The 47,231-nt window shown below is 72.4% G+C and carries 41 protein-coding genes and 3 pseudogenes; 22 read left to right on the forward strand and 22 right to left on the reverse strand.

Translation table 11 applies throughout. The annotated features are described in order from the left end of the window. Positions 1-670, reverse strand: a 670-nt coding sequence (locus AOQ53_RS23715) for a response regulator transcription factor (protein ID WP_059420244.1), incomplete at its 3' end; no start/stop codon positions are given. A 123-nt stretch (positions 671-793) separates the two neighbouring features. On the opposite strand from AOQ53_RS23715, the gene AOQ53_RS23720 reads away from it, so the two are divergent. The 3 genes and pseudogenes from AOQ53_RS23720 to AOQ53_RS23730 all read left to right on the forward strand — a co-directional run bounded on the left by AOQ53_RS23720 (position 794) and on the right by AOQ53_RS23730 (position 3,053). Continuing rightward, positions 794-1,498: a glycosyltransferase family 2 protein gene (locus AOQ53_RS23720; RefSeq protein ID WP_059420245.1), complete on the forward strand. Its 705-nt coding sequence runs from the start codon at positions 794-796 to the stop codon at positions 1,496-1,498. Further along, positions 1,495-2,100 (forward strand): annotated as a pseudogene (locus AOQ53_RS23725) (TIGR04282 family arsenosugar biosynthesis glycosyltransferase); the annotation flags it as partial. The gene AOQ53_RS23720 and the pseudogene AOQ53_RS23725, both read left to right, overlap by 4 nt. 188 nt (positions 2,101-2,288) lie before the next feature. Then, positions 2,289-3,053 carry a class I SAM-dependent methyltransferase gene (locus AOQ53_RS23730; RefSeq protein WP_059420246.1) on the forward strand — a complete coding sequence of 255 codons (765 nt, stop codon included), beginning with the start codon at positions 2,289-2,291 and terminating at the stop codon, positions 3,051-3,053. A gap of 316 nt (positions 3,054-3,369) precedes the next feature. On the opposite strand, the gene AOQ53_RS23735 is transcribed toward AOQ53_RS23730, so the two are convergent. Then, positions 3,370-4,656 carry a molybdopterin-dependent oxidoreductase gene (locus AOQ53_RS23735; RefSeq protein ID WP_236711764.1) on the reverse strand — a complete coding sequence of 429 codons (1,287 nt, stop codon included), beginning with the start codon at positions 4,654-4,656 and terminating at the stop codon, positions 3,370-3,372. Positions 4,657-4,770: 114 nt separating this feature from the next. Here AOQ53_RS23735 and AOQ53_RS23740 point away from each other — a divergent pair, with 114 nt between their 5' ends. After that, the gene (locus AOQ53_RS23740) at positions 4,771-6,102 is read left to right on the forward strand and encodes a hypothetical protein (protein WP_059420249.1); all 1,332 of its coding nucleotides are present in this window, start codon (positions 4,771-4,773) and stop codon (positions 6,100-6,102) included. Between the two features lie 46 nt (positions 6,103-6,148). On the opposite strand, the gene AOQ53_RS23745 is transcribed toward AOQ53_RS23740, so the two are convergent. Next, on the reverse strand, positions 6,149-6,724 hold the full coding sequence (locus AOQ53_RS23745; protein WP_059420250.1) for a CGNR zinc finger domain-containing protein: 576 nt from the start codon (positions 6,722-6,724) through the stop codon (positions 6,149-6,151). Positions 6,725-6,827: 103 nt separating this feature from the next. On the opposite strand from AOQ53_RS23745, the gene AOQ53_RS23750 reads away from it, so the two are divergent. Next, positions 6,828-8,000: an epoxide hydrolase family protein gene (locus AOQ53_RS23750; protein ID WP_059420251.1), complete on the forward strand. Its 1,173-nt coding sequence runs from the start codon at positions 6,828-6,830 to the stop codon at positions 7,998-8,000. Between the two features lie 78 nt (positions 8,001-8,078). Beyond that, positions 8,079-8,333 (forward strand): hypothetical protein, encoded by a 255-nt coding sequence (locus tag AOQ53_RS23755; RefSeq protein ID WP_059420254.1) that lies wholly within the window; start codon positions 8,079-8,081, stop codon positions 8,331-8,333. A 3-nt stretch (positions 8,334-8,336) separates the two neighbouring features. On the opposite strand, the gene AOQ53_RS23760 is transcribed toward AOQ53_RS23755, so the two are convergent. Further along, positions 8,337-9,401: a saccharopine dehydrogenase family protein gene (locus AOQ53_RS23760; RefSeq protein WP_059420256.1), complete on the reverse strand. Its 1,065-nt coding sequence runs from the start codon at positions 9,399-9,401 to the stop codon at positions 8,337-8,339. 116 nt (positions 9,402-9,517) lie between these two features. On the opposite strand from AOQ53_RS23760, the gene AOQ53_RS23765 reads away from it, so the two are divergent. After that, positions 9,518-10,483 (forward strand): helix-turn-helix domain-containing protein, encoded by a 966-nt coding sequence (locus tag AOQ53_RS23765; RefSeq protein WP_059420258.1) that lies wholly within the window; start codon positions 9,518-9,520, stop codon positions 10,481-10,483. Between the two features lie 118 nt (positions 10,484-10,601). Then, positions 10,602-12,542, forward strand: a complete 1,941-nt coding sequence (locus AOQ53_RS23770) for a protein-arginine deiminase domain-containing protein (protein ID WP_408055178.1) — start codon at positions 10,602-10,604, stop codon at positions 12,540-12,542. Positions 12,543-12,605: 63 nt separating this feature from the next. Here AOQ53_RS23770 and AOQ53_RS23775 read toward each other — a convergent pair whose 3' ends face one another. The 9 genes from AOQ53_RS23775 to AOQ53_RS23815 all read right to left on the reverse strand — a co-directional run bounded on the left by AOQ53_RS23775 (position 12,606) and on the right by AOQ53_RS23815 (position 21,161). Then, on the reverse strand, positions 12,606-13,028 hold the full coding sequence (locus tag AOQ53_RS23775) for a hypothetical protein (RefSeq protein ID WP_059420259.1): 423 nt from the start codon (positions 13,026-13,028) through the stop codon (positions 12,606-12,608). Positions 13,029-13,173: 145 nt separating this feature from the next. Further along, positions 13,174-14,376, reverse strand: a complete 1,203-nt coding sequence (locus AOQ53_RS23780; RefSeq protein WP_059420260.1) for an acyl-CoA dehydrogenase family protein — start codon at positions 14,374-14,376, stop codon at positions 13,174-13,176. Position 14,377: 1 nt separating this feature from the next. After that, the gene (locus AOQ53_RS23785; RefSeq protein ID WP_059420261.1) at positions 14,378-15,328 is read right to left on the reverse strand and encodes a 3-hydroxyacyl-CoA dehydrogenase NAD-binding domain-containing protein; all 951 of its coding nucleotides are present in this window, start codon (positions 15,326-15,328) and stop codon (positions 14,378-14,380) included. Further along, a complete protein-coding gene (locus tag AOQ53_RS23790) occupies positions 15,325-16,071 on the reverse strand; it encodes an acetoacetate decarboxylase (protein ID WP_059420268.1) in 747 nt (248 codons plus the stop codon). Before AOQ53_RS23790 ends, AOQ53_RS23785 begins: the two co-directional genes overlap by 4 nt. A 6-nt stretch (positions 16,072-16,077) precedes the next feature. Continuing rightward, positions 16,078-16,851, reverse strand: a complete 774-nt coding sequence (locus AOQ53_RS23795) for a crotonase/enoyl-CoA hydratase family protein (RefSeq protein ID WP_059420270.1) — start codon at positions 16,849-16,851, stop codon at positions 16,078-16,080. Between the two features lie 19 nt (positions 16,852-16,870). After that, the gene (locus AOQ53_RS23800) at positions 16,871-18,040 is read right to left on the reverse strand and encodes a CaiB/BaiF CoA transferase family protein (protein ID WP_059420272.1); all 1,170 of its coding nucleotides are present in this window, start codon (positions 18,038-18,040) and stop codon (positions 16,871-16,873) included. Positions 18,041-18,205: 165 nt separating this feature from the next. Then, positions 18,206-19,117, reverse strand: a complete 912-nt coding sequence (locus AOQ53_RS23805; protein WP_059420338.1) for a LysR family transcriptional regulator — start codon at positions 19,115-19,117, stop codon at positions 18,206-18,208. 10 nt (positions 19,118-19,127) lie between these two features. After that, on the reverse strand, positions 19,128-19,676 hold the full coding sequence (locus AOQ53_RS23810; RefSeq protein WP_059420274.1) for a GNAT family N-acetyltransferase: 549 nt from the start codon (positions 19,674-19,676) through the stop codon (positions 19,128-19,130). A gap of 24 nt (positions 19,677-19,700) precedes the next feature. Then, positions 19,701-21,161, reverse strand: a complete 1,461-nt coding sequence (locus AOQ53_RS23815; RefSeq protein ID WP_063888946.1) for a transcriptional regulator — start codon at positions 21,159-21,161, stop codon at positions 19,701-19,703. 285 nt (positions 21,162-21,446) lie between these two features. On the opposite strand from AOQ53_RS23815, the gene AOQ53_RS23820 reads away from it, so the two are divergent. Continuing rightward, positions 21,447-22,001, forward strand: coding sequence for a DUF4232 domain-containing protein (locus AOQ53_RS23820; RefSeq protein ID WP_059420277.1), 555 nt, complete (start codon positions 21,447-21,449; stop codon positions 21,999-22,001). A gap of 136 nt (positions 22,002-22,137) precedes the next feature. Here the strand turns inward: AOQ53_RS23820 and AOQ53_RS23825 are convergent, their stop codons facing one another. Next, the gene (locus AOQ53_RS23825) at positions 22,138-23,346 is read right to left on the reverse strand and encodes an MFS transporter (RefSeq protein ID WP_059420279.1); all 1,209 of its coding nucleotides are present in this window, start codon (positions 23,344-23,346) and stop codon (positions 22,138-22,140) included. 97 nt (positions 23,347-23,443) lie between these two features. Between AOQ53_RS23825 and AOQ53_RS23830 the strand changes: the two genes are divergently transcribed. After that, positions 23,444-23,824 carry an ArsR/SmtB family transcription factor gene (locus AOQ53_RS23830; RefSeq protein ID WP_059420281.1) on the forward strand — a complete coding sequence of 127 codons (381 nt, stop codon included), beginning with the start codon at positions 23,444-23,446 and terminating at the stop codon, positions 23,822-23,824. Positions 23,825-23,956: 132 nt separating this feature from the next. After that, a complete protein-coding gene (locus AOQ53_RS23835; RefSeq protein WP_059420283.1) occupies positions 23,957-24,871 on the forward strand; it encodes a hypothetical protein in 915 nt (304 codons plus the stop codon). Between the two features lie 6 nt (positions 24,872-24,877). On the opposite strand, the gene AOQ53_RS23840 is transcribed toward AOQ53_RS23835, so the two are convergent. Beyond that, complete coding sequence (locus tag AOQ53_RS23840) at positions 24,878-28,726, reverse strand: nSTAND1 domain-containing NTPase (protein WP_059420285.1); 3,849 nt, start codon at positions 28,724-28,726, stop codon at positions 24,878-24,880. A gap of 287 nt (positions 28,727-29,013) precedes the next feature. On the opposite strand from AOQ53_RS23840, the gene AOQ53_RS23845 reads away from it, so the two are divergent. From AOQ53_RS23845 to AOQ53_RS23855, 3 genes are read left to right on the forward strand one after another with little or no spacing between them, the layout of a single operon-like run. Continuing rightward, the gene (locus tag AOQ53_RS23845) at positions 29,014-29,853 is read left to right on the forward strand and encodes a glycoside hydrolase family 16 protein (RefSeq protein WP_059420286.1); all 840 of its coding nucleotides are present in this window, start codon (positions 29,014-29,016) and stop codon (positions 29,851-29,853) included. A gap of 5 nt (positions 29,854-29,858) precedes the next feature. Then, entirely contained in the window at positions 29,859-30,311 is a 453-nt protein-coding gene (locus AOQ53_RS23850; RefSeq protein WP_148640372.1) for a hypothetical protein, read from the forward strand. Beyond that, positions 30,308-31,756, forward strand: coding sequence for a hypothetical protein (locus tag AOQ53_RS23855; RefSeq protein ID WP_059420289.1), 1,449 nt, complete (start codon positions 30,308-30,310; stop codon positions 31,754-31,756). Before AOQ53_RS23850 ends, AOQ53_RS23855 begins: the two co-directional genes overlap by 4 nt. A gap of 30 nt (positions 31,757-31,786) precedes the next feature. On the opposite strand, the gene AOQ53_RS23860 is transcribed toward AOQ53_RS23855, so the two are convergent. The 3 genes from AOQ53_RS23860 to tnpB all read right to left on the reverse strand — a co-directional run bounded on the left by AOQ53_RS23860 (position 31,787) and on the right by tnpB (position 36,588). Then, positions 31,787-34,168: an ABC transporter permease gene (locus AOQ53_RS23860; RefSeq protein ID WP_059420290.1), complete on the reverse strand. Its 2,382-nt coding sequence runs from the start codon at positions 34,166-34,168 to the stop codon at positions 31,787-31,789. Continuing rightward, a complete protein-coding gene (locus AOQ53_RS23865; RefSeq protein WP_059420291.1) occupies positions 34,165-34,938 on the reverse strand; it encodes an ABC transporter ATP-binding protein in 774 nt (257 codons plus the stop codon). The genes AOQ53_RS23860 and AOQ53_RS23865 overlap by 4 nt, the downstream gene beginning before the upstream one ends. A 186-nt stretch (positions 34,939-35,124) precedes the next feature. After that, positions 35,125-36,588, reverse strand: coding sequence for an IS607 family element RNA-guided endonuclease TnpB (tnpB, locus tag AOQ53_RS23870; protein WP_078945464.1), 1,464 nt, complete (start codon positions 36,586-36,588; stop codon positions 35,125-35,127). A 208-nt stretch (positions 36,589-36,796) separates the two neighbouring features. On the opposite strand from tnpB, the gene AOQ53_RS23875 reads away from it, so the two are divergent. Both AOQ53_RS23875 and AOQ53_RS23880 read left to right on the forward strand, forming a co-directional pair. Continuing rightward, entirely contained in the window at positions 36,797-38,017 is a 1,221-nt protein-coding gene (locus tag AOQ53_RS23875) for a sensor histidine kinase (RefSeq protein WP_059420292.1), read from the forward strand. Between the two features lie 13 nt (positions 38,018-38,030). Continuing rightward, positions 38,031-38,690 carry a response regulator gene (locus AOQ53_RS23880; RefSeq protein WP_059420293.1) on the forward strand — a complete coding sequence of 220 codons (660 nt, stop codon included), beginning with the start codon at positions 38,031-38,033 and terminating at the stop codon, positions 38,688-38,690. On the opposite strand, the gene AOQ53_RS23885 is transcribed toward AOQ53_RS23880, so the two are convergent. Beyond that, positions 38,675-39,145: an ABA4-like family protein gene (locus AOQ53_RS23885; RefSeq protein ID WP_059420295.1), complete on the reverse strand. Its 471-nt coding sequence runs from the start codon at positions 39,143-39,145 to the stop codon at positions 38,675-38,677. The genes AOQ53_RS23880 and AOQ53_RS23885 overlap by 16 nt on opposite strands. Positions 39,146-39,252: 107 nt before the next feature. Between AOQ53_RS23885 and AOQ53_RS41520 the strand changes: the two are divergent. From AOQ53_RS41520 to AOQ53_RS23895, 3 genes and pseudogenes are all read left to right on the forward strand, one after another. Continuing rightward, positions 39,253-39,402: pseudogene (locus tag AOQ53_RS41520) on the forward strand (MerR family transcriptional regulator); the annotation flags it as partial. A 97-nt stretch (positions 39,403-39,499) separates the two neighbouring features. Further along, positions 39,500-40,474, forward strand: a complete 975-nt coding sequence (locus AOQ53_RS23890) for an ABC transporter ATP-binding protein (RefSeq protein ID WP_059420297.1) — start codon at positions 39,500-39,502, stop codon at positions 40,472-40,474. Next, a complete protein-coding gene (locus AOQ53_RS23895; RefSeq protein ID WP_059420299.1) occupies positions 40,471-41,322 on the forward strand; it encodes an ABC transporter permease in 852 nt (283 codons plus the stop codon). The genes AOQ53_RS23890 and AOQ53_RS23895 overlap by 4 nt, the downstream gene beginning before the upstream one ends. Positions 41,323-41,758: 436 nt before the next feature. On the opposite strand, the gene AOQ53_RS23900 is transcribed toward AOQ53_RS23895, so the two are convergent. Next, positions 41,759-42,556 carry an SDR family NAD(P)-dependent oxidoreductase gene (locus AOQ53_RS23900; protein ID WP_059420301.1) on the reverse strand — a complete coding sequence of 266 codons (798 nt, stop codon included), beginning with the start codon at positions 42,554-42,556 and terminating at the stop codon, positions 41,759-41,761. A 59-nt stretch (positions 42,557-42,615) separates the two neighbouring features. On the opposite strand from AOQ53_RS23900, the gene AOQ53_RS23905 reads away from it, so the two are divergent. Continuing rightward, the gene (locus tag AOQ53_RS23905; protein ID WP_059420303.1) at positions 42,616-42,996 is read left to right on the forward strand and encodes a MerR family transcriptional regulator; all 381 of its coding nucleotides are present in this window, start codon (positions 42,616-42,618) and stop codon (positions 42,994-42,996) included. A 42-nt stretch (positions 42,997-43,038) separates the two neighbouring features. Here AOQ53_RS23905 and AOQ53_RS23910 read toward each other — a convergent pair. After that, positions 43,039-43,257, reverse strand: a pseudogene (locus tag AOQ53_RS23910) (response regulator transcription factor); the annotation flags it as partial. A gap of 463 nt (positions 43,258-43,720) precedes the next feature. Here AOQ53_RS23910 and AOQ53_RS23915 point away from each other — a divergent pair. Further along, positions 43,721-43,924: a cold-shock protein gene (locus tag AOQ53_RS23915; RefSeq protein ID WP_010032345.1), complete on the forward strand. Its 204-nt coding sequence runs from the start codon at positions 43,721-43,723 to the stop codon at positions 43,922-43,924. 155 nt (positions 43,925-44,079) lie between these two features. Then, on the forward strand, positions 44,080-45,513 hold the full coding sequence (locus tag AOQ53_RS23920) for a DEAD/DEAH box helicase (protein WP_059420305.1): 1,434 nt from the start codon (positions 44,080-44,082) through the stop codon (positions 45,511-45,513). Between the two features lie 414 nt (positions 45,514-45,927). Here AOQ53_RS23920 and AOQ53_RS23925 read toward each other — a convergent pair whose 3' ends face one another. Beyond that, positions 45,928-46,941: a glycosyltransferase 87 family protein gene (locus tag AOQ53_RS23925; protein WP_236711765.1), complete on the reverse strand. Its 1,014-nt coding sequence runs from the start codon at positions 46,939-46,941 to the stop codon at positions 45,928-45,930. Positions 46,942-47,231 lie beyond the last annotated feature (290 nt).

A 47,231-nucleotide genomic window follows, 5' to 3' on the forward strand; every position in this document is an offset into this window, starting at 1 on the left:
TCAGGCGCGGCCGGGCCGGGTCGTCCTCGACCTTGCCGCGCAGGCGGCGCACGTGGACCGTGACGGTCGACAGGTCGCCGAAGTCCCACCCCCACACCTCGCGCATCAGGTCCTCGCGGCCGAAGGCCCGCCCTGGGTGCCGCAGGAAGAAGGAGAGCAGGTCGAACTCGCGGAGGGTGAGGGCGAGTTCGGTGCCGTTCTTGGTGGCCCGGCGGGCTGCCGGGTCGACGGTCAGACCGGCCGCCCCCAGCCGGTGCCCGGGGACGGCGGGCCGGCTGCGGCGCAGCACCGACTCCACACGCAGCACCAGTTCGCGGGGGCTGAAGGGCTTGGTGACGTAGTCGTCGGCGCCCACCTCCAGGCCCAGGATGCGGTCGTCCTCGTCGCCGCGGGCGGTGAGCATGATGACCGGGACCGGCCCGTGTCCCCGCATCCGCCGGCACACCTCCAGGCCGTCCATCCCGGGCAGCATCAGGTCGAGGACGACCAGGTCCGGCCAGTGCGCGGCGGCACGGGTGAGGGCGGCCGGACCGTCGTCGGCACGGTCGACGACGTATCCGGCGCGGGCCAAGTACCCGGCGACGACCTCGGCCACGGTCGGGTCGTCGTCGACGACCAGGACCCGCGGGGACCCGTCGAGGGTCTCCTCGCGCTGATGGGGCTGCTGCATGGCTCCAGCCTCGCACCGGACCGCCGGCGATGCCCCGTCCGGACGCCTCCTCTGCCGCCGACGTCCGCGTTTCGTAAGGAGCCGAAGTCCGGTATGCCCGGTTCGCGTTCGTAGGGTGAAACCGTGACGACGACACCTTCCGACGTCGACGTGGTGCTGCCCTGCCTGAACGAGGCCGAGGCCCTGCCCTGGGTGCTCGAACGGATCCCGCCGGGCTGGCGCGCACTCGTCGTCGACAACGGCTCCACCGACGGCTCGGACCGGGTCGCCCGCGCGTTCGGCGCGACCGTCGTGCACGAGCCGCGCCGGGGCTTCGGCGCGGCCTGCCACGCCGGGCTGACCGCCGCCACCGCGGACGTGGTGTGCTTCTGCGACTGCGACGCCTCCCTCGATCCGTCGCTCCTCGTCCCCTTCGTGCGCGAGGTGCAAGGCGGCGAGGCGGACCTGGTCCTCGGCCGACGGCGTCCCCAGGGCCGGGGTGCGTGGCCCGCGCACGCCCGCGCCGGGAACCTCGCGCTCGCGCGGATGCTGCGCCGCCGCACCGGACTGCGGCTGCACGACCTCGGTCCCCTGCGCGCCGCCCGCCGCGAGCCGCTGCTCGCCCTCGGTCTCACCGACCGGCGCAGCGGCTATCCGCTCCAGATGGTGGTGCGCGCGGCCGACGCCGGCTGGCGGATCGCCGAGTACGACGTGCCGTATCTGCCGCGCACCGGGGCCTCGAAGGTGACGGGCACGTGGCGCGGCACCTGGCAGGCCGTACGGGACATGAGCCGCGTGCTGGGCGAAGCCCCCGGCGAGGCTCCGGCCCTCGAGAGGGGCGCACGGTGACCGCACTCCTCGTCATCGCCAAGGAGCCGCGCCCCGGCCGGGTCAAGACGCGGCTCACCCCGCCGTTCACTCCCCGGGAGGCCGCGTCCCTCGCGGAGGCGTCCCTCGCCGACACCCTGGACGCGGTCGCGGCGACCCCGGCCGGCCGCAGGGTCCTCGTCCTCGACGGGGAGCCCGGCCCCTGGCTGCCGCCCGGCTTCGACGTCGTGCCGCAGTGCGCGGGCGGTCTCGACGAGCGGCTGGCGCACGCCTTCGCGCGCTGCGCCGGCCCAGCGCTACTCATTGGCATGGACACGCCGCAGGTGACGCCGGGACTGCTCACCGTGGACTTCGCCGGCTGCGACGCCTGGTTCGGCCCGGCCGAGGACGGCGGCTTCTGGGCACTCGGCCTGGCCCGCCCCGACCCCGCCCTGCTGCGGGGCGTGCCCATGTCGACCTCCGCGACGGGGGCGGTCCAGCGGGACCGGCTCGTCGCGGCGGGCCTGCGGGTCCGCGATCTGCCCCGCCTGCGCGACGTCGACACGGAGGCCGACGCCCACGCTGTGGCCGCGCTGGCCCCGAAGGGGCGGTTCGCGGCACGGCTGGCTCGGTGTACGGGGAGTGGGTGGGGCGGTGGGGAGTCCGGTCGGTCGGCCGGGGCGGGACCCGGGCCGGAGTGCGGGCGGCCGACCGGGACGGAACCCGGGCCGAAGCCCGGTGAGCCGACCGGGACGAAACCCGGGCCGGAGTCCGGCCCCGCGACCGACTCCCGACCGGCCACCGCGCGTGCCTTCCGCCCGGCCGTGTCCCGATGAGCGCCCCGCCCGCCACCGCCGCCGCCTGGGCAACCGCCGACCCCTACGCCGCTGCCCTGCGTGCCGGTCACGGGCCGCTGTTCCTGCGGCGTGCCGACGGCTGGCTGCTGCCGCTGGAGGTGGAGCGCTGGTGTGCTCGGGCCGACGCGGTGGACCGGGACGTGCTGGACAGGTGTGAGGGGGCCGTGCTGGACGTGGGGTGCGGGCCCGGGCGGCTGGTGGCGGAACTCGCCGCCCGGGGCCGGGCCGTCCTCGGCATCGACGTCAGCGCCGCCGCCGTCGACCACACCGTACGGATGGGAGGCCAAGCGCTGCGGCGCTCGGTGTTCGAGCCGCTGCCCGGCGAGGGCCGCTGGGACACCGTCCTGCTCATGGACGGCAACATCGGTATCGGCGGCGACCCGCGCGCCCTGCTGGACCGGGTGGCCGGACTCCTGCGCCCCGGCGGACTGTTGATCGCCGAGACCGCGCCGGTGGACATCGACGAACGCGCCCAGGTCCGGGTCGTCGGCCTCACGGACGCGCGCGGTGCCGGCGACCCGTTCCCCTGGGCCCGGCTCGGCACGCCCGCCCTGCTCCGGTACGCCCGGGGCTGGACGCGGGCCGGTCAGTGGACGGCCGACGGGCGCCGCTTCGCCGCCCTGCGCACCCGCAGCAGGCGCACCGCCATCAGCAGCGCCGAGCCGCCGAAGAGGACGGCGGTGATCAGCAGCCAGCGGGCGAGGAACACGTCCGCCGGCAACCCCGTGGCGGACCGGTAGCGCCGCTCCACCATGCCGCTGATCAGCGGGAACCACACCAGGAGCAGCAGCCCGGAGAGGGCCGCCGGTACGCGCACGTACGGCACCCACTCCCGGCGCCGGACCGCGCCCAGCCCCCGTACGACCGCCCGGTCCAGGGCCGCGTACAACGGCAGCAGCACCAGGTCGTGCAGCAGCGCCGCGCCCACGAACCACAGCGCCACGCCGAGCCAGTCACCGGCGAGCAGCCGTACGCCCGCGTAGGCGGCGAGCGTGAACGAGCAGGCGAGCAGGAGGAGTTGGCAGGGGCTTCCTGCGGGGGTCCGCGCCCGGGGCATCACAGGTCTCCGAACGTCATCCGGGCCACCCACTTGGTGTTCAGCACACCGGGTGCCGCGGGCACGATGATCCGTGCCGGGTAGCCGTGGTCGGGGGACAGCTCCTCGCCGTTGACGTACAGGGCGAGGAGGGAGCGCGGGTCGGCCACCTGGTTGGCGCGCAGGGCCGCGCTCCGGAAGGCGCCGCGCCGTTGGAGGGACTCGACGAACACGTCCGGCGGGTCGTCGTCGTACCCGACGAGCGCCGCGAGATCGCGCAGCCGCACCCCGCGCCACCACTGGTCCGAAGTCGACCAGCCCTCCACACAGGCGATGGGCAACGCCGAGCTGTGCAGGGGGAGTCCGGCGAGCTGGGCCCGGCTGAGACGGACGGTGCCCGCCGTCCCCGTCAGGACGAGCCGCCAGGCGTCCTCGCCCGTCTCGGCCGTGCCGATCCCGGCGTACGCGGCGGTCTTGTTGATCTGAAAGCCGTTCGGGCCGCTGCCGGGATCGCCGCCGCCGTGCGGTGCGAGGAGGGCGGTGCGCCGCAGGGGCCCGTCGAAGTTCTGTCCCACCGTCGTCGCGAACAGCAGCAGCGAGCCGCCTCCGACGAGCCACAGGGCACCCCGGCGGGAGACGGTCGGCTCGGCGGGGCGCGGTGACACGAGGTCGTTCCTCTCCTGCCGCAGGTGCCGCAGATTGCGCAGTGCCGTGGGCATCTTCAGCAGCGCGTGGGCGACGAAGGCGGCGAAGAACACCCACGCTCCGTAGAAGTGCAGCGGGTAGAAGGAACCGGGGAAGACGTAGTCGAGCTGGACGTTGAGCACACCGGTCACGAACTCGAACAGCGCACCGCCCACCAGGAGCAGCAGCGAGATCCGCTCCAGGGCGTGCGCGAGCGAGCGGACCGGCGGCAGCGCGAACAGCCTCGGAATCACGGACCACAGCTTGGCGAGCAGGACGGGGATCAGGGTGATGCCCAGGGTGACGTGGACGCCCTGGTTGAGCCGGTACAACCAGTGCGGGTTCGTCGGCCAGGCGAAGAGGTAGAAGCCGAGGAGCCCCTTGTCCGGGGTCTTGTCGTTCACCGGCGACAGGCCCGGGTTGTAGGCGGCGTACGAGACCAGGCCCGTCACGAACAGCACGGTGATGCCGGCGAGCAGGACGAGGCCCAGCACCGAGGTGAACCGGGGGCCGCGCAGGGGGCTGCGCCAGAAGCCGGGCGAGGAGGGAGACCGGGGGCCGTCTCGCAGGGGCAACCGTCGGTCGTCTCGCGAGGGCAGCCGTGGGGCGTCGGGGTCGCGCATGTCCCGACGGTAGGCCGGGACCGCCCCGGGAAAGGGTGCTCGACCCATGACGAAACGCTGACGTCCGGCCCGGACGGCGGTCCGCGCCCGCCCCGTCGGCCTAGCGTTCCGGCTGTGACCCGCTCCCTCCGCCGTGACCTGTATGCCGTCGGGGCCGCCGCCCTGCTGGTGACGGCCGCCGTCCTGGTCGGCCGCCACATCCAGGACACCAGCCGCACACTGTTCGTCGACTGGCCCCCGCTGCTGGCGTCCTGGGGCCCCCACCTGGGCCCCGGCACTCCGGCGGCCGTACTCCTGGCGATCGCCACCGTGGCGTACGGCCCCACCCTCGCGGCCCGGCTCCCCTGGCGGACGCTGCTCCCTGCCACCTGGGGCGCGGCCACGGCGTGGATCTTCTCCCTGGCCCTGATCGACGGCTGGGACCGGGGCATCGCGCACCGCCTCACCACCCGCTACGAGTACCTCCAGGTCATCGACCGCTTCGACGACATCCCGGCGGCGCTAGGGGACTTCACCCAGCACATCCTCCTCGACTCCCCCGACAACTGGCCCGCCCACATCGCCGGCCACCCGCCCGCCGCCACCCTCACCTTCGTCCTGCTCGACCGGATCGGGCTGCGGGGCGGCGGCTGGGCGGGCATGTGGTGCATCACCGTCGGGGCGACGGCCTGCGTCGCCGTGCTGGTCACGATCCGCGCCCTGGCCGACGAGACCCTCGCGCGCAGGGCGGCCCCCTTCCTCGTCCTCGCCCCGGCCGCCGTGTGGATGGGCACCTCGGCCGACGCCTACTTCGCGGCGGTGGCGGCGTGGTCGGTGGCGCTGCTGGCCCTGGCGGTCACGAGGCGGTCGCTGTGGTGGGCGGGGGCGTCCGGCCTCCTCTTCGGCCTGACCTGCTACCTCTCCTACGGCCTGACGCTGATCGCACTGATCGCGGCGGCGGTACTGGTGCTCGGCAGGCACGGGGTCCGGGAGCGCCCCGCTCTGCTGGTGCCGCTGCTCGCCGGACTGGCCGTGGTCCCGGCGGCGTTCACGCTCGCCGGGTTCGACTGGTGGGAGGCGTACCACCTCCTGGTCACGCGCTACCACCAGGGCGCGGGCGGCATCCGCCCCTACGGCTACTGGGTGTGGGCCAACCTGGCCTGCACCGTACTCATCACGGGCCTGGCGACGGCGGCGGGCCTGCGCCGGACGGGCGTGGCGCTGCTCCACCGCCGCACCGACGGGGCCGCGGCGGCCCGCCTGGCACTCCTCGTGTCCGCCGCCCTCCTCGCCCTGCTGGTCGCCGACCTGTCCGGCATGAGCAAGGCGGAAACGGAACGCATCTGGCTGCCTTTCGCGGTGTGGCTCGTCCCGTCCTGCGCGCTCCTGCCCCACCCGCGTGCGTGGCTCACGGGGCAGGTGGTGCTGGCGTTGCTGCTCAACCATTTGCTGTTGACGGGGTGGTGACCCTGTCCTGTGTGCCATGAACCGGCGCCCGTACCGAGGTAAACGATCACTCCGCTGATCTGGGGATTTTGCGCTGGTTGGCATTGAAGCGCGCCTTCTTCTGACGATTCCCGCACGTGTTCATGTCACACCATTTGCGGGTGCGACTCTGGCTGGTGTCGAAGAAGGCGGCTCGGCAGGTTGGTGATGCGCACAAGGCCAGTTTCCCGTCTCGTTCGCCGGCGATGATGCTGATCGCGTCGGCGGCGATCACGCTGAGGGCGTCTTCCACGCCGGAAGCCGAGCTGAGCCGCCATCGCCGCTTGCCCTCGGGCGTGAGGATCGCCGCGGCCCGACCCTGAGCGCTGTAGTCATTGATGACTTGGACGGCAGGCGCAGGGAGAGCGTCCTGGATCGCGGCCGCTGTCGCGGCGGCGTGAATCGCCTCCCTCAGTTCCCGGGCGAGGTCGAGCTGGGCAGTGGTGCAGGAGTCCACGGAGAGGCCGCTCACCGCCAGCCAGTCGACGAGTCGTTGCGGCGTGGGAATGCGCTCCACAGCGTTGCCATGACGCTCCGACAGAGTCCCCGTGAAGCTGGTCGCCAGCACGTTACCGAGGCGGAAGTCAGGGAACCCAGTACGCATGGAACCACCTTAGCAGGTTCCACGCTGGCAAGAAGGCATGGTAGAACCGCCTTAGCCGGTTCGCAGTGGTTCGCAGCCGGTTCCACGACGGCCAGGAGGTCTCATGCCCCGTCCAACCAGCGACGTGCAAGCATTCGAAGCCCACGCAACTGACGCTGACCTCGACGATCTGCGCGCGCGACTGGCCGCGGCGAGGCTGCCGGAGGCTGAGACGGTCTGTCGCGCCGCGCCCGGCCCTCGCCGATGGGAACAGGGCGTTCCTCTCGCCGACCTCGTCGATGTCGTGAACTACTGGCGCACCGGGTACGACTGGCGGTCGTTCGAAGAGCGCCTCAACCGCATCGGGCAGTTCCGCACGACCATTGATGATCTGGGAATCCACTTCCTGCACCGCCGATCCGCGCGCGCGGATGCCACTCCTCTGATCTTGACGCACGGCTGGCCAGGCAGCATTGCCGAGTTCATCGATGTTGTAGACGAGCTGGCAGATCCGAAAGACGCAGGCGCGCCGGCGTTCCACGTCGTGGTCCCGTCGCTACCGGGCTTTGGTTACAGCGACAAGCCGGCCACCACCGGGTGGGGAACCGAAAAGATCGCGGCCGCATGGGTGGAACTGATGGGAAGGCTCGGCTACAGCAAGTTCGCGGCCCACGGCGGCGACTGGGGAGGGAATATCACCACGGTTCTCGGTGGCAGGTTCCCGGCGCACGTTCTCGGCATCCATACATTGTTCGCGGAGGCGCCGCCCGGGTTGCCAACGGACGGGCTGACGGCGGTCGAGCGCAAGTGGACCGAGGAAACCCGCGATTTCTGGCGCCACCGCGCGGCGTACGCGAAGCAGCAGGCGACCCGACCGCAGACCATCGGCTACTCGCTCGTCGACTCACCGGTCGGACTTCTTGCCTGGATCCTTGACAAGTTCGCCGAGTGGTCAGACACCGAAGACAGCCCGTTCGAGACGATTTCCATGGACCGGGTTCTTGACGACGTCACCCTGTATTGGCTGACGCGGACCGGCGCATCGGCGGCCCGCATCTACTACGAAAGCCACAACTCGCTGGACCCCGAACTTCGGGTCGACGTCCCGTCAGCAATCAGCATGTATCCCCGCGACATCGAGAAGTGTCCGCGCCCCTGGGCGCAGGAGCGGTACCGACAGATCGTCCGATGGAGGTCACCCGAAATCGGGGGACATTTCCCGTCGCTGGAGGTTCCCGGGTATTTCGTCAAAGACCTGCAAGAGGGCCTCGCGGCGGTGCTGGCCGCTCATCGGTGAACGCGGCTCGGCGACCCGGGCACTCGATCACCGGCTGTTGCCCGTTGACGAGCTGAGACCGTCGGCCGATGCTTCCTCGTGAGCCTCGCGTTCGGTTTCGCGAGAGGCGAGCTGAGCCCTGCGGACGTGGCCGGCCGGCTGTCGATGACGGTCGCTGCCCGTACCCGGGAGGAGACACGGTTCCTCTCCGTCGCGGCGGACTACAGCGAATGGATCAGCCCCGACGAGCTCCCGGGATGGGAAAACGATCTGAGAGCCGCGGCCCACTCGCTGACCGCCTCCACCGACCTCGGCTCCGGTACCGGCGTGCCGGGCCGCGGCGCGATTGGCTAAGCCCTACGCCCCTTCAACGCGCCCTCGCCCGAGCGGTTCGAAGGTGATGTGCGGCGCCAGCGCCCGGAGAAAGTCGGCGGCGTCGAAGATCTGGCCCGCGGAGGCCACGCCCGTCGCGTGGGTCCGGCCCGTGAGGATGCGGTCGGTCGCCTCCACCGCCAGCGGTGCGGTGACGGCGTAGATGTCCTGGCCCGTTGCCACGGCACGGCGGTCGGTGTGGCCGGAGCGGACGACGGCTTCGACGAGGAAGGTCTGGTCGGAGCGTCCCGTCTCGTCGGTCGCGGTCGGTGCCGGGGTGTCCGGGGCGGAGAGGTCGCCGGCCGCTTCCGTCGTCATGTGGGTGCGTACCTCGGGGATGGAGAGGTGGCTGGGGATGGTGACCACGTCGGCCATCGTGAAGTCACCGATGACCTCCCTGGGGCCCATCGGGTCGGGGAAGGGCCACTTCAGGAGGGTCGGCTCGGTGTCGTGGTACTCCAGCCGGCCGTTCGTGTAGCGGACGCGCCGGCCGGACCGCCGCTCGCGGGAGACCGTGCCCGCGATGCGTGTCCCGGGGGTGGGGTGCCAACCGCTCAGTCCGTACGCGACGGTCGCCTCGTCGGCTGTCGTCCAGTCGCCCATCGCGGCCGTGGTCAGGAGGTCGCCCAGGCCGCCGTAGAAGGCCATCGCGGGGACGATCACCGCTCCCGCCGCCCGGGCACGGCCCGCGAAGTGCGTGAAGGTGTCGACGTTGGCCTCGATCTCGGCCGCCACGTCCACGTACGGGATGCCGGCGCGCAGGGCCGCCTCGATCACGGGCGCGGCGGTGAGGGCGAAGGGGCCGGCGCAGTTGATCACGGCGGCCGCGCCGGTCAGGGCGCGGTCGAGCGAGGCGGGGTCGTCGATCGAGGCCGGGCGGACTTCGAGACCGGGGGCGGATGCCGCCAGCGCGCGCAGTTTGCCCGCGTCGCGGCCGGCGAGGATCGGGACGAACCCGCGATCACGCAGTTCAGCCACCACGAAGCGTCCCGTGTGGCCGTACGCGCCGTATACCGTCACCTTCACCGACTGTGCCGTTCCCGTTCCCATGGGTTCTCCCCCGTCGAGTGCTCACAGCACGCGCTGCGAGCTGTTGTGAACATCCTGGCCACCATGGACCGCCCACCGTGAGTGTCCGGAACGACGTGACCCGTACAGTTCCGGACATGACTACTGTCGCGCTCGCCGTCACCGACGGGATGCTGCACTTCGAACTGTCCCTGGCTCATGAGGTGTTCGGGTCGGCTCCGGTGGGCGTGGACGTGCCCTGGTACGACGTCCGGGTCTGCGGGGTGGACGCCGTGCGGGTCGGGCGGTTCCGGCTGGAGTCCGACCAGGGACTCGACGGGCTTCGGGACGCGGACACCGTGATCGTGCCAGGCTGGGCGGACACCGACGTGGAGCCGCCTGCCGAGCTCGTCGGCGCGGTGCGTGCGGCCCACGAGGCGGGTGCGCGTGTGGCCTCCCTGTGCACGGGCGCGTTCGTGCTGGCCGCCGCAGGCCTGCTGGACGGCAGGCGCGCGACCACGCACTGGGCGCACACCGGGGCGCTGGCCACCCGCTACCCGCGCGTGGAGGTCGATCCGGACGTGCTCTACGTGGACAACGGCAGCGTGCTGACCTCGGCCGGCAAGGCCGCCGCGATGGACCTGTGCCTGCACCTGGTCCGTCTCGACCACGGCTCGTCCGTAGCCAACGCCGTGGCCCGCCGCCTGGTCGTGCCGCCGCACCGGGCCGGCGGCCAGGCCCAGTTCGTCGCTGCCCCCGTGCCCACCCGGGACGACCACCCGCTCGCCACGCTGCTGCCCTGGGCGATCGAGCGTCTCGACCAGCCGCTCACCGTGGAGGACCTGGCACGCCGTGCGGGAATGAGCTCGCGCCATCTGGGCCGCCACTTCAGGGCGGTGACCGGCACCACTCCGCTGCAATGGCTGCTGACTCAACGCATCCGCCGCGCCCAGGAGTTGCTGGAGACCACCGACGACATGGTCGACGCCATCGCGGCGGCCACCGGCATGGGCACCGCCACGACGCTGCGCCGGCACTTCAACCGCACGGTCGGCGTGCCTCCGGACACCTACCGCCGGACCTTCCGCTCGACGCCCGGACCCACCCGGCCGGCAGCGGAGTAACTCCCGCCACACAGTGAACGCACAGCCGCCGTTCCTCCTCTTTCACGGCGAACCCCCCAACCGAGAGGAACGTGCTGTGCGTTCACGTACGCGTATACGTACACGTAGACCTTCGCGCCTGTACCCGGCCGGGTCGGTCGTCCTGGCCCTCGCCGCCGCGGGATCCGTGCTGGCGGGGCCGGCCGGCTCCGCCTCCGCCGCCGAGACGGGCGGCGTCGCCGACCTGCGGGCGGATGTGAACCGCGACGGACGGGTCGATGTCACGGGCGGCACCGACAAGGCCGGTGAGAACAGCTGGTCCGTCGGGCGCGGAGCCGTCTACCTGCCCAACATCGACGACGACGGCAAGCGGTGCCCGGTGACCGGGCCGGGCGGCAAACCGCTGTCCAACGCCAAGCTGGCCGCGTGCAACGACGGCTCCGACACGAAGGTCAACGGCAGTGCGGACGCCGCCGACCTCGCCCGGGTCCGTTCCGTCCCCATGCCGGGTCTGCGCAAGGACGCCAAGGGCAGTCTGAAGGTCACCACGGGAGGCAAGCACGCTCGCCTCTTCCTCAAGCGTTCCGGCAAGTGGATCCCGGTGACGTCCAAGACCCGGCTCACCGCCGCCGAGTTGCGTGCCGGTGCGGAGCTCGGTGTCGAGGGCACCGATGTCGTCCGGGACAGCGCGAAGTGGGACGGCCGTGCGGTGGTCCGGCTGACGGTGACGTCCGCGGGCGAGTCCACCTCCGACTCGGTGACCCTCCGCGTCGCTCCGCTGCTGACCCATCACCACCTCCAGAACGCGCAGCAGCTGATGGTGACCAAGATCCGCGGGGCAGGCGAATACGGGAAGTTGCAGCGGAAGTTCGTCGAGGAACTGGGCAACGAGGTCAAGAAGGCCGGTGTCACCAAGCCGCTGATCACCTTCGAGAAGTACGGGGACCCCTGGGCCCAGGACTTCGTCGAACCGGCCTACGTCAGCATGACCGGGCCGGGCGGTCGGCGACACGTGATGCGCGTGATGCTGCGTTCCGCCCAGCTGGACCGGGACGCGGGCCGGGAGCTGTTCGAGAAGGTGCGCGGCCGGGACGTCGGTGTGGTGCAGGTGACCGACCGGGCCGAGCCCGACGACTGGTCGCTCAACTCCATGGGGAACCTGGAGACCATCCCGCCCTACGCGCACGGCGGGCGCTCGTTCCCGGCCGGGCGGATCATCATGGGTGAGCGCAAGGACAGCGGGGCGCGGCCGTCCAAGGTGATGCGGACGATGCTCAAGTCGCAGGGGTTGCAGGATCCGCTGCTGCTGGACACCTCGTGGCTGGGGGTGGGGCACGTCGACGAGTTCGTGCAGTTCCTGCCCGCCGACACCCCGCGCGGCTGGCGCATCGGCGTCGCCGACCCGGAGGCGGGGCTGGAGCTGCTGCGCGGCGCCAAGCGCGACGGCCACGGCAAGACGAAGATGTTCTCCGTCCCGGGCCGGAGTGACAGTTCGGCGCCCAAGGAGACCATCGACCAGGCACTCGCCTCCCGGCATCTGGTGTCCGACAACGAGATGGCGGCACGGCGCATCGCCGCCAACCTGGAGATCCTCAAGCGCGAGACGGGGGTCACCGACGAGGAGATCGTGCGGGTGCCCGCGCTGTACACCCGCGAGTCGGAGGTTGTGACCACCGAGGGCCAGGAGATTCCCGTGCCGCGGCTGACGCGCATGGGCGCCGGTTCCGACCTCGTGGACAGCCTCGGGGACCGCGGCCAACAGAAGTGGCTCGCCGAGAACCCGGCCGGCTCGCGTGCGGCGGCTGCGGCGACGGTGATGACCAGCGCGTACGTTCCCGGAGCGGTCAACGGCGTGCTCCTGGGGCGCGACCGCTACCTCGCCCCGCGCCAGTGGGGGCCCGTCATCGGCGGCAAGGACATCTTCACGGCGGCCGTCACCGCCGCTTACCGGCGGGTCGGCCTGAAGGTGTCGTACATCGACGACTGGTACACGTACCACCTCGGCATGGGCGAGGTGCACTGCGGCACCAACACCCTGCGCGAGGCGACGGCCGCGTGGTGGCAGCGCCCGGTGGCGTGAGCCGTAACGAGGAGTGGGCGGCGGGCGGTTCGGCCCGTCGCCCGGGGCGGCGGAACCAGACGGTCAGGAGCCGGACGGTCCGCCGTCGTGCCCGGGTCCCAGGCGGCGGTAGGCGGCACGGGCGTGGGTGAAGCGGGCCAGGGACGTGCCGACGAGGGCGGCGGTGAGCAGGCAGGCGAGCCATGTGGTGTCGCGGGGAACGGCCCAGGTGAGGGTGCCCGCGGGCGGGATGGCGAAGCCGTTGAGGAACAGCCAGCACAGGACGGCCGTGCCGGGGGCCGCCGTGAAGCGTGCGCACAGGCCGAGCACGGCGGCCAGCAGGGACAGCGCGAGCAGGGCCAGTTCGGGGCGGTCGGTCCCCACCACGGTGTTCAGGACTGCCACCAGCACCAGTGCGCCGCCGAACGCCCCGGCCCACACCAGCGGCGTCGCCACCGGCCGCGGGACGGGCCTGGCTCCGGTGCCCAGCGGCCTCCATCCGATCATGCCGGTGTCTCCTTCCCCGAGGGTGCTCGTCAGGGTCCCACTCAAAGCTGTTCAGTGAAACACTCGAACCGGACAGTCGGGCGACGCCGCCGAGCATGACGAAACCCCAGGTCCAAGACCTGGGGTTGCTTCGTCCGGACCGGCATCACACGAAGGCGCTCTGGCCCGTGATCGCCTTGCCGACGATCAGGGTGTTCATCTCACGGGTGCCCTCGAAGGAGTAGATCGCCTCGGCGTCGGCGAAGAACCTGGCGATGTCGTGGTCCAGGAGGATTCCGTTGCCGCCGAAGATCTCCCGGCTCCAGGCCACGACCTCCCGCATCCGCGCGGTGACGAACGCCTTGGCCAGGGCGGAGTGTTCGTCGCGGAAGACGCCGGCGTCCTGCAACCGGGCGAGCTGAACCAGCATGCCCCACGACGCGGTGATGTTGCCCAGGCTCTTGACCAGCAGGTCCTGCACGAGCTGGAAACCGCCGATCGGCTGGCCGAACTGACGGCGTTCCCGGGCGTAGTCGAGGGCCAGTTCGTAGGCGCCGGCCATGACGCCCAGCGCCTGCCAGGCCACTCCGCTGCGGGTGGCGCGCAGGATCTCGGCGACATCGCGGAAGGAGTTGATGTTCTGGAGACGGTTCGCCTCCGGGACCCGGACGTCGGTGAGGGTGATCTCGGCGTTCTCCACGATGCGGAAGGCGATCTTGCCCTCCATCTTCGCGGGTTCGAAACCGGGCGTGTCCTTCTCGACGACGAAGCCCTTGACGTGGTTGTCGTCGACGTCCCGCGCCCACACGACGACGTAGTCGGCGAAGGTCGCGTTGCCGATCCACTTCTTGGCGCCGTTCAGGATCCAGCTGTCGCCCTCGCGCTTGGCCGTGGTGCGCATGCCGCCCGCGACGTCGGAGCCGCCGAGCGGCTCGGTCATGGCGAACGCGCCGATCTTGTCCATCGCGGCCATCTCCGGGAGCCAGCGGTCGCGCTGCTCCTGGTCGCCGCCGGAGTGGACGGAGTACATCGCGAGGCCGTTGTGGACGCCGAAGAACGTGGCGACCGAGGCGTCGGTGCGGCTCAGTTCCATCGCGAGCATGCCGCTGAGCAGGTTGCTGACGGCGGGCCGGTGCTCGCCGTAGCCCTCGTAGGGCAGGCCGGCGAGGCCGCTGTCGCGGAAGATGCCGATGAGCTCCCGGGGGAACTCACCCTTGGCCCAGTTGCCGTTGACGAGCGGCTTGATCTCGTCGCGCATGAGGGAGCGGGCCTTGAGGAGGATCTTGCGCTCCTCGTCCGGAAGCAGCGCCTCGTAGGCGTAGAAGTCGGCGGTGAGCTGGTCTTCGAGCGGTTCGATGGTGGTGGTCATCTCAGTTCTCCTCCTTGTCCGTGCTGTCCAGGGCGGACAGGACGGCGAGTTGCCTGCGGTCGCGCGTCTCGGTGAGTTCCGGGTACGTGGAGGAGCCGTAGGCCTGTTCCACGGCTGCGATGAGCCGTTCCTGTTGGTCGTCGTTCTGGGACGGGGTGCCGAGGTCCGCCCACATCCGCTTCATCGAGGCGCCGATGTGCTCGGCCATGTGCCGGTAGCCGCCGGGTCCGCCGCCCAGGTGCGAGCCGAGGAACGGCCCGACCGTGGCCCAGCGCAGCCCCAGCGAGTTGGTCATGACCGTGTCGAGTTCCTCGGGCGTCACCACGCCCTGCTCGACGAGGTACACGGCCTCGCGGCTGAGCGCGTTCTGAAGGCGGTTGCCGACGAAGCCGGGGATCTCCTTGCGCTCGACGACCGGGGTGCGGCCGACCGAGGTGTAGAAGTCCACCGCGGCCTTCACCGCGTCCTCGCCGGTGCGCTCGCCGGGCACGACCTCGACGAGCGGGACCAGGTGCGGCGGGTTGAAGGGGTGGCCGATCAGGACGCGGGCGGCGGCGTCGTCCGCCAGTTCCTTGGTGAACTCGGTCGACGGGATGGCCGACGACGAGCTGAGCAGCAGCGCGTGGCCGGGTGCTTCGCGGGCCAGGGTGGCGAACAGGTCCTGCTTGAACTCGATCCGCTCGGGGCCGTTCTCCTGTACGACATCCGCGTCGCGGACCGCGTCGGTGACGCCGGCGGCGATATGCACCCGGCCGGCGAGGCCCGTCACGTCCAGGCCGCGGGCGGCCAGGTGCGGGGCGGAGCGCGCCAGGGCCTCGTCCACGGCCTCGGCGAGGTCCGGTCGCGGGTCGCTCACCCGGACCGTCAGGCCGTGCGCGGCGAACAGGGCCGTCCAGGACAGTCCGATGGTCCCGGCGCCGATCACCGCGGCCGTACGGAAGGTGCGGGTCATGACGCGGCTCCCTTCAGGTAGTCGTGGACCGGCTCGGCGCCGGACAGCGTCAGGTCGGTGAGGACGTGGCTCGCGGAGACGACCTCCAGCACCGGCAGGTCGGCCAGCGGGGCGAGCACGTGCTGGAACAGCTGGAGCCGGGCCGGGCCGGTCCACGCCTCCTTGACGGTGACGTCGGTGATGCGCGTGCGGACGAGTTCCTGCACCCGCGGCGAACCGTCGTAGCCGGGAATCGTCTTGAGCATGAAGGTCGGCACGGTGATCTGTGCCCGGGCCTCCCGCCGGTCCAGCTCGTGGTGCTTGTAGCCCATGGTCGCGGTGGCGACCCGCAGGCTGCCGTGGTCGAGGGTGCCGACGAGCGCGCCGGAGTCGACGGTGAGCGCCGGGGAGCCGAGCACCTTCGGGTAGGCGGAGACCTCGCGGCCGGAGGCGGTCGCCGGGAAGTTGTCGAGGTACATCGCGTGCAGGTACTCGCCGTGCTCGCCCTCGAAGCTGACGGGGATCGCCTGTCCGGCCTCCGTGTAGGGGCCGTATCCGCTGACGTCGCCCATCTTCATGACCTCGAACCGGACCAGGGGTTCACCGGTCCGCAGTGGTTCGGGGACGACGGCCCGCAGCGCGTCGAGGTCGGTGCGGTAGACGACGTTGAGGTACTCACGGTCGGTGAACCGCGGGACCGTCGGCGCGTACGCCGGGCTGGTGAGCGGGGTGGTGAGGTGCTGTCGTACGTCCTCGGCCTGCATGGCGGCTCACCGTCCCGTCCATCGCGCGGGGCGGCGCTCGGCGAAGGCGGTCATGCCCTCGCGTACGTCCGCCGACGCCATCAGGGTCTTCATCTCCCCGCGCTGGAAGGCGAAGGCGTCGGCGTCGGGTGCGCCGTCGGCGGCGCGGACGACGCGCTTGACGGCCGCGAGCGCGAGCGGGGCGTTCTCCGCGAGCCGTTCGGCCAGGTGGAGCGCCTCGGCGACGGCCTGGCCGGTGGCGGTGACCCGGTTGGCCAGGCCCAGTTCGCCGGCGCGGCGGCCGTCGACGGGCTCGCCGGTCAGCAGGAGTTCCATGGCCAGGTGGTGCGGGACGCGCTTGGGCAGCCGGATCACACCGCCGCCCGCCGCGATCAGCCCGCGCTTGACCTCGGGCAGCCCGAACCGGGAGTCCTCGGCCGCGACGATCAGGTCGCAGGCCAGGGCCAGTTCGAAGCCGCCGCCCATGGCGTAGCCCTCCACGGCGGCGATCAGGGGCTTGGCCGGTTCGGCCTCGGTCAGTCCGCCGAAGCCGCGGCCTTCGACCTCGGGCGACTCGCCGCGCAGCGCGGCCTTGAGGTCCATGCCGGCGCTGAACGTGCCGCCCTCGCCGGTCAGGACACCGGCCCGCAGCTCGGGGTCGGCCTCCAGTTCGTCCAGTGCGGCGGTCAGGCCGGTGGCGACCGCGGCGTTCACGGCGTTGCGGGCCTCGGGGCGGTCGAGGGTGATCAGCAGGGTGGAGCCGATCCGTTCGGTGCGTACGGGAGTTGCGGGGGTGCTCATGGCTGTCCTCCTGTGACGGTCAGCGGGCGGCGGCGTCGAGCTCGGCGAGGACGTCCTCGGTGTCCTGGCCGGCGACCGGTGCCAGACGGCGGATCGAGCCGGGGGTGGCGGAGAAGCGCAGCGGGATGCCGATCGTGCGGACCGTGCCCTCGGTCGGGTGCTCGACGGTGTCGAGCAGGTGGCCGTCGCGGACGTAGGGGTCCTCGTGGGCGCGGTCCAGTTCCAGCACCGGGGCCATCGGGATGCTGTGCTTGGCGCACACCTCCGCCCACTCCTCGGTGGTCAGCGCCGGGGCGCAGGACTCCAGGAGCGCGGCCAGGTCCTCGTGGTCGGCGCTGTCGATGGCGTCCCCGTTCACGCGCGGGTCCTCGGCGAGGTCCGGGCGTCCGGCGGCGGTGAAGAAGTCCCGGTAGTTCTGCGGGTTGTACGGCATGACACAGGCCAGGCCGTCCTTGGTGCGCACCGCCTTGTGGCCCTTCAGCATCGACAGGGCGAAGCCGGTGGGGCCCGTCTCGGGCACGTGGGTGTGTCCCGCCAGGTGCTCGACGAGGTTGAACGCGATGAGTGTGTCCGTCATCGGGATCTCGACGAGCTGGCCCTGCCCGGTCCTGTTCCGGTGCAGCAGGGCGGCGAGGACGCTGTAGGCGATGGTCAGGGAGGAGACCTTGTCGCCGATGATGGTCGGCAGGTAGACGGGCTCGCCCAGCGCCCGGTCGGCGATGTCGACCAGGCCGGACGCGGCCTGCACGGTCTCGTCGTAGGCGGCGTTGCCGGCCCGGTCCGAGTCGCTGCGGAAGCCCTGGGCGTGCGCGTAGACGAGGCCCGGGTTGCGGGCGGCGATGTCGTCGTGGGACAGGCCCAGGCGGTGCAGTGCGCCCGGCCGCATGTTGGTGATCAGCACGTCCGCGGTGTCGATCAGCCGCAGCGCCCGCTCCCGGTCCGTCTCCTCCTTGAGGTTGAGGGCCACGCTGCGCTTGTTGCGGTTGACGTTGAGGTTCAGCGGGGTCATGCCCGGCGTGGTGCGGTAGTGGCCCACGCGCACGGTGTCGGCGGGCGACTCGATCTTGATCACGTCGGCGCCCAGGTCGCCGAGGATCTGTGCCGCGTAGGGGCCCATCACCACGGTCGAGAGGTCGATCACGCGGACGCCCTCCAGGGGGCCGGCGACGGTGTCCTTGATGTCCGTCATCGTTTTCCTTCCACTCCTCGCTTCACCTGTATGTGTGTATCTGGAAACTAAGTTAGCAAGAGGGGAATGGAAAACGGAAGCGAATGGAGTGACCAATGAACGAAAGGCGGCATGACCACAGTGGTCATACCGCCTTTGCGAATATTTTTCGAATGCTTGGCCGAGTCAGGCGCGGAGCGGCTCGGCGAAGATCTCGTGAGCGGCGGCGACGACTTCCTCCAGGTCACCGCCGTGCGCCCGGTCCTTGCGCCACAGCAGACCGGTCTCCAGCCGGGGATGGAAATCCGAGAAGGGAAGAACGGCCACATTGTCGAGACGGTAATTCTGAACAGGGCTTCGCGGATCCAGCATGGAAATGGAGAATGCCAGGCCACTGGAGACTATCTCGGAAACACCGTCGAAAGTAGCGCTGCCGATTTCGATGCGTTTCTTGATACCGAGTTCGGCCAGTTGCTGGTCGAGACCGCGGAAATACGCGTTGGTCACGGCCGTGGGCGAGCCCGCGTAGGCGAGTCCGGACAGTTCTGCCAGTGCGACCGACTCCCGCCCCGGGAAACGGTCCCTGGGCACGACCGCGCCGAGCCGCTCCGACATCACCGGCAGCTGCTCCAGGGCCGGGTCGGCGCCGACCGGGAGCCGGGCCAGGGTCAGCGCCAGTCTGCCGTCACACACCGCGTCGACCAGACGCTCGGTGCCGCCCGGCCAGCGTTTGATCTCGAACCGGTCGCCGACCCGCTCGGCGAGGGCGTCCATCCGTTCCCGCAGGTCCGGATGGATGCCGCTGGGGACGCCGAGCAGCAGGGTGGTCCGCCGCGGCCGGGCCGTCTCGTCCAGCCGCCACTGGATGGAGTCGACCTGCTCCAGCACACCGCGGGCGATCGGCAGCAGCGCGCTGCCGGCCGGGGTGAGCCGCACATGATGGGTGTCGCGGTCGAACAGCCGGTGTCCGAGCTCGTTCTCGAGATCCTTGATCCGCCGGCTCAGCGGGGACGCCGCCATGTGCAGTTTGCGGGCCGCGGTGGAGAAGTTCAGTTCTTGGGCGACGGCGACGAAATAGCGCAGGTGCAGGAGCTCCACCCGGCTCACCCTAACCGGTGTGGTCGGCGGTCCTGGGGGCTGTGGGGCAGGGGAGTTCCTTCTCCAGCAGCGTGAAGGACTTGGGCGCCCCGCCCGGCTGCGGCTTGCCCTCCTTGTGGCCCACCACGCGGTAACCGGCGTCCTGGTAATAGGCGTTGAGCTGTGCGTTGCCCGCCAGGCAGTCCAGGCGGACGCGGGTCCGTCCGGCCTCGGCCACCCGGCGTTCCGCGGCCTGAAGCAGCAGCCGCCCCGTGCCGGGCGCGGCGGCGTACCGGTCCACCATGAGCCGGTGCACGTACCCGGCCACGGGCGGCTGCGGCCCCCAGGCGGCCTCGTCCTCCCACCACAGCTCCCAGGCTCCGATGGCGCGCCCTTCGGCCTCCGCGAGCCAGACCTCGTCCTGGGCCATGACCTGGCGGAAGTGCTCCTCGTCCAGCTCCCCCGGCCGCCACTGCCCGGTGATGCCGCGGGCCAGCATCCAGCGGGCCGCGCCGTCGCGCAGACGGACGAGGGTGGACAGGTCGGTCTCGGTGGCCGGGCGGAGGCGTAGATCATTCACCCGGGGATCGTCGCACGCGCGCGGTCACGGCCGGGAGGCTTCCCATTCGCCTCCGCCTTGGCCGGGCACGTAAACGTAGTGCGGACGGCCGGTCTTGGAGGTGGTGCGGAAGGGCTTCCCGCCGTCCGTGATCTCTATCGTCCCCTGGCGACCACCGCTGCTCCACTGCAGCTCCAGTTGCCACTTCACATCACGGGTGCCGGTGTGGGCGGTGATGTACAGCACCTCGGGGTCGGACTGGCTGACCTTGTAGGGGAAGCCGCGCTGGCCGCCCTTCGGCGCCACTGTGGGCTGTGCCGCGTCGAGGTCCAACCCGAACTCCCTCGGTTCCACCCCTCCGCCGCAGCCCGACCCCATCTCGTACGCGGTCCAGGCCAAGGGCGCGGCCGAGCCGACTACGCGGACGTGCAGCGACTCGATGACCACGGCCTTGTCCCCGGTGCCCTGGACGGTCACCGAGACACGGTGCTTCCCGGCGGATACGGCACCGACATCGCTCGCCCATTTCGGGCCGTCCCGCACCGTCGGCGGTGGCAGTGGGACTTGGGCGGGGGGCCGGTCGACCATGTAGAACGTCCCGCAGTAGGCATCCCAGTCGTGGGCACGGGCGCTCACCGTCAGCGGCACGGGGTCATCGTCCGGGGCGGGGTCCGGGACGGTGTCCGGGGCCGGGGCCGCACCGTGGCCGGCCGACTCCGCCGCCGACGCCGGCCCCGACGGCTTCGTGCTCGGCGTCCTGGAGTCCGGAGACCGGCTCGGCCGCGCCGAGGGGGACGTGGACGGGGACGCCGATCCGTGCGGTGCGTGGAGATCGGTGGACCCGGCCACGGTGGGCACGCGCCGGCCGCCCGGGTCCTCGCCGGTGTCGATGTTCTCCAGGACCGCCGTCGTCAGGGCGACCACGGCCAGGGTGCTCGCTGCGACCACGATCCGCCGCTTGCGGAAGCCGGAGCGGCGCCGTACCGGACGCTGCGTGGGCACGCCCGCTTCCGGTGGTGCCTCCGCACCGGATCCGGGCAGGCTCCCGGTCCCCGGTACGGACGCGGCCACCCCCGGCTCCGCCACCACAGCCGCCCCGGATCCCGGCAGGGCAGCCGACTCGGAGTCGGCCCCAGGTCCCGCCACGGATCCGGGAGCCCCCTCCGGCTCGGAGCCGGGTCGGGGCACGCCGTCCTGGCCCGCGGCGGCCGGAGTCCCTTCCTCTGCCCTGTTCGCCGCGGCCCGCCGGGAGCGTTCCCGCGCCGCGTCGGCCACGACCCATCGACGGTGCAGCTCGACCGCTTCCTCCGGGGTCGCCTTGCACAGCCGCGCGAAACGCGAGACCGACGCGTAGTCGGCCGGCACCCCCTCCCCCTTGCAGTAGCGGTGCAACGTCGACGTGCTCATGTGCGCCCGCTTGGCCAGAGCTTCGTAGCTCAGCCCCGAACGCTGCTTCAACTCGCGTAGAAGCGCAGCGAAATCAGCTGTCTCCTCAGCCGTCCCCACTGGTCCTCCATCTCGTTCGGCATCCCACGAGTGGGACGTTCCCCCTGGTCAGAGCCGGTGCTGCCGTCCCAGCGTGCCAAAGGTCCGGTTGGAATGGCGGATGGGACGGAGCGTGGCACAGGCTTGGGTCATCCAAGCACGCCGCCCCGTTCGAGGGCGGTGACGCCGATCTCAACTTCCGGTTTCGGCCGCACATCTGTCCGACCGACACCCATAAACCGGAACGTTCCATTCCGTAAATCCGGAACTCAGGAAACTCGAAACTCAGAGAGAGCAGTTCATCGCATGCGTATCGCACAGCGCTCCACCACCCGCGTGGCCGCCTCCTCCCTGGTCGCTGCCGCCGCTTTCGCGCTCGTCGGTGTCCAGGCCGCGGGCCAGACGGCCTCCGCCGCCACCCCGCAGCAGGCCCCCGTGACCGCCAGCTGCACCGCGGCGAACACGGAGCTGACCGTCAAGGACGTCCCCCGGCCCATCAACACCCTGCTGCTCACGGCCACCAACACCGGCACCAAGCCCTGCAACCTCTACGGCGCGCCCTACCTGGCCGCCGGCGCCGGCGCCCAGGCCCCCGTCCCGTGGCTGGACTCCAGCAAGCCCCAGGCCGTGGTGACCCTGGCTCCCGGCGAGTCCGGGTACGCCGGCATCGGGACCTCCTCCCCTGACGGCGACGAGGGCTACATCGCCAAGACCCTGGGCGTGCACTTCGCGAACAAGCAGCAGAACGGCTCGGTCGGCAAGGGCGCGACGCTGCCGCTGCCCAACGGCGGCGTGTACTTCAACAGCGCCAACTTCGTCACGTACTGGCAGAGCGACGTGTACGACGCGCTGTTCGGCTGAGCCGTCTGGCGTCCCACGGCACCGCCGGTGGTTGCGGTGCCGTGGGACGCGAGCACGTGAAGAAGTGTTTCCTGCCGAAGCCCGGTCCCAGCACCGCCGCGCGAGGACGCGTGGGGCAGGCGCTGGTGCCTGACGGTCACGCAGGTTCGGGGATCCGGCGGTGGCCCGCCAAGACGACCAGTGCGCCGACGACCGCCAGGCCCATCAGGACGCTGCCGAAGACGGTCGCCCCGGTGGGCAGGCCCACGGTGTCCATGAGGTAGCCCGTGGACACCGGCAGGAGACCGGCCGGGAGGTAACCGCCCACGTTCAGCGCGGCGTTGGCCTCGGCGAGTCGCTGCGGCGGGACGGCGGAGTTGAGCAGGGAGAGGCCGCCGAGCTGGCCCATGCCCTGGCCGGCCCCGGCGAGCAGGGCGGAGGCGACGAGCAGGGCGACGGACGAGGCGGGCACGGCGGCGATCAGTGCGGCCGTGCCGAGGGTGGTGCTGATCGCGCCGGCGGTCAGGACGGTGCGCCGGGGCAGCTTCCGCACGGCGAACTGGACGCCGGTGGCCGCGAGGAACATGACGAACGCCATGGCTCCGGAGACGATCCGGCTGGTGGTGCCGAGCAGTTCGGTCAGCAGCGTGGGGCCGAGCGACAGCACGAAGGACGTGGCGGTGATGCCGGGGGCGAACACCGCGATGCCCAGGGCGAGATGGACGCCGTTGCCGCGCGGCACCCCGGGCACGCGCACCCAGGCGCCCTCACCGGGCGCGGCGGGACGGCGTACGGGCATGCGCAGCACGGCGAGGACGGCCGTGACCAGCAGCACCGCCTCGACGGCGAAGACGGTCACCGTGGGCGCCGGCAGCGTCTCGGACAACACGCCTGCGAGCAGCGGGCCGAGGCCGGCCCCGAAGACCATCGCGCAGGAGGCGAGCAGCGCGGCCAGCCGCCTGCGCTCAGGGCCCGCCACGTCCGTCACGGCGGCCATGCCCGCGGAGACGACGGCGCCGACGGCGATCCCGGTGAACAGCCGGGCGACGAGCAGCGCGGTGACGGTCGTGGCCGTGGCGAAGATCGCGCAGGCGGCTAGTGCGAGGGCGAGCGCGGGCAGCAGCACGGGCTTGCGTCCCAGCCGGTCGGAGACGACACCCGAGACGAGCAGCGACCCGAGCAGGCCGACGATGTAGAACGCGAAGACGACGGTCAGGGTGCCCTTGGAGAACCCGATGTCGCGCTGCCACAGCACGTACAGCGGGGTCGCCGCGTTGGAGAGCACGAAGACGGCGGTGACCGGCCACGCCGCCAGCCACACCCACCAGGTGGGGGTACGGGGTGCGGCGGCCTGACGTTCCGGCATGGTTGATTCCTCCGGCGAGCTCAGTACGAGTTTTTTCGAACCTAACATGCAGTACGATGAAACTCGTACAAGAGATTCGGATGACAGGGAGCTGCCCATGTCCGCGACGGCTCACGACGTGCCGGTCATCAAGGTGCTGCCGGAGCCGGAGAACCTGCCGGAACCGCTGCCCGAGCCCGCGGTCGAGGAGTTGCGCCTGGAGACGGTGCTGGGCGCGCTGAGCGACCCGCTGCGCCTGACGATCGTGCGCAAGCTCCTGCTGGAGTCGGAGGCGTTCGACCACTCCTGCGGCTGGTTCGGCCTCGACCGCCCCAAGTCCTCCCTCACCCACCACTTCAAGGCGCTGCGCGAGGCCGGTGTCACGCGCCAGCGCCAGTACGGGCTGGAGCGCCGCAGCCACGTCCGCGTGGCCGACCTCAACGCACGCTTCCCCGGCCTGTTGGATCTGGTGGCGGCGTGGGCCCCGGACACGCCCTGAGCTGACGCGAGAACCACCACCGACGACCGCCCGGACGCGTTGTTCAGTCAGCGGACCGGGTGGCCGAACAATCCGTGCCGCGACTGAACTGGGCTCGCCGGGAAGGGCCGCAGCACGGAGAGGGGTCGTCGGATGGGCAGGAGCAGGGGCGTCGCGGGCGTGGTCGCCGGGCTGGTGCTGGCCGTCGGGGGTTGCGGGGAGAGCGGGACGGACGACAAGGCTGCCAAGTCGTCGGCCGAGCCGAAGCCGACCGGGTCGCCGTCATCGTCGCCGTCGTCCGAACTCGTGGAGTGGGTCGGCGACATGTGTGAGTCGACGGTCGCGCTCCGGAACCTGCGCAAGGAGAGCGCCGCGGATCTGAAGGAGATCCGGGACTCGGACGATGAAACCGGGATGTTCGCCCACGCCCGCGCCATCAGTTACCTCTCCACGACGCCGGCTGACGTGGAGACCGTGGCCGGTGACCTGGAGGCCCTCGGTCCGTCGGGCGTTCCCGCGGCCGACCGGCTGCGCGACGCCCTGCGGAAGAAGGTGAGGAGTGTCGCGGACAAGCTCGGAGCCCAGTCACCGGCGGTGGGCCTCGAGTACGCCGAGAGCACTGCCGCGGACGTCGACAAGCAGGTCCAGTCCCTCACCCCGCCCGAGCCGGACCTGCCCGCGCTGACCAAGAGGGTTCCGCGGCTCGCGGCGGCGTACGAGCAGGCCGAGCAGTGCGCGCCGGGCTGGAAGCCCGACGGGTCGTCCGGGGAGGGCGGCTCGCCCGCTGCCGACCCCACCGGCCCGCTGCCCAAGGCGGCGGACGGCAAGAACTACGCGGCCTGCTCGGACGGCGCGTGCGAGGTCCTGGTGACCTCCACGGCGGACATCACGGCGAAGGGCACGAAGGTGCACGTCACCGTGGCGGACGACTCCGTCACCTTCCAGTCGGGGGGCGCCCTGATGCAGCTCGGCGGCGGAGGCGGTGAGGCCGGTTTCGGAAACGGCCTGAAAGCGAACGTCGTCGCCCACGACAAGGACGGTGCCGTGCTGAAGTTCTCCCGCTCGTAAGCACCTCTACCGCGCTCCGCAGACCTCCCTGTAGGGGAGTTGCGGCAGATGCTCCTCCCAGTCGGCCCGGGTCAGGATCCCGCCGGTGTGCTCGCAGACGTACTCCGCCGCGCGGTCCTCGTCCAGCGTCCACACCCGCGCCGTCAGGTCGTAGCCGGCGGAGGCGAGGGCGTCGCCGCGCGGGCTGAAGGCGACGGTGGTGACGGTGTCGAGATGGCCGGTGAGTTCCTGGCCGGCCGGCTCGGCACGGGCCGGGTCGGACACGTCCCACAGGCGGACCGTGTGGTCGCCGCTGCCGGTCGCCAGCGTCTTGCCGTCCGGGGCGAAGGACAGGGCCCTGACCGCCGCGCGGTGTCCGGTGAGCTCCTCCCCCAACGGCCGGGCGCGGTCGCGCCGTTCGACGTCCCGCACGTCCCACAGCCGCACCGTACGGTCGTCGCTGCCCGTCGCCAGTGTCGCCCCGTCCGGGGCGAAGGCCACCGCTTCGACCGACTCGTCGTGTCCGGTGAGGGCGGCGCCCGCGGGCCGGGCCCGCCTCCCGTCGCCGTCCACATGCCACAGGCGGGCCGTGGCGTCCTCGGCGCCGGTCGCCAGGAGGCGGCCGCCCCGGGCGAAGGCCACGGAGGTGACGGCGTCCGTGTGGCCGCGCAGCGGAGCGCCGAGCGGCCGTGCGCGCTCCGGTCGCCGTACGTCCCACAGCCGCACCGTGCCGTCCGCGCCGCCGGTGGCCAGGGTGCGGCCGTCCGGCGCGAACGCGACGGCGTCGACTCCCCCGTCGTGTGCGCGCACGGGCGCCCCGAGCGGGGCGGGGCGTTCCGGCGTGGAGAGGTCCCACAGGCGTACGGTGCCGTCCCCGGAGCCGCTGACCACCGTACGGCCGTTCGGCGCGAACGCGACGGCCAGCACCCGGTCTTCATGGGTGAGCGGCCGCGGCAGCCGGCGCGGGCGGTCCGGGCGGCGCGCGTCCCACAGGCGGACCAGCCCGTCGTCGGTGCTGGCGGCGGCGAGCAGGCGGCCGTCGGGGCTGTAGGCGACGGCGGTCACCGGGTTGGTGAAGTCGGTGAGGACGGTCGGCGGCCGGTGCCAGAGCAGGACGCCGCCGTCGGCGCCGGTGCTGGCGAGGGTACGGCCGTCGGGGCTGAAGGCGACCTCCCACACGGGCTCCGTGTGCCCGGTCAGCGGCTCCCCGAGCCGCTGTGGATAGGCGGGGTTGGCCACGTTCCACAACAGGGGCGCGTCGTCCTCGCCCGCGCTCGCCAGGGTCTCCCCGTCGGGGCTGAAGGCGACCGACATGACGGGCGCGGTGTGCCCGGTGAGCGGTTCGCCCAGTGACGTGAGCCGGCCCGGGCGGGACGCGTCCCACAGCCGTACGGTCTCGTCGAAGCCGGCGGTGGCCAGCGTGCGGCCGTCGGGCGAGAAGGCCAGGGTCCAGACCGGGGCGGTGTGGGCGCGCAGGGGCTTGCCCAGCGGTGTGATGCCGTCGTTCCCGCCGTACCGCCACATCCGGACGGTGCCGTCGTAGCCCGCCGTCGCCAGGGTGTTCCCGTCCGGGGCGAAGGTGACCGCGCGGACGCTGCGGTCCTCCGAGTCGTCGGCCGCGGCGGGCTCGCCGAGCGGCGCGGGACGGGCCGGGTCGGTCACGTCCCACAGGCGTACGGTGCCGTCGTCGCCGGCCGTGGCCAGGGTGCGGCCGTCGGGGGCGAAGGCGGCGGAGACGATGTTCTCCTCGTCGTGGCTCACCAGCGGGCGGCCGAGGGTGCGGGGGTGCTCGCGGTCGCGCACGTCCCACAGGCGGATGACGCCGCCGTCGCCGGTTGCCGCCAGCAGGTCGCGGCCCGCCGGTGCGAAGGCGACCGCGCCGACCCGGTCCGTCCCGAGCCGCAGCGGTGCGCCCAGGGGTCTGCCGCCGGTGTCCCACAGCCGGACCGTGCCGTCGTGGCCGCCGCCGGCCAGGGTGCGGCCGTCGGGCGCGTACGCGACGGAGCTGCCGGTCCCGTCGTGGCCGGGCAGCCGCGTGGCCAGGACCCGGCCCGCGTCCGAGGCCAGCCGGGTCCTCAGGTCCGGGGTGGAGCGCATGCGGTACGCGGCCACGTCGAGCCGGGCGGCCAGCCCGGCGTGGGTGTCGCGGACCCGGTCGGCCTCGGCGGTGAGCTGCCCGAACACGGCGTCGTCCCGTTCGGCCTGCGCGGTGGCGCGGGCCTGGAGGGCGACGACGGCGGTGCCGGTGGCGAGCAGGGCGAGCGCGGCGAGTACGGCCACGACCGTGCGGCGCAGGAGCGCGGCGCGGTGCCGGCGGCGGAGTGACGTGGTGAGGAACCGCCGTTCCAGCGCGGTCAGTTCGTCGCTGCCGGGGGTGGCGCCGTCCGCCGGGAAGGCGTCGCGGGCGGCGGACAGCCGGGAGCCGGCGTAGAGCGCGGCGTTCTCCTGCCCGAGGTCCTGCCAGGTGCGGGCCGCCTCGGAGAGCGCGCGGTGGACGCGCAGCCGGTCGCGTTCGGCGTCGATCCAGGCGCGCAGGCGGGGCCAGGCGGTGATGAGCGCCTCGTGGGCGAGGTCGGCGGTGCCGTCGTCGAAGGTGATGAGACGGGCCCGGGCCAGACGTTCCAGGACCACCCGGGTGTCGGTGGCGTTGCCGAAGTCGAGTTCCGCGTGGTCGGTGGGGCGGCGCGTGTCGGCGGTCCCTCCCCCAAGCTCTCGGCTTCGCTCGAGCAGGGGGGACCCCCATCCGGGCGCGACGAGGCGCAGCAGGATGCGGCGCGCCAACTCCGCCTGCGCCTCCGTAAGTTCGCCGTACACCTGCTCGGCCGTGCGGACGACGGCGCCGTGCAGCCCGCCGGCCGCCTCGTACGCGGTCTCGGTCAGGGCCCGGCCGCTGCGGTGGCGCCAGGTCTCCAGCAGGGCGTGCGACATCAGCGGCAGTCCGCCGGGGGCGCCCTCGACCTCGTCCAGGAGGCGGTCGGTCAGGGCGCGTTCGACGATCAGGCCGGACGCGGCGGCCGGGCGGACGATGGCCTCCCTCAGTTCCGCCCGGCTCATCGGCCCGGCGAGCAGCGTGGCGTCCTGCAACGCGGCGGTGAGCCCGGGGTGTTCGGCGCACCGGCCGAGGAAGTCGGCCCGCACCGCGATGACGACGCGCAGCCTGCTGTCCGCTGCGGTGGCGGCCACGAGACGGTCGATGAAGGTGTCCCGGTCGGCCGGGTCGGCGCCGAGGGTGTACAGCTCCTCGAACTGGTCGACGATCAGCCAGGTGTCGGCGTCGGTGTCCGGTACGGGTCCCAGCCGCTCGGCGTGCGTGCGCAGCGGATCGGCGCCGGGGGTGAGGATCCGTACGGCCGCGGGCGGCACGTCATCGCCGCCGGCCGCCCGCAGCCGGGGGATCAGGCCCGCCCGCAGCAGTGACGACTTGCCGCTGCCGGAAGGGCCGAAGACGGCGGTGAAGCGGTGTTTGCGGTTCAGCTCGGTGAGCCGCTCCACGAGCTGGTCGCGGCCGAAGAACAGTTCGGCGTCGCCCGGTTCGAACCGGGTCAGGCCGCGGTAGGGCGGCCGGGCGGTGTCCTCGGCGGCGGTCTCGGCGGCCACCTCCTCCGACGCCTCGCGCCAGCGCCGCTCCCACTCGGCGAGGTCGCCGCCGCACGCCTTGACGTAGGCGAGCGTCACAGCGCGGGTGGGCAGCTGCCTGCCCGCCGCCGCCTGCGACAGGGTGGTCACCCCGTACCCCGCCCGCCGGGCCATCTCCCGGTACGTGGGCCTGCCCGCGGCCTCGCGCAGCGCACGCAGCCCGGCGGCGAACCGCTGCACCGGCCCGGCCTCCGGATCCAGCTCGCCCTCAGCGCGACCCGGCCCTGATTGTCCCGGCACGTACCCGTCCCCCTCACCTCGTACGCCCTCCCCCGACCATCGGCCGTATCGGCCGCCGCGACACGGGCGTTCACCTGATCCTCACGCTTCCTCCAGGCCACTCGGTCCGGTTCGCGCCCCGGGGTTGTTCGGTGCTGGTGAGGGGCCAGCCGAACAACCGCGCACGGCGGTCGAATGGCCGAAGGACGTGGCCGGGACGGGCCATGGGGCGGCGGCCCGAACCCCGCGAGGGGAGGGTTCGGGCCGCCCCGCGTCCGCACACACCCGCGACAGGCTGGAGGAGAACCATGCACGGACGACATCGCACCCGGCACCTCGCCGTGGGGCTGGGCGCGGCGGCACTCACGATGACGCTCACGGCGACGACGGCACCCCACTCGGCATCAACGGCGGCAGAGCGCTACGGCTGGGGCGAGCCGCTCCCCGCGTGGTCGGACGAGTTCGGCTACGGCTCCGAGACCGGCCCCGCTGTACCGGACCGCGCCAAGTGGCGCCTGGCCGGCGGCGGTCCCGGCAAGTGCTGGCCGGGCCACAGCGACAACGGCCGCCGCTGCGACGCCAACACCCGGGTCGTCGGCGGGGTCCTGCGCATGACCGGCGAGGCGGACGGCGACAGCGGCTGGCTCGCCTCGCAGTACGGCCGGAAGTACGGCAGATGGGAGGCCCGCGTGCGCTCCCGGGCCACCGCCCCCGACCACGGCCGGCCGTACCACCCGCTGCTGATCCTGTGGCCGGACTCGAACGAACACCCCGAGGACGGCGAGTACGACTACCTGGAGAACGGCGCCCCCGGAGAGCAGTGCGCCGAGGCGTTCCTGCACTACCCGCACCCACAGGACGTGCCCGTCCAGCAGGAGCACGCCCGCAAGTGCGGCGTGGACCTGTCGCAGTGGCACAACGTGGCCGTCGAGTGGACCCCGGACCACCTGCGCGGCTTCATCGACGGCGAGGAGTGGTTCCGCTTCTCCGGCGGGGCGAACGCGGACCGCGACTGCATCCAGTGCGCCCCGTCGATGCACCAGACCATCCAGCTCGACAACTTCCACGGGGACGGCCTCCAGAGCGCCGTCTACGAAGTGGACTGGGCGCGGGTCTACGACCTGCCGGACGACGAGAGCGCGAGGTGACCGCGATGCCGGACTCCACGACGACGCGTATGCCGAAATCCCTGGTCTTCGTCCTCGTCCTGGCCGGCGCACACGCGCTCGGCAACGTCTTCGGCGGCTGGGCGGTCATCGACGAGAACCAGAGCAAGCTGGACCACGGGCAGGACCTGCTGATGCCGATGGCCATGGCCTGGTTCCTGGCGCTGTTCTGCTGGGGCCTGGCGGCACTCCAGGTCGCCTGCGTCGTCCTGGCGCGGGGCCGCCGCCTCTGGGTCCGTGTGGTGCTCATCGTGTGCCTGTCCTTCGCGGCCCTGGGGATGGTCTTCGCCTCCGTCGGCTCGCTGGTCGCCGGGGCACCCAGCCCCCCGGCGTTCCTGGTCGCGTTCGCGGACCTGGCGGCCCTGTGGACGGTGAGCGGCGAGACGGGCCGTCGGTACTTCTCGGTACGTGCCCCGGCTACGGAGGTGACCACCACATGACCTACCCCGCGTACGACCCACCGCGGCCCCCGGCCCCCGCCGACCCGCCGGCGTCTCCCGCCCACCCGTGGGCGTCCCCCGCCGACCCGCCGGCGGTGGCCCTCGGCAACGCCACGCTGCTCGGCATCGGCTATCTGCTGCTGGGCCAGTGGCGACTGGCCGCCGTCGCCGTGCTCGGCACGGCCGTGCTCCTCGACCTCACCGCCTCCACCGCCGAGACCTGGTACGAGGTCCTGCTGCTCCTTTGGTGGGCGGCCGGCATCGCCCACGGCTGGTTCCTGGCCCGTCGCCGCCCGGAGCAGACCGCACGACGCGGGCAGCGCGCGGGCACGCTCGGCCTCGCGCTCGCGGTGGTCCTGACCGCCGTACTGCTCCGTGCCGACGCGTACGGCATCGCGAACCGCGTGACCGAGGCCCGCGAGGGAGGCGACTGCAATGCGGCCGTGGCCGCGCAGGGCGAGGTGTGGTGGGGCCACCGCCTGGCGGGCGCGCCGGTGGTGGAACCCGGCGACGCGGTGGTGCAGGCGTGCCACCGGCTGGACGGGGCGGCGGCCACCCTGGCCCGCGCCGCGCGCAGTGGCAGCACCGAGGACCTGGGGCGGGGATTCGGCACGCTCGCCGGCGTCCTGAACGAGCCCGGCAACGAGCAGACCGTCAGGGCGGTCCTGGACACCTTCCTCGACGGCCTGCCCACCGACGACTCCTGCGACACCGCCGCCCTCACCGCCTGGCTCCGCGACCGCGGCACCGGCCACGACGTCCTGGACCGCTCCGCCGACGCGGCGGCACGCACGGAACCCGCCGCCCTGGTGGGATGCGGCGACCAGCTGATGACGGAGGACGCCTGGCAGCAGGCACGGACCCACTACCAGCGACTCCTCGACGCCTACCCGGACGACGCCCGCACCGGCGAGGCCCGCGACGGCATCCGCAAGGCCACCCTCGCCATCGAACTGGACCACGTGCGCGGCCTGGTCGAGAACACCTACGGCGCCGACTCCGGCTACTGCTCCAAGCCCGCGAAGTACAGCGGAGCCCCGCCGTACCGCAAGGGCGCCAACCGCGCACTGTTCCTCGGCGACTCCGAGTACACCGACAAGCTCCCCGGCTCCTGGCGCACCGGCGACCCGGCCAAGGCCGCGCTCGTGGTCTGCACGGAGGCGGCGGAGAACGGAACCGCCGTGGAGACCTGCGCCTACGAGAACGACAAGTCGAAGTACCTGCCCCACCAAGTGACCTTCTACAAGGTCAAGATCCCTCTGAAGGTCTACGAACTGCGCACCGGTAAGCGCCTCGACCCCCGCTCGGTGCAGATCAGCGGCGGAAGCTGCCCGAGCGTCCTGCGCTACGAGTACTACATGCACGACCTGGGGCCGGGCGACCAGTTCGTGTCGACGTCCAAGTCCGGCGTACGGGACGCGTTCCGCCCGGTCGTCCGACGGTGACCACCCGTCCTCCCGGCCCGGTCCGTCCCGTCACGCCCGCCGCATCCGCCGCAGCGCGGCCCGGGCCGGGAGAACGGTGACCGCCGTGGCGAGCAGCAGACAGCCGGCCACCACGCCCGCGAGCCAGGGCCAGGCCACCGACAGCTCGACCGGCAGCCCCAGTTCCCGGCGCAGCCCTTGAGCCATGCCGAACAGGGCGGGAGCGGCCACCGCCAGGCCCAGGGCGGCGCCCAGGGCGACGACGCAGCACGTCTCGGCCGCGAGCGTCAGCAGCACCTGGCGCGGTGTCGCACCGGACAGGCGCAGGACGCGGAGGTCCCGTACCCGGCCCGCGGTCGCCGTCAGCACGGTGGAGGCGACGGCGATCATGGTGTATCCCGTCGTGATGGTGACGAGGATCAGGGTGAACAGCCACACCAGCCGGTCCTCCTCGGCGTCGTCCGAGGCCGCGTGGACCGCCACCGGGACCTCCTCCGCGCCGAGTCCCGGGAGGGACGGCGCAGGTGTGGCGGTGGTGCGGTAGACGACGTCCGCGAGGGCCGACGGGTCGTGGGCGCGTACCAGCTCACGCGGCAGGAACACCTGGTACGGCATCGAGTCGTCCAGCACGGCTCTCACGCGCAGGTGCCGGGTGCGGCCGTCCTCGAAGGTGAGGGTGGCGGTACGGCCCTCCTGCCAGCCGTGCGCGGCGGCCACGGCGGCGGTGACGACGACGGTGTTCCCGCGGGGTGCCCGCGCCCGGAACGCCTGCTCGAACCCGGGCGTCACCCCGGCCGCCGACAGGGCCGCCCTGCCCACGCCGCCGTAGACCGTCGTCGACAGCAGCGCCGTGCCCCCGACCCGGTCGACCGCGGCGTCCGACAGGCCCGGTGTGCCGCGGGGCACGACGGCCGCCTCGGCCCGTACGGCCGCGGCCTGCCGGGTGGTGCCGGCGCTCTGGGTGGTCTGCACGGCGCTGGTGATCAGCACGGCGAAGGCGACGGTCGCCAGCACCGGGGTGATCGTGGCGGAGGTGCGGCGCACCGAGGTGAGCATGCTCTCGCGTACGAGCACGGCCGTGGCACCGGGGCGCCGGGCGAGCGGCCGGGTCAGCGCCCCGATCACGGGCCGGGTCAACACCGGCAGGAGGAGGGTGAGTCCGGCGGTCAGGCCCATGGCCGCGCCCAGGACCAACAGGACCATGGCGTCGGCCCCCGCGACGGCCGTACCCACCGAGCAGGCCGCGCCCAGGCCCGTCGCCGCCAGCCCCGTGACCCACCGGCGGCGGGTCATCGGCCCGCTGTCCACCGCGGCCTCCCGCATCGCCTCCAGCGGCTTCACCCGGGAGGCCCGACGTGCCGCCGCACCCGCTCCGGCCAGTGCCACGGCCACGCCCAGGGCCCAGGCGGCGGCCGGTACCCACCACCGGATGCTCACCTCGAAGCCGGCCGGCTGGAAGCCCGCGTCGATCAGCAACCCGGTCATCGCGGGCGCCATGACGACTCCCGCGACCGCCCCCGCCCCGGCGCCGACGACGCCCACCGCCAGGGCCTCGCCGTACACCAGCCGCCGCACCTGCCGCGGTGTCGCGCCGATCGTGCGCAGCAGGCCGAACTCGCGGCGCCGCTGGGCGACGGTGAACGCGAACGTCGAGGACACGTTGAAGACGGTGACGAAGGCGGAGAGCAGCGCCATGGCGGTGAGCACCTGGCCGCCGATCCAGCGGGTCATCTCGTCCTGCTTCGGCGCGAGCGCGTCACGGGAGGCACCGGTCAGGACGGTTCCGTCAGCGCCGACGGCGTTCCGGGCGGCGTCCGCGACCCGGGCGGGGTCGGTGCCGGGATCGAGCACCAGCCCGATGGTCCGTACCCCACCCGCCAGTTCGGCGGCCCGCCGGTCGGTGACGTAGTAGCCGGGGCCGTCGATCGTGCCGGACACCGAGAAGCGCTGCGGTCCGCGCGCCGTCAGCACCGTGAGGGGCTCGCCCGGCCGGTGCCCGAGGGAGTCGTCCACGACGATCTCGTCTTCCACCGCCGGCGGTCTGCCCGTGCTCAGGCCGTACGCGGCGAGCGCCGCGGCCGACCAGGGGTGGCCCTGCCGCTCCCCCGTGCGCTGATCGCTGCCGGGCGCCTGCGCGTAGAAGGACCGGTCGGCCACTGCGGCGGCCACTCCCGGCAGCCGGCCGAGCTCCCGCCGCAGTTCCCCGGCGCGCTCCGGCGCCCACGGCGGGTTCTCCGTGAACACCCCGGCGGCCGGCGCCCCCGCCGGGCTCCGCACCAGCACCGGCGCCCCCGCGAGCCGCTGCGGCACTCCCGTACCGTCCGACAGCAGCACCAGCGCGCTCATGGTGACGACCGCGACGCCCACCGCCACGGCCACGAAGGACCCCAGGAAGGAGGTCCACCGCTCTCTCGCTGTCGCCAGGCTGATCACGGCCGCACCTCCAGGGCGGCCGTCCGCGCCGCGATCGCCTCGGCGCCCTCGGCGCCCGGCAGCTCGTCCGCGAGCCGGCCGTCGGCCAGCAGCAGCACCCGGTCCGCGTACGCCGCGGCGGCCGGGTCGTGCGTCACCATCACGACCGTCTGTCCGCGGCTGTCCACCAGGTCCCGCAGCAGCCGCAGCACGACCCGCGAGGCGGTGCTGTCCAGTGCGCCGGTCGGCTCGTCGGCGAAGAGGACCGCGGGCCGGGCGATCATCGCCCGGGCGATCGCGACACGCTGCTGCTGGCCTCCGGACAGTTCGCTCGGCCGGTGTCCGTGCCGGTCCGCGAGCCCCACCGCGGCGAGTGCCGCGTGCACCTCGTCCGGCGAGGGGCGTGACCCGGCCAGCCTCAGGGGCAGTTCGACGTTCTGCGCGGCGGTCAGAGCCGAGACCAGGTTGAACGCCTGGAAGACGAATCCGATCCGCTCCCGGCGCAGCACCGTGAGCGCGTTCTCGTCCAGCCCGCCCAGTTCCGTACCGCCGATCAGCACCTCGCCGGCGCTCGGCCGGTCGATGCCCGCCGCGCAGTGCAGCAGGGTGGACTTGCCGGAGCCGGAGGGGCCCATGACGGCTGTCATCGTCCCGGCCGCGAAGTCCAGGGTGACGTCGTCGAGTGCGGTGACGGCGCGGTCGCCGGTGCCGTAGTACTTGGTCAGCGACCGGAGTTGGACGGGAAGCGGGGCCGAAGCGCCTTGTCCCGTAGTGGTGTTCGTTGTGGTCATGCCCTCAAGACAACGACGGGGGCCCCGCCCGGCACATTGCCGCCTGGGCGAGAGCCGATACTCCACCTGGCACTACTGCCTCCGTCCCCCGGCGCCGCTACGGTCGACCGCGTGACCACCCGTTACTCAGAGCCTCAGCGTCTCTCAGCAATCCAGGCGTTTCCGTCTGGAAGGTCCGTGACGGTGTCACCAGAGCGCGAGTGGCGCTTCGGTGTCCTGACGACGGTCTCCCGTTTCCTTCCGCCGCTGGTGCGGCAGGCTTGCGCCACCTGCCCGCCCGCCCCGGCCGGTGTTCCGGCCGGGGCGTTGGCAGCGGGTCTTACGGTCGGCTCCACGGGGCTTCGGCGCCGTGTCGGCGCCCTGGTCTCCGGCCACTCCGGTACCAGTGGTGCAGGCCGCCGCGAGGGCGACCAGGTTGCGGGCTGCGTTCTCGTCCCGGTCCATCACCAGCGGGCACTCGTCGCAGTCGAAGACTCTCACGTGCAGCGGCAGCTTGGCTTTCGTTGCGCCGCAGTTCGAGCAGGTCTTGGAGGAGGGGTACCAGCGGTCGGCCACGATGGTGGGGCAGGCGTTGCGCCTGCCCTTGTAAGTGAGCTGGCGCCGGATCTCCCCGAATCCGGCATCGGCCACGCGGCGCGCGAGTCGTTTGTTGCGGAGCATTCCGGCGACGTTGAGGTCTTCGACCACTACGGTGCCGTACTCGGCGCGCACGCGGGTGGTGAGTTTGTGCAGGGCGTCGGTGCGCAGGTTCACCACCCGGTCGTGGAGCTTGTTGCGCTCGCGGTTGGCCTTCTCCCACCGCTTCGACGGCTTCTGGCCGGTCCTGCGGTCCGGTCCCTGCCGACGGGAGACACGGCGGGAGTGGAACCTCAGCAGCTTGAAGGTGCCGTCCAGGTGCTTCGGGTTCGGCTCGTAGCGGATCTCGCCGGAGCTGTCGGCCAGGACGGCGAGGTGCTTGACGCCCAGGTCGATCCCGACCGCCGCATCCGGGCGGGCAACGCGGGTGATCTCCCGGGCGGTCTCGGTCTGGAGGGAGACAAACCAGCGCCCGCGCTCATGCCGGACGGTCGCGGACAGGATGCGCGCCGTGCCGGCCTGGATGCGGTCCAGGAGCCTGACGGTGGGTTCGTGGGTGCGGATCGTGCCCAGGCGGGGCAGAGTGACGTGCCGGCCGTCCGCTTCGACGCGGATCGTGCCGGTGGTGAACCGGCAGGCCAGTCGGGCCTTGCGTTTCGGCTTCCGGCGCGGGACACCCACCCGGCATCCCTTGCGTTTGCCCTGCCTGGCCTTGGCGTAGTTGTCGAACGCGGCTGCCGCGTTCGCGAGGCCGGTGTTGTAGGCCTCTTTGGAGTTCTCCTGCCACCAGTCGGCGAATCTCGCCTCGGTGGTCTTGACCCGGTTGAACTCCTTGCGCAGCGCGGGCAGCGACCACGGCCGCCACGGCGTCAGCTCCTCTTCGCCGATGCCATAGGTGGCTTCGGCCTTGCGCTGCCACCACGAGGCGGTCACCCAGGACACGGCCCAGTTGTAGGCGGCACGAGCGGCACCGCAGTGCGAGCGCAGCGCCCGCTCCTGCCCGGCGTTCGGATCGAGAGCGAACCTGTGGGCCTGCACCACGCAGCCGGGCCGCGCCCTGAACTTCCCACCCACTCGGCAGCCTCCCCCCGGTTCGAAGATTCCCTCACCGCATCCAACGCACAGCGCCCGCAAAGGTCACGCATTCGATGAGGGAACACTCGTTTCCGTCCACGGGGCAAAGACCAGGGCCACTACAAGGCAGGGCACGCCATGACGCACGGTCTCTGTCGGAGAGCTTCACGCCGTCACGCCACAAGCCGAGTGGGGCTGAGACGTACTGATGGATCGCGCGGCAGCCGTCAGCCCTCGAACGGTCCTGGAGGCCCTCACCCGCAGCCCGTTGGGGTTTCTCCGTACCGCCTGGCCGTGGCGCGCACTGGGGTACCTGCTGTCCGGCGGGGTGTTCGCGACCGGTGTCTATCTCGGTGTGGCCGGGCTGTTCACCGCGCCCATCGGCTCGTTCGCCAGGGTGCTCTGCGCCGGGGCGCTGGTGGTCTTCGCCGTCGCCCTCGCCGGTCCCCTGGAACGCCGCCGCCTCGCTCTCGTCGACCGGGGCGACCGTGACGGCGGTGACGGCGGCGGCAGTGGCGACCGGCAGCGGCCGCGGCACAGTACGCGCACCGCAGGCTACGGCGCCGTGTCCGTCCTGGCGGTCGGCTGGCTGGACCTCGCCGTCGCCCTGGTTTCGCTCGGCATCCCGGGCTTCCTCCTCCTGACGCCCTTCCAGCCCACCGCCGTGGCCTGGCAGACCGTGGCGGGCCCGGTCGCGGGCGCGCTGCTGCTGCCCGTGGCCGCGTATCCCATCGGGGCGTGGGCCGCCGTCCGTGCCGCGGTGGGCCGTGCCGTGCTCTTCCCGAAGGACCGCGAACTGCGCGAGGTCGTACGCTCCCGGGCCCGCCTCGTCGACGCCTTCGAGACGGAACGCCGCCGCATCGAACGCGACCTGCACGACGGTGCCCAGCAGCGGCTCGTCGCCCTCACCATGAAGCTGGGCCTGGCCACCCTCGACCTGCCGCCCGGCAGCGCGGCGGCGCAGCAGGTCGGCGAGGCCCACGCCCTCGCCAAGGAGGCGCTCACCGAGCTGCGCGAACTGATCCGGGGCATCCACCCGCAGATCCTGACGGAACGCGGACTGCCCGCCGCCGCACGGGACATCGCCGGGCGCTGCCCGATCCCCACCGACCTCGCCCTCGACCTCCCGGGCCGGCTGCCGGCCGCCGTCGAGCAGACGGCGTACTACGTGACCGCCGAGGCCCTCACCAACATCGCCCGGCACAGCGGGGCCGACCGCTGCCGCGTCACCGCCCGCTGCCGCGACGGCGTGCTCCGCCTCGACATCGAGGACAACGGCTCCGGCGGCGCCGACCCCGCTCGCGGCACGGGCCTCGTCGGCCTCGCCGACCGGATCGCCGCCGCCGGCGGCAGAATGCTCCTGTCCAGCCCGCCCGGCGGACCCACACTGCTGAGAGCGGAGATCCCGTGCGCCGGCCCACCCTCCTGAGAGCGGAGACCTGATGCGGCAGTCCCTCCGCATAGTGCTCGCGGAAGACGCCGTCCTCCTGCGCGAAGGCCTCGTCCATCTGCTGGAGCGCTTCGGCCACCGGGTGCTCGCCGCCGTGGGCGACGGCCCGGACCTGCTCGCCGCCGCCCGGGAACACCGTCCCGACCTGGTGATCACCGACGTCCGCATGCCACCGGGCCAGACGGACGAGGGCCTGCGCACGGCCCGCCGGCTCCAGGCCGAACAGCCCGGGCTTGCGGTCCTCGTGCTCAGCCAGTACGTCGAGCAGACCTTCGCCGACGAGCTCCTGGACGACCGCCGCACCAACGTCGGAACGGGCTACCTCCTGAAGGAACGCATCGGCGACGTCGAGGAGTTCGCCGACGCCGTCGCCCGCGTCGCCGCCGGGGCGACGGTCGTCGACCCCGAAGTCGTACGCCAGCTCCTCGCCCGCCGCCGCGACCCCCTGGACCGGCTCACGCCCCGCGAACGCGAGGTCCTCGCCCTCATGGCGGAGGGCCGTTCCAACGCGGCGATCGCCCGCCGCCTGGTCGTCACGGACGCGGCCGTCGCCAAGCACATCGCGAGCATCCTCCAGAAACTGGACCTGCCCCCGTCTGCCCCCGACGACCACCGCCGCGTCCTGGCGGTACTGGCCTACCTGCGCGCCTGACTCAGCACCGGCCCGCCGGCCGAGGGCCTCGGCCCCGCCCGCCGTGCCTTCACCGCGCGCAGCCCCAGGAACACCAGCAGCCCGAACGGTGACAGCAGGACCGTGAGAACCAGCAGCGGTCCCATCAGCAGGGCGGAGATCTCCAGCCGCCGGCCCTCCCGGTACATCCACTGCCCGATCAGCAGGTCCCAGGCGATGACCTGCGCCCAGACGGCACCGGCACCGTCCGGGAGGGCCGTCAGCTCGCGGAAGCTGCCGAGGTCCGGGCTGCTGACCGCGGTCCACAGCTCGGGGAACACCGGTACCGCGAGCGCGAGATGCACGAAGAGCACCGGCAGCACGGTCAACGGTGACCCGGCGATGCGAGCGGTCGGCCCCCACGCCGGCGCGAAGATCATGAGCAGCCAGACGGGCGCGGCCAGGAGGAAGGAGAGCTCGAAGAGGAATCCGGTCATGACACGAGGTCCTTCGAGGCGGGAACACCTGTCACAGCCGTCGCCCCCTGTGGAGGCGAGGTCCGGCCCGCCCGCAAAGCCCCGTACGTCCCGAGAGTGACGGCGAGCAGGTCGCCGTCGAGGACATGGTGGAGGGCGTGGTCATCGGCACGGTCCTGGGCGAGGCGGTGTTCAGCGCACTGCGCCGCCTGGCCCATGTCGACGCGTCGGCCCGGCTGTACGGGGCGGAGGGGACGCCGGGAGGCGAGCAGAACTAGCCGGGACGCGGAGCCCCGAGCGGTGCTGACCCTTCGGTAATGTGTTCGCCCGAGGCGGCCCGAACGGCTGCTGCCAGACGGACCGGGGGGAACACCGATGACAAGCGCTCACGCCTTAACCGAGGCCGGGAGCAGCCCACCGCCGGAGAGCGACAGGGTTGTCGACGTACGGGACCTGCGGATGCGCTACCGCACCCAGGACGTCCTGAAGGGGGTCGGGTTCACGGCCCGGCGAGGCGAAGTCGTCGTGCTGCTCGGACCGAACGGCGCGGGCAAGACGACCACGATCGAAGTCCTGGAAGGCTTCCGGATGCGCTCGGCCGGTGACGTGAGCGTCCTCGGCACCGATCCGGCCCGCGGGGACGAGCGGTGGCGTGCGCGCCTGGGCATCGTGTTGCAGTCCTGGCGCGACCACGGCAAGTGGCGGGTGCGGGAACTGCTGGCCCATCTCGGCTCGTACTACGCGCCGTACTCCACCGACCTCGTACGGCGGCCGTGGGACGCCGACGAGCTCATCGCCGCCGTGGGCCTGACCGAGCAGGCGGACAAGCGGGTCGGAACCCTGTCCGGCGGGCAGCGCAGGCGTTTCGACGTGGCCGTCGGCATCGTCGGCCGACCCGAGCTGCTGTTCCTGGACGAGCCGACGGCGGGTCTGGACCCGGAGGCCAGGAACGAGTTCCACGGCCTGGTCCGCGGGCTCGCGGGCGAGAACACCACCGTTCTGCTGACCACGCACGACCTCGCCGAGGCGGAGAAGCTCGCCGACCGGATCCTCATCCTGGCCGGTGGCCGGATCGTGGCCGACGGCCCGGCCGAGGAGCTGTCCCGGCAGGCATCGGCCGAGGCCACCGTGCGCTGGACGCGGGACGGGCGGCCCTTCGAGGAGTCGACGCCCGAGCCCACCCGGTTCGTCCGCCGGCTGTTCGAGGAGCACGGCGACGCCATCGGCGGGCTGGAGGTGCGCCGGGCGAGCCTGGAGGACACCTACCTGACGATGGTTCGGGAGCTGGAGGCGGGGAGCGTCCCCGAAGAGCGGGCGGCGGCACACGCCTTCGGGGAGGAAGCGCGATGAGTCCGGTGTGGTACGCGGCGGGAGTAGGAGTGCGGCGCGGCTGGACGGAACTCCGGCAGACCTTCACCACCGGCCAGGACGTGTTCGGTTACGTACTCTGGACGGTCCTGCTCCTCGTGCCGCTGTTCCTGCTCAAGGACGATCCCCTCAAGGGCGCCGGCATCTCGACCGGCGCGTTCATGCTGCCGAGCATGCTCGGCATGACGCTCGCGTTCACCGGGATGATGACCACGGCGCAACTGCTCGCGACCGAACGCGAGGACGGCACCCTGCTGCGGGCCAAGGCCGTGCCGCACGGCATGGTCGGCCACCTGGTCGGCAAAATCATCATGGTGTCGGGGACGGCGCTCGTCTCCATGGCCCTCCCCTTCGCCGTCGGCGTGTTCCTGGTCGACGGGGTGGCCCGACAGGGCGGCGGAGCGTTGCTGCCGCTGGTGTGGGTGGTGCCGCTGGGTCTCCTGGCGACCCTGCCGATCGGCGCCGTCATCGGCTCACTGGTCAGCAGTCCGCGCACCGTCGGGTTGCTGATGCTCCCGGTGATGGGACTCGTCGCGATCTCCGGCATCTACTTCCCCCTGTCGGAGCTGCCCGACTGGCTGCGGACCGTCGCGCAGATCTTCCCCGTGTACTGGCTCGGCCTCGGTCTTCGGGCCGCGTTGCTGCCGTCCGAAGCGGTCGCCGCCGAGATCGGCGCCTCCTGGCAGCACCTGGAGACAGCGGGCGTGCTGAGTGCCTGGGCGGTCGCCGGGCTGCTCCTCGCGCCGTCCGTCCTGCGCAGGATGGCCCGCCGCGAGTCCGGGGCCGCGATGGCGGAGCGGCGCCAGAAGGCGATGCAGCGGGTCGGTTAGTGATGCGCCGGGGTCGGACCGAAAGCGTCCCCCAGGGGGTTCGCCACGTGCTCAGGGACGGAGCCCATGCGGCAAGCTTCCCAGCCCAGGCCAAGCGAGACCCGTAGTCCCTCAGCGCGGCGAGGGTCTATGACGTGGCGGACGATGAGACAGCAAGCAGCTGCGCACCTCCAGAGCGCAACGCCACGACAGGGTTACGCCTACGCCGCCATGACCGTGGTCATGGATCACCGGGACGCTGCCTTTCCTGAGACGGCCGGTCTCCACTCGACCCCCGGGCCTTAAGGGGTATGGCGGTGGCCGACGCCGTCGCCGCGCAGCATTCATGTCCTCCTGCGACCGGCTGAGCGGGTCGCAGGAGGACAGGTTGTGGTCTGCATACGTTTCGCTTCGGCGCGGCGGAGTCGATCCGGGGCCGCCTACCGGGTGGGGTCGGTCATGCGCCGAGGCCCTGGCCGAACCCGCCGTCCACGGGGAGTTCCACGCCGGTGGTGAAGGTGGCGTCGACGGCCAGGTACAGCGCGGCGGCGGCGACCTCCTCCACGGTGCCTCCTCGGCCCATCGGTGTGGAGGCGTTTCCCTGTTCGACGAACTCGGCGCGCTGCTCGTCGCTCAGTTCGGCGACGCCCATGGTGGGGGTGAGGATGAAGCCGGGGGCGATCGCGTTGACGCGGATCTTGCGGGGGAGCAGCTCGGCGGCGAGCACCTTGGCGAAGGCGGCGACGGCCTCCTTCGCCCCGGAGTAGGCGCTGAGACCGGGGAAGATCTGGTCGTTGGAGACGGTGGTGAACACGATCGAGCCGCCTTCGGACATCAGCGGCGCCAGCCGCTGCACGGTGAAGAAGGCGCCCTTGGCGTTGACGTCGAAGATGCGGTCCCACGATTCCTCGGTGACCTCTTCGAGCGTCTGGAACTCGGCGATGCCCTGGTTGACGAACAGATAGTCGACGCGGCCGAGGCGGTCGGCGACCTGATCGCCGAGGGCGGCGATGGCAGTGGCGTCAGTGGCGTCGGAGCGCACCGGGTGGGCCAGCGGGGTGTCGAGTGCCGCCTGGGCCTCGGCGAGTCGCTGGTCATCGCGCCCGGTGTAGATGACCTCGGCGCCGCGGTCGGTTAAGGCCCGGACGATGGCCCGGCCCATGCCGATGGTGCCGCCGGTGACCACGGCCTTCTTACCCGCCAGGGCCTTCGGATCGATGGTGGGAGATTCCTGGGTGCTGTGAGTCGTTGTCATGGCGGCTAAGCTAAACCTTGACATTGATGTCAGAGTCAAACCTCTGTGCCGGGAGTCATATGTTCATCGGCGAGCTGTCGAGGCGGACCGGCGTCAGCACCAGGAGCCTGCGGTACTACGAGCAGCAAGGGCTGCTGCGACCGCAGCGGCGAGCCAGCGGCTACCGCGAGTTCGACGAGTCCGATGTGGCCACCGTGCGCCGGGTCCGGATCCTGCTCGCGGCCGGGCTGAATACCGACCTGATCCGGGAGGTGCTGCCCTGCATGGCCGATGAGGGAGCCATCCTGGCGCCGACCTGCGAGGAAATGGCCCAGGACCTCAAGGACGAACGCGAGCGCCTGGGCCGCTCCATCGAACAGCTCCAAGTTGCCCACGCCATGCTCGGCTCGATCATCCACGCCGGCGAACCGGTCACCGTCCAGGCTGGCTGCGACGGATAGGGACGCGAGCCCCGCAACGCCCTCACGTCGTGGCCATTGCCCTCACGCCGTCGGCGGCACCGCCCGTACCAGGCCCGTCTGGTGGGCGATGACGACCAGTTGCGCACGGTCGCGGGCGTTCAGTTTGGTCATGGCGCGGTGGATGTGGGTGCGTACGGTCAGCGGGCTGAGCGTGAGGTCCTCGGCGATCTCGGTGTTGGACCCACCTTCCGCGGCCAGGGCCATCACCTCGCTTTCGCGGACCGTGAGGTCGGCGAGGCGTCCGGTGAGCGCGGCTCGCCGCCGGCACGGCAGGGTCCGCTGTCGTGTTCGCCGGGCTCACCGTCGTCATCGCGCTGGCCGGGCTCGCCCGCGCCCGGCGGCGAGAAGGTCACCGCCGCCGAGAACAAGCAGGCCATCGAGAAGGCCGTGACCGGTCTCGGCGACGGCACACAGGTCGCGAGCGCCGTCGACCCGTTCCGGGGCCGGGCTTGAGAACGCAGTACGAGCGGGCCCCCGTCCACTTCGGGTACGAGATTCCCGAGCCATCCGCCGAGTCCTGTGCTACCGTCGTTGTTGTTGCAGTTTTGGTTCCCAGAGACTTCGAGTGCTCTATCGACCTTTTGTCGACGAGCACTCTTTTTAGTTTCCGAGGATTTTCGGATCTCTCCGAGGGTGATCATTTCAGCGACTCCGAGTCCGTAAAGTGCGGCTCTCGGGTTTGTCCCCCTAAGGGAGATTCAGCATGGCATCTGGCACTGTGAAGTGGTTCAACGCGGAAAAGGGCTTCGGCTTCATCGAGCAGGAGGGCGGCGGTCCCGACGTGTTCGCCCACTACTCGAACATCGCCACCTCCGGCTTCCGCGAGCTTCAGGAAGGCCAGAAGGTTACCTTCGACGTCACGCAGGGCCAGAAGGGCCCGCAGGCCGAGAACATCGTGCCCGCCTGACGCTGACGCGTCCGACGTGACCGGGGCCCGCACCGTGAGGTGCGGGCCCCAGCCTTGTTTTCATCCAACACCCGGCTCAGTCTGCGAATCCTGGTGCGGCCCGTTCACAGCCGCCGGGAATTCCCCGATACGTGCCGCATCGAGGAAGGATCCCCTTGGATCGCACCGCTCGCAAGAACAACGGCTCGCCCCACTCCCGTAAGGCGGGGGGCCGAGGCACGTCGGCCCGTAACGCCGGCGCGGGCCGCGGCGGCCACGGGCGCCGCACCGCGCCCGGCGGGGAGTTCGCACCGCCGGCCACCATCACCCCGGCGCTGCCCGCCGTCGAGGACTTCGCCGGTCTCGGCCTGCCCGAGCGGCTGCTGGCCGCGCTGCGCGCCGAAGGCATGACCGTGCCGTTCCCGATCCAGGCGGCGACACTGCCGAACTCCCTGGCCGGCCGGGACGTGCTGGGCCGCGGGCGCACGGGCTCGGGCAAGACGCTCGCCTTCGGCCTCGCCGTACTGGCCCGCATCGACGGGCAGCGGGCCGAGCCCCGGCAGCCGGTGGCCCTCGTCCTCGTCCCCACCCGGGAACTGGCCCAGCAGGTCACCGACGCGCTCACCCCCTACGCGCAGGCGTTGCGCCTGCGGCTCACCACGGTGGTCGGCGGCATGTCGATCGGCCGCCAGGCGAGCGCGCTGCGCGGCGGCGCCGAGGTCGTCGTCGCGACGCCCGGCCGGCTCAAGGACCTCATAGACCGCGGCGACTGCCGGCTGGACCGGGTCAGCGTCACCGTCCTGGACGAGGCCGACCAGATGACGGACATGGGCTTCATGCCGCAGGTGACCGCCCTGCTGGACCAGGTGCAGCCCGGGGGCCAGCGACTGCTGTTCTCGGCCACGCTGGACCGCAACGTCGACCGCCTGGTCCGCACCTACCTCCACGACCCCGTGGTCCACTCCGTCGATCCGTCGGCCGGCGCGGTCACGACGATGGAGCATCACCTGCTGCACGTGGACGACGCCGACAAGCACGCCACCACGACGGAGATCGCCGCCCGCGACGGCCGCGTGATCATGTTCCTGGACACCAAGCACGCCGCCGACCGGCTGGCCAAGAAGCTCCTGGCCGTCGGAGTGCGCGCCTCGGCCCTGCACGGCGGCAAGTCCCAGTCCCAGCGCACCCGGACCCTGGCCCGGTTCAAGGACGGCGAGGTCACGGTCCTGGTGGCCACCAACGTCGCCGCCCGCGGCATCCACGTCGACAACCTCGACCTGGTCGTCAACGTGGATCCGCCCGCCGACCACAAGGACTACCTGCACCGCGGCGGCCGTACCGCCCGGGCCGGCGAGTCGGGCACCGTCGTCACGCTGGTCCTGCCCCACCAGCGCCGCGAGACGGCCCGTCTGATGGCCGACGCCGGCATCTCCCCGCGCATCACCCGGGTCCGCTCGGGCGAGGCCGAACTGAGCCGCATCACCGGTGCTCAGGCGCCGTCGGGCGTGCCCGTCGTCCTCACACCGCCGCCCTCCGAGAGCGGCCCCGCGCGCACGGGTTCCACCCCGCGCGCACGGCGCGGCAGGCCCGCCCGGGGCCGCCGCCGCTGACCTGCTCTCGGAAGCGGAGGCCGCGCGGTCCGCGTCACGTGCCGGTCCGCGCCGGAGACAGCCGCACCACCGTCCCCTCCCCGTTCGACGACAGCAGCAGGGAGCCGTCCGGGGCGGTGGTGAGACCCGCGAACCGGGGGGCCACGCCGGGGAGTCCGTGGGTGAAGAGGGCGGCTTGTCGGCGAGCCCCGTCAGGCCGCCGTTCGCGTCGCCGCCGGTGTAGTCGTAGTCCCAGCGGCTGGTGTGGAACATGTGCCCCTTGAAGGTCTCGATGCCTTCGATCCCGGGCAGTTCGGGCTGGCTGAGCAGCCCGTTCGGGTGCCTCTGTGGCGCGTGAGGGCGACCGGCTTCGGAGGGGCGGGCCCTGTGCCTTCCGTGGACCCGACCGGCCTCAGCCCACCCCGAGCAGGGACGTCAGGCGCCCGTGGCCCCGTCCCACCCCCATTCCCCGCGCACCCACTCGCGCCCCTTGCGGCCCATGTCCCGGGCCAGTTCCGCATCGGCCAGCAGCAGCGTGAGCACGGCCGACATGACGGCTGTGGCACCGGCCCGTACGGCGGCCCGCCGCCCGGCGGTCACGGCAAGCAGGGCGAGCCCGACGGGCAGCAGCGGCCAGGCCGTCCACTTCAGCGACGCGGCGGCGCCGAGCGCGAGCCCGGAGGCGGCGGGGCCGCCGCCGCGGCCCGCGAGGGCGAGCGCGAGACACATCAGGGCGATGACCGGCAGGTCGACACCGCCGACGGCGAGCGGGAGGGCGACGGCGGGGGTGGCGGCGAGCCAGAGGAGAGGCCGTGCGGTGCCGTGCCGGGGCGGCCGGGAGCCCCTGCCCAGCACGGCGGCCAGCCCCATGGCCCCGAGTGACACCAGCGCGAACCACAGCCGGGCGTCCGCGAGCGGGACGTCACCCAGGACGGCCCGGGGCAGCCCGAAGAGCGCCATGCCGGGCAGGTACGGGTTGTAGTCCCGCAGTTCGGCCGGGTCCGGGACGTACGGCGTGCCGGAGTCCAGCAACAGCCCGCCGGACCGCTCGACGACCGTGACCTCCAACTGCCGTGCCCCGGCGGCGACCAGGAGCACCAGCGGCACCAGGACGGACCCGACGGCGGCCACCGCCGCGCTCGCCCGGCCCCAGGGCCGCGCGGCGAGGCGGGCGACGAGCGCGGCGAGACCGTATCCGACGGTGGCGCAGGCGCCCCACACCTGGTGCGGGGCGATCGTCGTACGCAGACTCAGCAACAGTGCGAAGACGGCACAGGCGGCCCAGCACAGGGTCTCCCGGCGGCGGCCGGGGCTCCGCCCCGACGGCGGAAGGGAGACGGGAACGGGGACGTTGCCCGTGAAGCGCACCGGTGCGGCGGTACGCACGGCTGCTGCCGCCGAGCCCGACACCAGCGGGCCGGACAACAGCCCCCGCGAACGCCCCTGCATCCCGCTCCCCTGTCCACCACCGGCCGGCCGGCCTTCCTTCCGTCCTTCCGGCAAGTCTTCGCAAGGGGCGCACGCGAAGCGTCACACCGGGCACCGATCCTGGGAGTCGACCCGTGGTTCTCGTCCGGCACCCGGATCAACCCGTACGGTGACGCGGGCCGGACCGCTCCGGCCGACAATGTGGGGATGCGTCAGTCGTCCCTGCGCCCCACCGCCTGGCCGCGCCCCCCCCCCCCCCCCCCCCCCCCCCCCCCCCCCCGCCCCCCCCCCCCCCCCCCCCCCCCCCCCCC

Source organism: Streptomyces azureus, assembly GCF_001270025.1.
Taxonomy (GTDB): domain Bacteria; phylum Actinomycetota; class Actinomycetes; order Streptomycetales; family Streptomycetaceae; genus Streptomyces; species Streptomyces azureus.

Excerpts from the sequence above, each read along its gene's own strand:
- AOQ53_RS23730 (WP_059420246.1), top strand. The coding sequence starts at position 2,289 with ATGAGCGCCCCGCCCGCCACCGCCGCCGCCTGGGCAACCGCCGACCCC.
- AOQ53_RS23735 (WP_236711764.1), bottom strand. The coding sequence starts at position 4,656 with ATGCGCGACCCCGACGCCCCACGGCTGCCCTCGCGAGACGACCGACGG.
- AOQ53_RS23745 (WP_059420250.1), bottom strand. The coding sequence starts at position 6,724 with ATGCGTACTGGGTTCCCTGACTTCCGCCTCGGTAACGTGCTGGCGACC.
- AOQ53_RS23750 (WP_059420251.1), top strand. The coding sequence starts at position 6,828 with ATGCCCCGTCCAACCAGCGACGTGCAAGCATTCGAAGCCCACGCAACT.
- AOQ53_RS23760 (WP_059420256.1), bottom strand. The coding sequence starts at position 9,401 with ATGGGAACGGGAACGGCACAGTCGGTGAAGGTGACGGTATACGGCGCG.
- AOQ53_RS23765 (WP_059420258.1), top strand. The coding sequence starts at position 9,518 with ATGACTACTGTCGCGCTCGCCGTCACCGACGGGATGCTGCACTTCGAA.
- AOQ53_RS23775 (WP_059420259.1), bottom strand. The coding sequence starts at position 13,028 with ATGATCGGATGGAGGCCGCTGGGCACCGGAGCCAGGCCCGTCCCGCGG.
- AOQ53_RS23780 (WP_059420260.1), bottom strand. The coding sequence starts at position 14,376 with ATGACCACCACCATCGAACCGCTCGAAGACCAGCTCACCGCCGACTTC.
- AOQ53_RS23785 (WP_059420261.1), bottom strand. The coding sequence starts at position 15,328 with ATGACCCGCACCTTCCGTACGGCCGCGGTGATCGGCGCCGGGACCATC.
- AOQ53_RS23790 (WP_059420268.1), bottom strand. The coding sequence starts at position 16,071 with ATGCAGGCCGAGGACGTACGACAGCACCTCACCACCCCGCTCACCAGC.
- AOQ53_RS23795 (WP_059420270.1), bottom strand. The coding sequence starts at position 16,851 with ATGAGCACCCCCGCAACTCCCGTACGCACCGAACGGATCGGCTCCACC.
- AOQ53_RS23800 (WP_059420272.1), bottom strand. The coding sequence starts at position 18,040 with ATGACGGACATCAAGGACACCGTCGCCGGCCCCCTGGAGGGCGTCCGC.
- AOQ53_RS23820 (WP_059420277.1), top strand. The coding sequence starts at position 21,447 with ATGCGTATCGCACAGCGCTCCACCACCCGCGTGGCCGCCTCCTCCCTG.
- AOQ53_RS23825 (WP_059420279.1), bottom strand. The coding sequence starts at position 23,346 with ATGCCGGAACGTCAGGCCGCCGCACCCCGTACCCCCACCTGGTGGGTG.
- AOQ53_RS23830 (WP_059420281.1), top strand. The coding sequence starts at position 23,444 with ATGTCCGCGACGGCTCACGACGTGCCGGTCATCAAGGTGCTGCCGGAG.
- AOQ53_RS23835 (WP_059420283.1), top strand. The coding sequence starts at position 23,957 with ATGGGCAGGAGCAGGGGCGTCGCGGGCGTGGTCGCCGGGCTGGTGCTG.
- AOQ53_RS23845 (WP_059420286.1), top strand. The coding sequence starts at position 29,014 with ATGCACGGACGACATCGCACCCGGCACCTCGCCGTGGGGCTGGGCGCG.
- AOQ53_RS23850 (WP_148640372.1), top strand. The coding sequence starts at position 29,859 with ATGCCGGACTCCACGACGACGCGTATGCCGAAATCCCTGGTCTTCGTC.
- AOQ53_RS23855 (WP_059420289.1), top strand. The coding sequence starts at position 30,308 with ATGACCTACCCCGCGTACGACCCACCGCGGCCCCCGGCCCCCGCCGAC.
- AOQ53_RS23865 (WP_059420291.1), bottom strand. The coding sequence starts at position 34,938 with ATGACCACAACGAACACCACTACGGGACAAGGCGCTTCGGCCCCGCTT.
- AOQ53_RS23875 (WP_059420292.1), top strand. The coding sequence starts at position 36,797 with ATGGATCGCGCGGCAGCCGTCAGCCCTCGAACGGTCCTGGAGGCCCTC.
- AOQ53_RS23880 (WP_059420293.1), top strand. The coding sequence starts at position 38,031 with ATGCGGCAGTCCCTCCGCATAGTGCTCGCGGAAGACGCCGTCCTCCTG.
- AOQ53_RS23885 (WP_059420295.1), bottom strand. The coding sequence starts at position 39,145 with ATGACCGGATTCCTCTTCGAGCTCTCCTTCCTCCTGGCCGCGCCCGTC.
- AOQ53_RS23890 (WP_059420297.1), top strand. The coding sequence starts at position 39,500 with ATGACAAGCGCTCACGCCTTAACCGAGGCCGGGAGCAGCCCACCGCCG.
- AOQ53_RS23895 (WP_059420299.1), top strand. The coding sequence starts at position 40,471 with ATGAGTCCGGTGTGGTACGCGGCGGGAGTAGGAGTGCGGCGCGGCTGG.
- AOQ53_RS23900 (WP_059420301.1), bottom strand. The coding sequence starts at position 42,556 with ATGACAACGACTCACAGCACCCAGGAATCTCCCACCATCGATCCGAAG.
- AOQ53_RS23905 (WP_059420303.1), top strand. The coding sequence starts at position 42,616 with ATGTTCATCGGCGAGCTGTCGAGGCGGACCGGCGTCAGCACCAGGAGC.
- AOQ53_RS23915 (WP_010032345.1), top strand. The coding sequence starts at position 43,721 with ATGGCATCTGGCACTGTGAAGTGGTTCAACGCGGAAAAGGGCTTCGGC.
- AOQ53_RS23925 (WP_236711765.1), bottom strand. The coding sequence starts at position 46,941 with ATGCAGGGGCGTTCGCGGGGGCTGTTGTCCGGCCCGCTGGTGTCGGGC.